This window comes from Streptomyces sp. NPDC041108, from assembly GCF_055592645.1.
The window spans coordinates 115,344-172,594 of sequence record NZ_JBVIYK010000015.1; the positions used below are offsets into that span (position 1 = coordinate 115,344).

At 71.5% G+C, this 57,251-nt stretch carries 47 protein-coding genes, 1 tRNA gene and 1 pseudogene (2 of these 49 cut by a window edge); 20 read left to right on the forward strand and 29 right to left on the reverse strand.

Annotated features, from left to right (window positions below; translation table 11 throughout):
- The 3 genes from ACZ6BB_RS32950 to ACZ6BB_RS32960 form a co-directional block, all read left to right on the forward strand.
- Positions 1-424, forward strand: the final stretch of a protein-coding gene (locus tag ACZ6BB_RS32950) for an MFS transporter (protein ID WP_471618839.1). The gene continues 1,079 nt to the left of window position 1, outside the view; the window shows 424 of its 1,503 coding nt (coding positions 1,080-1,503); its start codon lies off the left edge, out of view; it ends in the stop codon at positions 422-424.
- Between the two features lie 168 nt (positions 425-592).
- Complete coding sequence (locus ACZ6BB_RS32955; protein WP_471618773.1) at positions 593-1,114, forward strand: DUF485 domain-containing protein; 522 nt, start codon at positions 593-595, stop codon at positions 1,112-1,114.
- Positions 1,111-2,766 carry a sodium/solute symporter gene (locus ACZ6BB_RS32960; RefSeq protein ID WP_471618774.1) on the forward strand — a complete coding sequence of 552 codons (1,656 nt, stop codon included), beginning with the start codon at positions 1,111-1,113 and terminating at the stop codon, positions 2,764-2,766. Before ACZ6BB_RS32955 ends, ACZ6BB_RS32960 begins: the two co-directional genes overlap by 4 nt.
- Positions 2,767-2,838: 72 nt before the next feature.
- Here the strand turns inward: ACZ6BB_RS32960 and ACZ6BB_RS32965 are convergent, their stop codons facing one another.
- From ACZ6BB_RS32965 to ACZ6BB_RS32975, 3 genes are all read right to left on the reverse strand, one after another.
- Positions 2,839-3,714, reverse strand: coding sequence for a cellulose-binding protein (locus ACZ6BB_RS32965; protein ID WP_471618775.1), 876 nt, complete (start codon positions 3,712-3,714; stop codon positions 2,839-2,841).
- Between the two features lie 242 nt (positions 3,715-3,956).
- Positions 3,957-6,725 (reverse strand): SUKH-4 family immunity protein, encoded by a 2,769-nt coding sequence (locus ACZ6BB_RS32970; RefSeq protein WP_471618776.1) that lies wholly within the window; start codon positions 6,723-6,725, stop codon positions 3,957-3,959.
- Positions 6,726-6,732: 7 nt separating this feature from the next.
- Positions 6,733-7,743, reverse strand: coding sequence for an SMI1/KNR4 family protein (locus ACZ6BB_RS32975; protein WP_471618777.1), 1,011 nt, complete (start codon positions 7,741-7,743; stop codon positions 6,733-6,735).
- Between the two features lie 322 nt (positions 7,744-8,065).
- On the opposite strand from ACZ6BB_RS32975, the gene ACZ6BB_RS32980 reads away from it, so the two are divergent.
- Entirely contained in the window at positions 8,066-8,566 is a 501-nt protein-coding gene (locus ACZ6BB_RS32980) for a YwqJ-related putative deaminase (RefSeq protein ID WP_471618778.1), read from the forward strand.
- A gap of 182 nt (positions 8,567-8,748) precedes the next feature.
- The gene (locus ACZ6BB_RS32985; protein WP_471618779.1) at positions 8,749-9,243 is read left to right on the forward strand and encodes an SUKH-3 domain-containing protein; all 495 of its coding nucleotides are present in this window, start codon (positions 8,749-8,751) and stop codon (positions 9,241-9,243) included.
- A 154-nt stretch (positions 9,244-9,397) separates the two neighbouring features.
- Here ACZ6BB_RS32985 and ACZ6BB_RS32990 read toward each other — a convergent pair whose 3' ends face one another.
- Positions 9,398-10,741: a sensor histidine kinase gene (locus tag ACZ6BB_RS32990; protein ID WP_471618780.1), complete on the reverse strand. Its 1,344-nt coding sequence runs from the start codon at positions 10,739-10,741 to the stop codon at positions 9,398-9,400.
- A 166-nt stretch (positions 10,742-10,907) separates the two neighbouring features.
- Here ACZ6BB_RS32990 and ACZ6BB_RS32995 point away from each other — a divergent pair.
- The 7 genes and pseudogenes from ACZ6BB_RS32995 to ACZ6BB_RS33025 all read left to right on the forward strand — a co-directional run bounded on the left by ACZ6BB_RS32995 (position 10,908) and on the right by ACZ6BB_RS33025 (position 16,597).
- A pseudogene (locus ACZ6BB_RS32995) lies at positions 10,908-11,767 on the forward strand (hypothetical protein).
- A gap of 23 nt (positions 11,768-11,790) precedes the next feature.
- Positions 11,791-11,865, forward strand: a tRNA-Gln gene (locus ACZ6BB_RS33000).
- Between the two features lie 121 nt (positions 11,866-11,986).
- Positions 11,987-13,435, forward strand: a complete 1,449-nt coding sequence (gene glmU, locus ACZ6BB_RS33005) for a bifunctional UDP-N-acetylglucosamine diphosphorylase/glucosamine-1-phosphate N-acetyltransferase GlmU (protein WP_471618781.1) — start codon at positions 11,987-11,989, stop codon at positions 13,433-13,435.
- A gap of 110 nt (positions 13,436-13,545) precedes the next feature.
- Positions 13,546-14,520, forward strand: coding sequence for a ribose-phosphate diphosphokinase (locus ACZ6BB_RS33010; protein WP_059079911.1), 975 nt, complete (start codon positions 13,546-13,548; stop codon positions 14,518-14,520).
- A 182-nt stretch (positions 14,521-14,702) separates the two neighbouring features.
- Positions 14,703-15,296, forward strand: a complete 594-nt coding sequence (locus tag ACZ6BB_RS33015; RefSeq protein ID WP_471618782.1) for a 50S ribosomal protein L25/general stress protein Ctc — start codon at positions 14,703-14,705, stop codon at positions 15,294-15,296.
- A gap of 86 nt (positions 15,297-15,382) precedes the next feature.
- Entirely contained in the window at positions 15,383-15,985 is a 603-nt protein-coding gene (gene pth / locus ACZ6BB_RS33020; protein ID WP_319366307.1) for an aminoacyl-tRNA hydrolase, read from the forward strand.
- Positions 15,986-16,075: 90 nt separating this feature from the next.
- Complete coding sequence (locus tag ACZ6BB_RS33025) at positions 16,076-16,597, forward strand: hypothetical protein (RefSeq protein WP_471618783.1); 522 nt, start codon at positions 16,076-16,078, stop codon at positions 16,595-16,597.
- A 158-nt stretch (positions 16,598-16,755) separates the two neighbouring features.
- Here the strand turns inward: ACZ6BB_RS33025 and ppc are convergent, their stop codons facing one another.
- The gene (gene ppc, locus ACZ6BB_RS33030; RefSeq protein WP_471618784.1) at positions 16,756-19,488 is read right to left on the reverse strand and encodes a phosphoenolpyruvate carboxylase; all 2,733 of its coding nucleotides are present in this window, start codon (positions 19,486-19,488) and stop codon (positions 16,756-16,758) included.
- 380 nt (positions 19,489-19,868) lie between these two features.
- On the opposite strand from ppc, the gene ACZ6BB_RS33035 reads away from it, so the two are divergent.
- Together ACZ6BB_RS33035 and ACZ6BB_RS33040 are read left to right on the forward strand one after the other, a co-directional pair.
- A complete protein-coding gene (locus ACZ6BB_RS33035; protein WP_471618785.1) occupies positions 19,869-20,903 on the forward strand; it encodes an acyl-CoA desaturase in 1,035 nt (344 codons plus the stop codon).
- Positions 20,900-21,577, forward strand: coding sequence for a TetR/AcrR family transcriptional regulator (locus tag ACZ6BB_RS33040; RefSeq protein ID WP_471618786.1), 678 nt, complete (start codon positions 20,900-20,902; stop codon positions 21,575-21,577). The genes ACZ6BB_RS33035 and ACZ6BB_RS33040 overlap by 4 nt, the downstream gene beginning before the upstream one ends.
- A gap of 148 nt (positions 21,578-21,725) precedes the next feature.
- Here the strand turns inward: ACZ6BB_RS33040 and ACZ6BB_RS33045 are convergent, their stop codons facing one another.
- From ACZ6BB_RS33045 to ACZ6BB_RS33060, 4 genes are all read right to left on the reverse strand, one after another.
- A complete protein-coding gene (locus ACZ6BB_RS33045) occupies positions 21,726-23,813 on the reverse strand; it encodes a glycosyltransferase family 4 protein (RefSeq protein WP_471618787.1) in 2,088 nt (695 codons plus the stop codon).
- 465 nt (positions 23,814-24,278) lie between these two features.
- Positions 24,279-25,142, reverse strand: coding sequence for a PaaX family transcriptional regulator (locus ACZ6BB_RS33050; RefSeq protein WP_471618788.1), 864 nt, complete (start codon positions 25,140-25,142; stop codon positions 24,279-24,281).
- Positions 25,143-25,517: 375 nt separating this feature from the next.
- Entirely contained in the window at positions 25,518-26,888 is a 1,371-nt protein-coding gene (locus ACZ6BB_RS33055; RefSeq protein WP_471618789.1) for an MFS transporter, read from the reverse strand.
- Positions 26,889-27,014: 126 nt separating this feature from the next.
- Positions 27,015-27,830 carry a trans-aconitate 2-methyltransferase gene (locus ACZ6BB_RS33060; protein WP_471618790.1) on the reverse strand — a complete coding sequence of 272 codons (816 nt, stop codon included), beginning with the start codon at positions 27,828-27,830 and terminating at the stop codon, positions 27,015-27,017.
- Between the two features lie 187 nt (positions 27,831-28,017).
- Between ACZ6BB_RS33060 and ACZ6BB_RS33065 the strand changes: the two genes are divergently transcribed.
- Entirely contained in the window at positions 28,018-28,515 is a 498-nt protein-coding gene (locus ACZ6BB_RS33065) for a MarR family winged helix-turn-helix transcriptional regulator (RefSeq protein WP_013003018.1), read from the forward strand.
- On the opposite strand, the gene ACZ6BB_RS33070 is transcribed toward ACZ6BB_RS33065, so the two are convergent.
- Entirely contained in the window at positions 28,474-29,250 is a 777-nt protein-coding gene (locus ACZ6BB_RS33070) for a LuxR C-terminal-related transcriptional regulator (protein ID WP_471618791.1), read from the reverse strand. The two genes, ACZ6BB_RS33065 and ACZ6BB_RS33070, sit on opposite strands and share 42 nt — an antisense overlap.
- Before the next feature lie 261 nt (positions 29,251-29,511).
- On the opposite strand from ACZ6BB_RS33070, the gene ACZ6BB_RS33075 reads away from it, so the two are divergent.
- A complete protein-coding gene (locus tag ACZ6BB_RS33075; RefSeq protein ID WP_471618792.1) occupies positions 29,512-29,955 on the forward strand; it encodes a GNAT family N-acetyltransferase in 444 nt (147 codons plus the stop codon).
- A 2-nt stretch (positions 29,956-29,957) separates the two neighbouring features.
- Here the strand turns inward: ACZ6BB_RS33075 and galK are convergent, their stop codons facing one another.
- The 8 genes from galK to ACZ6BB_RS33115 all read right to left on the reverse strand — a co-directional run bounded on the left by galK (position 29,958) and on the right by ACZ6BB_RS33115 (position 40,623).
- On the reverse strand, positions 29,958-31,118 hold the full coding sequence (gene galK, locus ACZ6BB_RS33080) for a galactokinase (RefSeq protein WP_471618793.1): 1,161 nt from the start codon (positions 31,116-31,118) through the stop codon (positions 29,958-29,960).
- Between the two features lie 100 nt (positions 31,119-31,218).
- Positions 31,219-32,181: a UDP-glucose 4-epimerase GalE gene (gene galE, locus ACZ6BB_RS33085; protein WP_471618794.1), complete on the reverse strand. Its 963-nt coding sequence runs from the start codon at positions 32,179-32,181 to the stop codon at positions 31,219-31,221.
- Positions 32,178-33,239: a galactose-1-phosphate uridylyltransferase gene (gene galT / locus ACZ6BB_RS33090; protein WP_471618795.1), complete on the reverse strand. Its 1,062-nt coding sequence runs from the start codon at positions 33,237-33,239 to the stop codon at positions 32,178-32,180. The genes galE and galT overlap by 4 nt, the downstream gene beginning before the upstream one ends.
- Positions 33,240-33,510: 271 nt before the next feature.
- Positions 33,511-36,894, reverse strand: a complete 3,384-nt coding sequence (locus ACZ6BB_RS33095) for a S8 family serine peptidase (RefSeq protein WP_471618840.1) — start codon at positions 36,892-36,894, stop codon at positions 33,511-33,513.
- A 94-nt stretch (positions 36,895-36,988) separates the two neighbouring features.
- Entirely contained in the window at positions 36,989-38,008 is a 1,020-nt protein-coding gene (locus ACZ6BB_RS33100) for an ABC transporter (protein WP_471618796.1), read from the reverse strand.
- Positions 38,005-38,952 (reverse strand): ABC transporter ATP-binding protein, encoded by a 948-nt coding sequence (locus ACZ6BB_RS33105; protein WP_471618797.1) that lies wholly within the window; start codon positions 38,950-38,952, stop codon positions 38,005-38,007. The genes ACZ6BB_RS33100 and ACZ6BB_RS33105 overlap by 4 nt, the downstream gene beginning before the upstream one ends.
- Entirely contained in the window at positions 38,949-39,467 is a 519-nt protein-coding gene (locus ACZ6BB_RS33110; protein WP_471618798.1) for a GntR family transcriptional regulator, read from the reverse strand. The genes ACZ6BB_RS33105 and ACZ6BB_RS33110 overlap by 4 nt, the downstream gene beginning before the upstream one ends.
- A gap of 703 nt (positions 39,468-40,170) precedes the next feature.
- A complete protein-coding gene (locus ACZ6BB_RS33115) occupies positions 40,171-40,623 on the reverse strand; it encodes a hypothetical protein (RefSeq protein WP_471618799.1) in 453 nt (150 codons plus the stop codon).
- A gap of 105 nt (positions 40,624-40,728) precedes the next feature.
- On the opposite strand from ACZ6BB_RS33115, the gene ACZ6BB_RS33120 reads away from it, so the two are divergent.
- Positions 40,729-40,878, forward strand: a complete 150-nt coding sequence (locus tag ACZ6BB_RS33120; RefSeq protein ID WP_471618800.1) for a hypothetical protein — start codon at positions 40,729-40,731, stop codon at positions 40,876-40,878.
- Between the two features lie 70 nt (positions 40,879-40,948).
- On the opposite strand, the gene ACZ6BB_RS33125 is transcribed toward ACZ6BB_RS33120, so the two are convergent.
- Positions 40,949-41,353, reverse strand: coding sequence for an ATP-binding protein (locus ACZ6BB_RS33125; RefSeq protein ID WP_471618801.1), 405 nt, complete (start codon positions 41,351-41,353; stop codon positions 40,949-40,951).
- 223 nt (positions 41,354-41,576) lie between these two features.
- On the opposite strand from ACZ6BB_RS33125, the gene ACZ6BB_RS33130 reads away from it, so the two are divergent.
- The 3 genes from ACZ6BB_RS33130 (at position 41,577) to ACZ6BB_RS33140 (ending at position 43,904) form a co-directional block, all read left to right on the forward strand.
- Complete coding sequence (locus ACZ6BB_RS33130) at positions 41,577-42,428, forward strand: helix-turn-helix domain-containing protein (protein WP_471618802.1); 852 nt, start codon at positions 41,577-41,579, stop codon at positions 42,426-42,428.
- A gap of 8 nt (positions 42,429-42,436) precedes the next feature.
- Positions 42,437-42,640, forward strand: coding sequence for a DUF397 domain-containing protein (locus ACZ6BB_RS33135; RefSeq protein WP_471618803.1), 204 nt, complete (start codon positions 42,437-42,439; stop codon positions 42,638-42,640).
- A gap of 292 nt (positions 42,641-42,932) precedes the next feature.
- Positions 42,933-43,904 (forward strand): SGNH/GDSL hydrolase family protein, encoded by a 972-nt coding sequence (locus ACZ6BB_RS33140; RefSeq protein WP_471618804.1) that lies wholly within the window; start codon positions 42,933-42,935, stop codon positions 43,902-43,904.
- Between the two features lie 108 nt (positions 43,905-44,012).
- On the opposite strand, the gene ACZ6BB_RS33145 is transcribed toward ACZ6BB_RS33140, so the two are convergent.
- The 10 genes from ACZ6BB_RS33145 to ACZ6BB_RS33190 all read right to left on the reverse strand — a co-directional run.
- A complete protein-coding gene (locus tag ACZ6BB_RS33145) occupies positions 44,013-44,708 on the reverse strand; it encodes a helix-turn-helix transcriptional regulator (protein WP_471618805.1) in 696 nt (231 codons plus the stop codon).
- Positions 44,709-44,981: 273 nt separating this feature from the next.
- Complete coding sequence (locus ACZ6BB_RS33150) at positions 44,982-46,934, reverse strand: outer membrane protein assembly factor BamB family protein (protein WP_471618806.1); 1,953 nt, start codon at positions 46,932-46,934, stop codon at positions 44,982-44,984.
- 133 nt (positions 46,935-47,067) lie between these two features.
- A complete protein-coding gene (locus ACZ6BB_RS33155; RefSeq protein WP_471618807.1) occupies positions 47,068-48,864 on the reverse strand; it encodes an outer membrane protein assembly factor BamB family protein in 1,797 nt (598 codons plus the stop codon).
- Between the two features lie 364 nt (positions 48,865-49,228).
- A complete protein-coding gene (locus ACZ6BB_RS33160) occupies positions 49,229-51,043 on the reverse strand; it encodes an ABC-F family ATP-binding cassette domain-containing protein (protein ID WP_471618808.1) in 1,815 nt (604 codons plus the stop codon).
- 82 nt (positions 51,044-51,125) lie between these two features.
- Positions 51,126-51,650: a DUF2269 domain-containing protein gene (locus ACZ6BB_RS33165; protein ID WP_471618809.1), complete on the reverse strand. Its 525-nt coding sequence runs from the start codon at positions 51,648-51,650 to the stop codon at positions 51,126-51,128.
- A gap of 339 nt (positions 51,651-51,989) precedes the next feature.
- A complete protein-coding gene (locus ACZ6BB_RS33170) occupies positions 51,990-53,387 on the reverse strand; it encodes an acyltransferase family protein (RefSeq protein ID WP_471618810.1) in 1,398 nt (465 codons plus the stop codon).
- A gap of 67 nt (positions 53,388-53,454) precedes the next feature.
- Positions 53,455-54,369, reverse strand: a complete 915-nt coding sequence (locus tag ACZ6BB_RS33175; RefSeq protein ID WP_471618811.1) for a 4-(cytidine 5'-diphospho)-2-C-methyl-D-erythritol kinase — start codon at positions 54,367-54,369, stop codon at positions 53,455-53,457.
- A complete protein-coding gene (gene rsmA / locus ACZ6BB_RS33180; RefSeq protein ID WP_471618812.1) occupies positions 54,366-55,328 on the reverse strand; it encodes a 16S rRNA (adenine(1518)-N(6)/adenine(1519)-N(6))-dimethyltransferase RsmA in 963 nt (320 codons plus the stop codon). Before rsmA ends, ACZ6BB_RS33175 begins: the two co-directional genes overlap by 4 nt.
- A gap of 205 nt (positions 55,329-55,533) precedes the next feature.
- A complete protein-coding gene (locus ACZ6BB_RS33185) occupies positions 55,534-56,994 on the reverse strand; it encodes a ubiquitin-like domain-containing protein (RefSeq protein WP_471618813.1) in 1,461 nt (486 codons plus the stop codon).
- A gap of 155 nt (positions 56,995-57,149) precedes the next feature.
- Positions 57,150-57,251: the 3' end of a TatD family hydrolase gene (locus ACZ6BB_RS33190; RefSeq protein ID WP_471618814.1), read on the reverse strand. 801 nt of this gene lie beyond the right edge of the window; the window shows 102 of its 903 coding nt (coding positions 802-903); its start codon lies beyond the right edge, outside the window — the gene reads right to left on this strand; its stop codon occupies positions 57,150-57,152.

The window sequence follows — 57,251 nt, forward strand, 5'->3', positions numbered from 1 at the left end:
CGAGGCATGGCAGCCGATGCTGCTGATGCTCCTGCTGGGCGCCGCGCTGGGCCTCTTCCAGCTCCCCCTGATCATCGGCGTCCAGTCGACGGTGGCGTGGGAGGAGCGCGGCACGGCCACCGCGTCGATCCTCTTCTGCCGCCAGACCGGCCAGACGCTGGGCGCGGCGGCCTTCGGCGCGGTCGCCAACGGGGTGCTGGCCTCCCGGCTGGGCGGCGCGGGAGATCTGGACACCGTCACCCGCTCCCTCGGCGCGGGCACGGCCGCCGAGCCGGTCCGCCGCGCGATCGCGGACGCGGTCCACGCCGTCTACCTGGGCGCGGCCTGCGCGGCGACGGTGGCGTTCCTGGTGCTGCTGGTGGTGGCACCGCGCAGGTTCCCGGTGCTCGCCGCCGACAGTCCTGACCCTCGTTCAAAAATCTGAGTTAATCCGGGTAACACCCCAGGTCAGCGTGAGATACGTCAAGTAAGCGCATACCGACCGATCAGTTTGTCGAAAAGCTCGCACACCGCCGCACCCACGAGTAGCGTTCACGCCCGCCCCCCTCCCTGCGGTCCGCACCGGACCCGAGCCGCGCAAGGAGACAAAGGGATGACCGACGCTTTCTCGTCACCCCCGCACCAGCCGCCGTACCGACCGCCGTACCCGCAGCACACCTCGTCCCCGTCGTACCAGACCTATCCCTGGGCCCCCCAGGAACCGGTCACGGTCCCGGCCCCCCGGTCCGCCCGCACGTCCTCCCCCCTCGGTCACCACAGCGACCTGCGGGTGCTGCGCAGCGCGTACCGCTGGCAGCGGCGGGTGGCGACGCTGGCCGCGCTGGGCTACTTCGTACTCTTCCTCGTCCTGTCGGCGTTCGCCCCGTCGTTCATGACGAGCGAGGTCAGTGGCGGACTCTCCACGGGCCTGCTGCTCGGCCTGCTCCAGGTCCCGGTGACGTGCCTGGCCATCTGGCTGTACGAGCACACCGCGCGCCACCGGGTCGACCCGCTGGCCGACCGCATCCGCGAACTCGCGGCGGCGGACGCACGGCGGGGGGCGGCGGACGCGCGGCGGGGGGCGGCGGACGCGCGGCGGGGGGCGGCGGACGCGCGGCGGGGGGTCGCCCGATGACCACCCTCACCCCCCTGACCACCGCCGCGGGCGGCCTCGCCGAGTTCAGCGGGTCGGCCCGGGCCATGTCGCTCGTCGGGTTCACGGCGGTCGCCACGATCACCCTGCTGCTGTGCGTGATGACGGGCCCGGACCGGGACGACCTCGACGAGTTCTACACCGGCTACAGCTCCCTCTCCCCCCTGCGCAACGGCCTCGCCATCGCGGGCGACTACATCTCGGCGGCGACGGTGCTGGGCACCGGCGGAGTGATCGCCCTCTTCGGCTACGACGGTGTCGTCCTCGCCCTCAGCACGGCCCTGTCCCTGATGCTGCTGATGTTCCTGCTGGCCGAACCCCTGCGCAACGCGGGCCGGTTCACGATGGGCGACGCGCTGGCCCGGCGGATGCCCGGCCGGTCCGTACGCATCGTCGCCTGCGTCGTCACGATCGCCGCGCTGATGCCGATGATGCTGGTCCAGCTGGCGGGCACCGGCGACCTGCTGGCGTTCGTCCTCGGCTTCTCCAGCGACAGCCTGAAGACCGGTGTCGTGGTGGTCGTCGGGGCGCTGATGATCGGCTACGCGGCTATCGGCGGCATGAAGGGCACCGCCCTCATCCAGATCATCAAGATCGTGATGCTGCTCGGCTCCGGCGCGCTGATCGCCGTACTGATCCTGGACAAGTTCGACTGGGACCCCGGTCTGCTGCTCGGCACGGCGGCCGAGCGGAGCGGCATCGGCACCGCGTACCTCCACTCCGGGCTGCAGTTCGCGGGCGGTCCCCACCCCGAACTCGACATGATCAGCGCCCAGTTGACGGTCGTCCTCGGCGGCGCCTGCCTGCCCCACGTCACCATGCGCATGTACACGGCGAACAGCGCCCGCCAGGTCCGCCGCTCGCTGTCCTGGGCGGTCCCCTCCGTCGCCCTCTTCGTCCTGATCATCTCGGTGATCGGCTTCGGTGCGACGGCCCTGATCGGCCGCGAGGTGATCGCGGGGGTCGACCCGCAGGGCAACACGGCCTATCTGCTGGGCTCCATGGCGGCGTTCGGCACGGAGGTGTCCACGGCGGAGACCCTGCTCTTCACCACGGTCACGACGGCGGTCTTCCTGACCCTCCTCGCCTCCGTGGCCGGGATGATCCTCGCCTGTGCCAACTCCCTCGCCCACGACGTCTTCGCGGCCCGCGCCGGCCGCCCCCTCACCCCGCGCCGCGAGATGACCGTCGCCAGGCTCTCGGCGGGCGCGGTCGGCGTCACGGCGATCCTCCTCGCCACGCTGGTCCAGCACCGCAACCTCCAGCCGCTGGTCACCCTCTCCTTCTGCCTCGGCGCCTCCGCCATCGCCCCCGCGCTCGTCTACGGCCTCTTCTGGCGCCGGTACACCCGTACGGGCCTGATGTGGACCCTCGTCGGCGGCAGCGTCTCCGTCCTGATCCTCATGACCGGGACCAACCTCGTCTCCGGCTCCCCCTACGCCGCCTTCCCCCGCGCCGACTTCAACTGGTTCCCCTTCACCACCACCGGCCTCGTATCCATCCCCCTGGGCTTCCTCGCGGGCTGGCTGGGCACGATCGCCTCCGGCCGCGACCGGGCCACGGAGCAGCGTCGGCAGTACGAGGCCGTGGAGGGGTGGATTCTGGCGGGGGCGACGCGGAGGGACGAGGTCTGAGGGGGCGCCCATGACGCGGGGGGGGGCGGGCCGGTGGGCGGGTGCGGGCCCCCCGAGCCCCCCCCCGGCGCCCTAGTCCGTCAACGCGGACAGGCTGTCCCGGATGCAGTCCATCTGCGCCCGCACCTCGTCCCACCTCTCCCCGTGCTCCCGCAAGACCCGCTCCGTCTCCCGCGCCACCCACTCCTCCCGCCGCCGCGCCTCCGCCAGCGCCTCGGCGGCCCGCTCCTCCGCCTCGTCCCGCATCCGCGCCGCGTCGGCCTCCGCCGCCGCGTAGTCCCGCTCCGCCTCGGCGAGGGCGGCCTCCGCCCGAGCGACCCGTTCGGCCAGCCCCGCGTCGAGCGCGGCCTCCCGCTCGGCCGTCTCCCGCTCGATGCCGGCCACCCGCTCGTCGTACTCCTTGGCCAGCTCGGTGAGCATCCCCTCGGTCCGCTCCCGCACCTCCCGCAGCGCGGCCAGCGCCTCGCCCCGCCTCTCCTTCACCCCGCGCCGGGCCTCGATCCGCAGCTCGTCGGCCTCGGCCCGGGCGGCCAGCACCACCTGCCGGGCCCGCTCCTCGGCCTCGCCCCGCACCTCGTCGGCGTACGCCTGCGCCGCCTCCCGCAGCCGCAGCCCCGTCTCCTCCGCCTCGGCGACGAGCCGCCGGGCGCCCTCGCGGGCGCCCTCGCGAACGGCCGCGGCCTCCTCGACACCGAGGGCGAACAACTGCCGCGCGCCCTCACCGAGCGCCTCGTACGTCTGCGGGGTCAGCCCGGCGACCGTCTCGCGCAGCCGGGCGAGGTCGACGCCCATCTCCCGGGCCAGCACGGTCAGCCGGGCGGCCCGCTCCCACGCGGCGTCCCGGTCCCGTGAGAGGGCCGCCGCGTGGGCGTCGACCTGGTCGGTGCGGTAGCCGCGCCGTACGACGTCGAACTCGAAGTCATGGGGTGCCGTCGGTGCGCTGCTCATGCTGGGCCCTCTCCGCCGGACGCACACGAAATGATGATTTCGCGCACATCTTGATGTATCGGACAGAAAGGTTCATAACGCGACACTCCGTGCGGGGGTCACGGGAGGACCGCCGGCAGCAGGCAGGAGCAGGGACCCGGACAGGGGCGGCCGGCGCACACGAAGGGCCCGGCCGGTCGTACGAGACCGGGCCGGGCCCTCGGCACACATGCGCGTGGCGCGGCGGCGTCAGCCGCGACGGATCACAGCAACCCGTCCCACATCTGCTCCAGCAGCACCGACCACCAGCTCTCCGGCGAGGCGAGCGCCGCCGGGTCGAGCGCGGCGAGCTGCGCCTGGAAGTCGACGGTCCAGCGGCCCGCCTGCTCCTGGTTGAGACCGAACCGCAGCCGCCACATACGGCCGAGCAGCGCCAGGCAGCGCGCGAACTCCGGCAGACCGGTGTTCACGAACTGCGGCGGCACGGGCGCACCGCCCGGCCCCGCCTCCACCGGCACGGCCACGATGTTCGCCGTGCCGTACTGCACACACAGCGCCTTGCCGAAGTCGCTGCCCATCACCAGGTACGAACCCGCGTCGGCCGCCGGCTGCACCCCCCGCTCCTGCGCCAGCTCCGCCAGCGTCGGCACCGGACGGCCCGGCTGGGCCTGCGCCCAGAAGAACGGACCCATGTCGACCGGCAGCCCGGCCACGACCAGCGTGTGCGCCACGATCGGCGGAACACCCTGCCGCGACACCGCCTGCTGGTCGAACCGGAACACCCCCGGCCCGAACGCCGCCGCGAGCTCCTGTCCGATCGCCTCCGGCGGGACCGGCGGCGCCGGCTGCACCGGATGCAGGGGCGCCCGCACCGGCGCGTGCCGGGCCGGACCGTCCGCGACCTGATGCAACTCGCCCTGGTGCGCGATGAGCTGGGCCATGCCCTGCTGCCGGCTCGCATGGTCCTTGCCGTACGGCGCGATGGACGTGATGCGGGCGTTCGGCCACTGCTCACGGATCATCCGCGCGCAGTACGCCCCCGGCAGCTCGCACGACTCCAGCTCCGTGTGCAGCTCCAGCACCGCCTCCGGCGGGATGTTCATGCCCCGCAGCTCATGGAAGATCTGCCACTCCGGGTGCGGCGTGCCCGGCGCCGAACGCCGGATCACCTGCTGCTCGGAGCCGTCCGGCGCCCGGAACCGCAGCACGGCCTGGTAGCCGGGGCCGACGGTCGGCTGACCGACGGGCGGCTGCGGATAGCCGTACGCCGGGGGCGCGCCCATCGGCGGACCGGGCACCGGCCCCGGCTGCCCCGGACGGCCGGGCATCCCGGGTTGGGCACCCGGCGGCATCCCGGGCGCGCCCGGACCACCGACCGGCGGCCCGGCCAGCATCGTCTCGGCGTGGTGCACGGGCCCGGGACCACCGGGACCGCCCGGCCGGCCAGGAGCACCCGGGTGACCGGGAGCACCGGCACCGGGATGACCGGGCGCCCCGGGAGCACCCGGCTGGCCCGGAGCCCCGGGCGGACCCGGCGGCTGCGGCGCGCCCGGACCACCCACGGCGGGCCCGGCGAGCATCGTCGCCGCGTGGTGCATCCCCCCGGCGGGCGTGCCCCCGGGCGGATTCGGCACCCCGGGCGCACCGGGCACGCCCGGCCCACCGGGCTGCCCCGGAGCACCGGGAAGGCTCTCCGGCCCGTTCGGGCCGAGGGCGGAGACCAGCTGGGTCGGCACGTACCCACCCGCCGGAGTACCCGGCGCACCGGGCCCCGACGGCGGCGGAGGCGTGCCGCCCGGAGCACCCGGGGTACCGGGCGGAGCCGGGGGCGGCGGCACACCGGGCCCACCGCCCCGTCGCGGCGGCGGTGCCGCCTTGCTCGTGGCCGCGTCGGCGATGTCACCGGCGTGGGGCGCCGGCGCACGCCCCGGCGGCGGCGTACCAGGACCCTGCGAACCACCGGGCCCCTGCGGATACCCGTACGACTGCGCACCGGGCGGCGGAGTCCCCGGGCCCTGCGGACCACCCGGCCCCTGCGGATACCCGTACGACTGCCCGCCCGGCGGCGGAGTCGCCGGACCCGACGGCTGCTGCTGCGACGCGGCACCCGGCGTACCCGACGCGGAGCCGGGGCCACCCAGGACCGGCGACACGGCCGTCCGGGGAAGCTGGCTGCCACCGGAGATCAGCGCGGTCTGCGCATCCGGCAGCGCGTTGGGCGCCGGAGCGTCGTCCTCGTCGCTCACCTCGGTCAGCTGCCGCGCGAACACCGTCTCCGGCAGCGGCACGGAACGGTCGTCCCCGGCGTCGGCGTTGGTGTCCGTGCCCGCCCACGGCGTCGCCCCGTCGGGCACCCTCGGCACCGCGTCCTGCGGCTCGGTCTCCCTCGGCGGCGGCACCGCGTCCCGCACCTCGTCCTCCGCCGACGCGGCGGCGGGCCACGGCGTGGCGTCGGCCGGCGCGTCGGACACCCCACGACCACCGGAAGGAGACTGCCCCACCGGCCCCGCCAGCGTCTCGGGCAGCGAACCACCGCCCCCGGACGCCCCCTCGGCGCCCACCGAACCGGACCCGCCCGAACCGTCGGCCACCGCGGCCGCCGCACGGGACCCCGCGCCGTCCGAAGCGTCACCCCGGGCGCCCGCACGGTGATCCGGGATCCCCATCCGGTCCGCCGCTTCCTGCAGCCACTCCGGCGGAGTCAGCAGGAACGACGTCTGATTCAGATCCACCCGCGCCGCCGGCGCCGGCGCCGCGGCCGGAGCCTCGTCCACCCGGCCGTACTCCTCCTCGAACCGGCGGATCACCTCACCCACCGGCAGCGACGGCCACAACGTGGCGTCCCCGCTGTCCCGGGCGATCACCAGCCGCTGCGCGCCACCGTCGGACCGCGGACCGTCGGCACGGTCCTCGGCCCACACCACGAACCCGAGGTCGAACTCCCGCACCCGCACCTCACGGTGCTGATAGGCCGGCAGATCCCCGTTGATCCACTCCTCGGCGCGCTCCTGCGCCTGAGCGAACGTCACCATCGAAAACTCACTCCCCCACCGAGGACGCGGCAGCGCCCGCGACGACCGGCACCGCCTGCGCGAAGCCACCGTCCACCATCAGGTTCGCCACCGTCTCCAACTCCGGCGGATTGCCCGCCAGCCGGGACAGGAACGCGTCGAAGTCCGCACCCGCGGGGAGCAGCAGCCGCTCCACCCGCTCGGCCGGCGGCCACGACGGATCGACGTCACGGGCGTCGTCGTACGCACAGAACCAGACCGACCCGATCCGGTCGCCCTTCACCTTCACCGCGAGAATCCCGCCCTGCGCGAACGCGACGGCCAGATAGTCCTTGGTGAGATGGTCCCGCAGACACTTGTTGACATACACCAGATCGTTGACCGCGGCCTCGTCCCGCACCGTGAAGAACGGCTGGTCGACCAGCAGACCCAGCTCCGCGTCCAGCGCCGCCCCGACCGGGGCACAGCCACCCGCCGCCTTCAGGAACGACCGGTACGCACCCGGCAGCCGGTACCCGAGATCCTCCTCGACCCCCTGCACCTGCGCCTCGGTCACCGCCACCGCCGACGACTTCGGCAGCCCGAAGTGCGCCGGCCGGGTCTCCTGCAACGGCCGCGTGCCCCGCTTGTGCTGGTCCACGCGCGCCGTCGCGATACCACCGTGGTGCCGCAGCAGCGCCTTCACCTCGACCGGCACCAGCTCCAGCCGCCGACCGCCCGGCGCGTGATGCCACGTCCAGCCGTGCGGCGTCGCCACCGGCGGGATCGTGTCCCACAGCTCGTGCCCGGTCGCCGCCAGCGCCGCGTTCGCGGACACGTAGTCCGTCAACCGCAGCTCGTCCACCCCGAATCCTTCCGGAGGATCGGCGATCTCCGCCGCGGCACGCGCGTAGGGCGAGAAGTCCGGATAGCCGTGCGCGTCAACACGGACACCCCTCGGATGACGTGCGGCCCGGACGGGGTCCGGGAACTGCACGACCTGCCCGGCGTAGGCCGCGTTCGGCGGCGCGGCTTGCTGCCCGAGCCGACCTGTCGTCATGGCGGTAGCCCCCTGCGGCGTTCTGTGTGACCTGCTCTGGCTGCGACGTGCTCTGTCGTACCACTCTCCGACAGCAGAAAAGGCCCTGATACGGCCCGTTCCGCCCGCCCTCGATCGCAAGACCGAATGGATCGCGGTGGTCGACAGCCTATGCGGTACGACGACACCGGTCACCGGGCCTCCGCTTCCGTGACCAGCCGTCACGCCACCCTCACGGAACGCCGAAGCCCGGGCGTGTCGAACTGCCCCAGCTTCCGCACGGGCCACGCCGTTTGGCACTCTGTGTCCCCTGGCGGGGTAGGCACAGGAGGGGATCACGTTCATGAGCGCGACGCAGGCGGGACCTTCGGGCGACCCCCGCATCGGCTGGAGCACCGCGGAACAACCGCACGCCCCCGCCCTCCTCCACCGCCGCGACGGCATCCTGCCGACCGTGGCCGCGGCCCTCTCCGTACGCGGCGAGACCCTCACCGGCACGGCCGCCCGCGGCGACCACGCCCCGCCCCTGCACCCCCTGGTCCAGGAGTTCCTCGACTCCCTCGCCACCGCGCAACGCGACCGCTTCACCGGCCGCTGCGCCGAGGCCATCCTCATCTCCCGCCACATCACCGCCGCCGACGCGACCCGCAGCAGGCGCGCCGCCCGCAGACCCATGTCCAACGGCGAGGCCCGCAAAGCCCTCAAGCAGGCCAAACTCACCACCCGCCACATCCGCGAGGACGGCGACCCCCTCCACGGCGCCTTCGCCACCCCCTGCCGCTCCTGCGCGGCGCTCAGCGCCCACTTCGGCGTCCGCGTCGTGGACCCGGCACAGGAGAACTGAGCCGGATCCACCCCACCGGGCCCCACCGGACACCCTCCCGGCCAGGAACCTCACCCCCCGGAGATCGCGTCAGAACACACGAAACCGCTCCGGGACCGCGAGCCACCTGATACGCCAGAACCACGGGCCCCCTCCCGACCCGAGCGCGAACCACCGACGAACCCCCGACGAACAAAGGGCAGATGCACACCGACCGCACCTCCACCACCCGCTTCTCCGTCCCCGTCGACGCCGCCCTGCGCACCGCCGGGTGGCAGCCGGGCCGCTGGGACATAAAGCAGGCCGAGATCTGGGCCGACACCCTGCGCGAGCACACCTCCCCGGCCGGCCACCGCCACGCGGTCTTCCCCGCCGCCGTCGAGGCATGGGCCGAGTTCGGCGGCCTCCACCTCACCGCCCAGGGCCCCGGCCGCCGGCTCGCCCCCGCCGACCTCCACCTCGACCCGCTGCACGGCCTCCACATGGCCCGCACCCTCGGGGACCTCGGCCGCGCCCTCGACACCGAGGTCTGCCCCCTCGGCCACGAGACCGCCACCCGCTCCCTCATCGCCATCGACGCCGAGGGCCGCACCTACGCCCTCGACCACACCGGCGACTGGTACCTCGGCCCCACCATCGACTCGGCCCTCACCACCCTCCTGACAGGCACCGACCCGACCCGCCTGACGGCGCACTGAACACGGACCGACGACACCGAACGAGACCCGCGGCCCCGCCTCCAGCCAGCCAGCCAGCCAGCCAGCCAGGGCAACAATGCAAGGCCCGGAGGACACGGCGACACCCCGGCGCGCACCGGAGAACGCGCCACCCCGGACCACCCCCCACAAGCCCCTACGACGCCGGAATCACCGCGGACACCCGGAACCCCCCGGCATCCGTCGGCCCGGACACGAAAACGCCCCCCAGCTCCGCCACCCGCTCCTTCATCCCGAGCAACCCGTTCCCCCCGCTCGGCAACCGCGCCGCACCCGCCGCACCCGGGACCGGCGGCGCCCCGTTCTCCACCTGCATCGCTATCTCCGCCGCCCGATGCGCCAGCCGCACATGCGTCTTCGCCCCCGCCGCATGCTTGTGCACGTTCGTCAGCGCCTCCTGCACCACCCGGTACGCCGTCTGCTCCACCTCCGCCGCGTACACCCGCACCTCCCCCTCCACCGACAGCTCGACCACCATCCCCGCCGCCGCCGACTGCCCCACCAACGCCTCCAGCTCGGCCAGACACGGCCCCTCACCGGCCTCGTCCTCCGCCCGCGAGGCCGCGGCCGCCGCCGCGGCACCCACCGCCGCCAACGGCACGGGCAACGGCGCCGGCTCCACCCGCGCCATCGACGAGAACCCCTCACCCGACCGCAGCACCCCGAGCATCTCCCGCAACTCGGTCAACGCCTGCCGCCCCATGTCCCCCACGAGCGCCGCGTTCCGCACGGCCTTCTCCGGATCCTTCCGCGCCACGGCCTGCAGCGCGGCCGCGTGCACCACCATCAACGACACCCGGTGCGCCACCACGTCGTGCATCTCCCGCGCGATCCGGGTCCGCTCCTCACCCCGGGCCCACTCGGCCCGCTCCTCCGCCCGCTCCGCGAGCAGCTGCAACTCCCGCTCCAGCGAATCCGCCCGCTCCCGCAGACTCTCCATCAGCCGCCGCCGCGCCCCGACGTACAACCCCAGCAGCACGGGCGGCGCCGTCAGCCCGATCGCCATCGTCGACGCCAGGAACGGCGCGAACGCCTCCCCGCCCCCGACCGCACCGTCCCCCTGCAGATCACTCTGGGTCGCCTGCACGAACCACACGATGAACACACCGGCGAACGCCATCCCCGACAACGCCCCGATGATCCGCCGCGGCGCCTCCGACGCCGCCAGCGTGTACAGCCCCACGAGCCCCATCAGATACCCCATCTGAGCGGGCGCGACCGCGATGAACACCAGCACGACCGCGACGGGCCACATCCGCCGCACCAGCAGCACGGAACCGGCGAGCGCCCCGAACGCCACCCCCACGGCCTCCGGCAGCCCGGCGTTCCGCGCGAACGTCACACCCTCCACCGCGCACTCGACCGCCGACACCAACGCCAGCCCACCGTCGAGGAACACCCCCCGACGCCGCTCCCACCACCACGGCCCGGCCCCGTCCCCCGTCCCGGCCGCGGTGTGGTCTTCCCCCGTCGTGGTCATGACCCAAGCCTACGTTCGAGCGCCCCCGCTTTTCCGGCGAGTTTCCCGTACTGGCCTACACCACGCCACACATTCGAACAGAAGCGAAACCGCCCGGTATCCCTCGAACTGCTGAATCGCCCGCCGTTCGACCCCGGAACGGATCATTCCGTCCGACGTTATGCCCATGGCACATCCACATGGCAAGTACGCCGACTTCGAGGGCTTGCGGGAACGGGCTGTCGCCCTGCGACGGGCAGGTCGCAGCCCGCGGCAGATCAGAGACGAACTCGGCGTCCGTAACAGCGAAACACTTCAGCGGCCCGTCGAAGGCGAACCACCTCCAGAATGGACGAAGCGCCCCAACGCCAAGGACGACCTCCGGGAGAAGGCGCGAGAGCTCCGGCGACAGGGCTGGACGTACAACCAGATCCAGGCCGAGCTGGGTTGCTCGAAGAGCTCGGTGTCACTCTGGGTGCGCGACTTGCCGACACCAGAGCCTCGCCGCACACCCGAGGAGCAGCGGGCACGGATGAACGCCGGGCTCACACGGCTGCGAGCGGAACAGGACAGCGAGCGCCAGGCCGTCAAGCAGGCTGCGGCAGCAGCTGTCGGCGGACTCTCGGACCGTGAGCTGTTCCTTGTGGTGTCGGCCTCTACTGGGCCGAGGGCTCCAAGGACAAGCCCCACCGCCGCACCGAGGTCCTGCAATTCATCAACAGCGATCCGAACATGATCAGAGTCTTCCTGCGCCGGCTGGCGCTCCTTGACGTGGCATCAGACCGCTTGACCCTGCGAGTCAGCATCCACGAGTCCGCAGACGTGGAGGCCGCGGAGAGATACTGGGCCGACATCGTCGGCGTCGACGTGTCCGCATTGAGCAGGGCCACACTCAAGAGGCACAACCCACGCACGGCCCGAAAGAACACGGGCGAGACCTATCATGGCTGCCTCACCATCTACGTCCGACAGAGCGCCGATCTTTACCGTCGCATGGAAGGTGCCTGGTACGGCATAGTAGAAGGCGCCACTCGACAGCCCGACTAAATGTCCGGTTTGATTGAGAATAATCCCCTGTGGTGTAATTGGCAGCACTGTGGCTTTTGGTGCCATATGTCCGGGTTCGAGTCCTGGCGGGGGAGCCAAGCTCAGTTCGGGTCCTGACCCCAGCACCACGGTCAGGACCCGCTCACATTTCCCCCTCACAACGCCCCGGTATCCTGCGGATGACAACCCCCTCCTCATCCACAGCCGAAGGGCATCCCCGTGAGCGCAACCCGCCCGGCAGCCGTCGTCGTCCTCGCAGCGGGTGAGGGCACCCGTATGAAGTCGGCCACACCCAAGGTTCTGCACAGCATCTGCGGCCGTTCGCTGGTCGGTCACGTCCTCGCCGCCGCGCGTGAGCTGGAGCCGGAGCACCTGGTCGTCGTCGTGGGGCACGCCCGCGAGAAGGTCACCGCGCATCTCGCCGAGGCCGACCCCGGCGTACGGACGGCGGTGCAGGCGGAGCAGAACGGCACGGGGCACGCCGTGCGGATGGGGCTGGAGGAGCTGGGCGGGGTCGTGGACGGGACCGTGGTCGTCGTCTGCGGCGACACCCCGCTGCTGACCGGGGCGACCCTGCGGGCCCTGGCCGCCACCCACTCGGCGGACGGGAACGCGGTGACCGTACTGACGGCCGAGGTCCCGGACGCCACCGGTTACGGCCGGATCGTGCGTGACGGCGCCTCCGGCGCGGTGACGGCCATCGTGGAGCACAAGGACGCCACCGAGTCGCAGCGGGCGATCCGTGAGATCAACTCCGGGGTCTTCGCGTTCGACGGGCAGCTCCTCGCGGACGCCCTCGGGAAGGTCAGGACCGACAACAGCCAGGGTGAGGAGTACCTCACGGACGTGCTGGGGATCCTGCGCGAGGCCGGGCACCGGGTGGGGGCCTCGGTCGCGGGGGACCATCGTGAGATCGCGGGGATCAACAACCGTGTTCAGCTCTCCGAGGCGCGGCGGATCCTGAACGACCGGCTGCTCACCGAGGCCATGCTCGCCGGGGTGACGGTGATCGACCCGGCCACGACCTGGGTCGACGTGACCGTCACGTTCGAGCAGGACGCGCTGATCCATCCGGGCACCCAGCTGCTGGGCGCCACGCACCTGGCCGAGGGCGCGGAGGTCGGGCCGAACACGCGGTTGAAGGACACGCGGGTGGGGGCCGGCGCGCGGGTGGACAACACGGTGGCGGACGGTGCGGAGGTCGGGCCGCAGGCGAGCGTGGGGCCGTTCGCGTACATGCGTCCCGGTACGCGTCTGGGACCGAAGTCGAAGCTCGGTACGTATGTGGAGACGAAGAACGCGACCGTCGGCGAGGGCACGAAGATCCCGCATCTGTCGTACGTGGGTGATGCCACGATCGGCGAGTACTCGAACATCGGTGCGGCGAGTGTGTTCGTGAACTACGACGGGGAGAGCAAGCACCACACGACCGTCGGGTCTCACTGCAAGACGGGTTCGGACAACATGTTTGTGGCGCCTGTCACGGTCGGGGACGGTGCGTACACCGCCGCCGGGTCCGTGATCACGAAGGATGTGCCCCCCGGTTCGCTGGCCGTGGCCCGTGGCCAGCAGCGGAATATCGAGGGTTGGGTGGCTCGTAAGCGTCCGGGGAGCGCGGCGGCGAAGGCCGCCGAGGCCGCTGCCCGGGAAGACGAAAGCGCAAGCTGACCGGAAACAGGTGCGCCAAGGACGTCGTACCGTGATAGGTGCACACCCGCACCCCAGCTGAGCGAGCGGCTTCCGCGTGCCTGGCTGAGAACCTCTGAGGAGACAGTGCTGTGACCGGGATCAAGACGACCGGCGAGAAGAAGATGATGTTCTTCTCCGGCCGCGCCCACCCCGAGCTTGCCGAGGAGATCGCCCAGCAGCTGGGTGTCGGGGTTGTCCCGACGAAGGCCTTCGACTTCGCGAACGGCGAGATCTACGTCCGTTACCAGGAGTCGGCGCGTGGTGCCGACTGCTTCCTGATCCAGAGCCACACTGCTCCGATCAACAAGTGGGTCATGGAGCAGTTGATCATGATCGATGCGCTGAAGCGTGCGTCGGCTCGTTCGATCACCGTGATCGTGCCGTTCTACGGTTACGCGCGCCAGGACAAGAAGCACCGTGGACGTGAACCGATCTCGGCGCGTCTGATCGCGGATCTGATGAAGACGGCGGGTGCGGACCGGATTCTCGCGGTCGACCTGCACACGGACCAGATCCAGGGCTTCTTCGACGGGCCTGTCGATCATCTGTTCGCGCTGCCGCTGCTGGCGGACTATGTGGGCGCGAAGGTGGACCGGGACAAGCTGACGGTGGTGTCCCCGGACGCGGGCCGTGTGCGGGTGGCGGACCGTTGGTGCGACCGGCTGGGCGCGCCGCTGGCGATCGTGCACAAGCGGCGTGACAAGGACGTGGCGAACCAGGTGACCGTCCATGAGGTCGTGGGTGAGGTCAAGGGCCGGGTGTGTGTCCTGGTGGACGACATGATCGACACCGGTGGCACGATCTGCGCGGCCGCGGACGCGTTGTTCGCGCACGGTGCGGAGGACGTCATCGTGACGGCGACGCACGGTGTGCTGTCGGGTCCGGCCGCGGATCGGCTGAAGAACTCGAAGGTGAGCGAGTTCGTGTTCACCAACTCGCTGCCGACGCCGAGCGAGTTGGAGCTGGACAAGATCACGGTGCTGTCGATCGCGCCGACGATCGCGAGTGCGGTGCGTGAGGTGTTCGAGGACGGTTCGGTGACGAGCCTCTTCGACGAGCAGTAGGGCTCGCGGGCGTTCGCCGGAGATCGTTTTGGGTGCGGCCTTCCTTACCGAGTAGACTGCTGCAGTTGCTCGGCGAGGGAGGCCGTACCCGTGTGTACGGCGGTCCGTTATCGACGCGCTCTTCGTAGCAGGCCGATGTTTGGCCGGGTGACCACCTTTCCCCCGTTCTACGAGGAGTGATCATGTCCGAGGTCAAGCTCGCCGCGTCGACCCGTACCGAGTTCGGCAAGGGCGCTGCCCGCCGCATCCGTCGTGACGCCAAGGTTCCCGGTGTTCTCTACGGTCACGGTACCGACCCGCTGCACCTGACCCTTCCGGGTCACGACCTGCTGCTCGCGCTGCGTACGCCGAACGTCCTGATCTCGCTGGACATCGACGGCAAGGCCAGCGAGCTGGCGATCCCGAAGTCCGTGCAGCGTGACCCGATCAAGGGTTTCCTGGAGCACGTCGACCTGCTGCTCGTGAAGAAGGGCGAGAAGGTCAACGTCGAGATCCCGGTGCACACCGAGGGTGAGCTGGCGGCGGGTGGCAACCTGCTGGAGCACGTCCTGAACGCGCTGCCGGTCGAGGCCGAGGCCACGCACATCCCCGAGTCGGTCACGGTCTCCGTCGAGGGCCTGGAGGCCGGCGCGTCCGTCCTCGCGAAGGACATCACGCTGCCGAAGGGCACCACCCTGGCTGTCGACGGCGACGCCGTCGTCCTCCAGGTCCTGGCCGCGCAGGCGGAGGAGCCGTCGGAGGAGTCCGCCGAGGGTGACGAGGCCGCGGAGGCCTGAGCCCCCGCTCTGTCTTAGGTTCGTCAGCCGCTGCTTCCCTCCGGGGGGTGGCGGCTGGCGCGTATCCGCCCGCGTATCAAGGAGACATGCACGTGACGACCGATCCGAGTGCTCCCTGGCTCATCGCCGGGCTCGGCAATCCTGGGCCCGAGTACGCGGCGAACCGGCACAACGTGGGGTTCATGGTGGCCGATCTGCTGGCTGAGCGGATCGGGGGGAGGTTCAAGCGGGCCGGGAAGGCGCAGGCCCAGGTCGTGGAGGGCCGGATCGGTCCGCCGGGGCCGGCGAACCGCCGGGTGATCCTGGCGAAGCCGATGTCGTTCATGAATCTCTCGGGTGGGCCGGTGACCGCTCTGCGGGACTTCTACAAGGTGCCGGTGGCGAACATCGTCGCGATTCATGACGAGTTGGACATCGACTACGGCGTGCTGCGGTTGAAGTTCGGTGGTGGTGACAACGGTCACAACGGGCTGAAGTCGATGACGAAGGCGATGGGGTCGGACTACCACCGGGTGCGGTTCGGGATCGGTCGTCCGCCGGGACGGATGCAGGTCGCGGACTTCGTGCTGAAGGACTTTTCCGCCGCGGAGCGCAAGGAGTTGGACTATTTCGTGGACCGGGCGGCGGACGCGGTGGAGTGTCTGGTGATCGAGGGGCTGGAGCGGGCGCAGGGGACGTACAACTCCTGAGCCGATCCGGACAAGTCCCGATTCGTGCGCTCGTGGGCGTCGACCTGCGGGAGTTGACCGACCACAGGGGCATGGCCAATGATCCCCGCCATGCCCGCCACCAAAGCACCCTCTCACCGTTCGCGGCGCCGTCGGCGTCGGGGCGGCGGCGGTACGTCGGTCGCGCTGCGGTACGGGCGGCTGGCGGCGATGGGCGTGATCGCGGTGGTGCTGCTGATCGCCGGGGTGTGGGGTTCCTGGGGCTGTGCCCAGCACGTGATGCTGAGCAAGGGGCGCGAGCAGGGCACGATGACGGTGTCCCGGTGCTCCGGTGAGACCTGCTGGGGTCCGTACGAGCCGGTGTCGGTGGGGTCGCGGGCCCGGGACAGGGTCGACATCGAGCGGTCGGTGGCGGTGGAGACGGGTGAGACGTACACCGTCGTCGTGAAGCCGGGCAGCAGTGACGTCGTACGGACGGGTCCGGCGGGTCTGCTGCACGCGTGGGTGCCGCTGGGTGGGGCGTTGTTGCTGGCGGCGGTGGTCGTGGCGGGTGGGCTGCGGATGGTGCGGTCGGCGTGGGTGCTGGGCGGGCTGGGGTTCGCGCTCATCACGGCGGCGTGGGTGGCGCTCTGACTCTGCGGCGGATGTGCGGCTGCCGGCAGGTGGGGGCTTCTCGCGCAGTCCCCCGTGCCCCTGAAAGACCGGGCCCTGCGCCCCTGAGAAGCAGGGGCGCAGGTGAACTGCGCGAGCAGCCCTCACCGGGCCGCCCGCCGCGAACGGACCCTCCGAGGTCAGCCCGTGTTGCGCAGCCCCGCGGCCACACCGTTCACGGTGAGCAGCAAGGCCCGGGCCAGCAACGGATCGGCCTCGTCCCCCGCGGCCACCGCGTCCCGCTGGCGCTTCAGCAGGGCGACCTGGAGGTACGAGATCGGGTCGAGATAGGCGTCGCGGATGGAGAAGGTCTGCTGCAGGACGGGGTTGGCGTCGAGGAGCTTCTCCTCGCCGGTGACGCGCAGCACCTCTTGGACGGTCAGCTCGTGTTCGGCCCGGATGGTGGCGAAGACGTGCTTGAGGTGGTCGGGAACGAGGGTGTCGACGTAGTGCTGGGCGATCCGCAGGTCCGTCTTGGCCAGCGTCATCTCGACGTTGGAGAGGAAGTTGCGGAAGAAGTGCCACTGCTCGTGCATCTCGTCGAGCACGGTGTCCAGGCCGGCTTCGCGCAGTGCCTTCAGGCCGGAGCCGACGCCGAACCAGCCGGGCACGATCTGCCGTGACTGGGTCCAGCCGAAGACCCAGGGGATGGCGCGCAGTCCGTCGAGGGAGACGCCCGAGCCGGGGCGGCGGGAGGGCCGCGAGCCGAGGTGCAGGTCGGCGAGCTGGTCGACCGGCGTGGAGGCGAGGAAGTACGTCGGCAGGTCGGGGTCCTCGACGAGCTTGCGGTAGGCGGCGTGGGCGGCGTCGGAGACGAGGTCCATCGCGGCGTCCCAGCGGGCGAGGGCGTCCTCGGACTGGCGGGGGGCGGTGTGCAGCGCGGACGCCTGCAGCGTGGCCGCGACCGTGAGTTCGAGGTTCTCCCTGGCCAGGGACGGCACGAGGTACTTGTCGGAGATGACCTCGCCCTGCTCGGTCACCTTGATCTCGCCCTCCAGGGTGCCCCAGGGCTGCGCGAGGATCGCGTCGTGCGAGGGGCCGCCGCCGCGGCCGACGGTGCCGCCCCGGCCGTGGAAGAGACGCAGGCGTACGCCGTACCGGTGTGCGACGTCGCGCAGGCGGCGCTGTGCCCGGTGGATCTCCCACTGCGAGGTGGTGATGCCGCCGAACTTCGACGAGTCGGAGTAGCCGAGCATGACCTCCTGGACGTCGCCGCGCAGGGCGACGAGCCGTCGGTAGGAGGGGTCGGCGAGCATCTCTTCGAGGATCGTGTCGGCGGCCTTGAGCTCGTCGGTGGTCTCCAGGAGCGGGACGATGCCGATCCTGGCCCAGCCGGCGTGCAGGTCGATGAGGCCGGCCTCGCGGGCGAGGACGGTGGCGGCGAAGACGTCGTCGGCGCCCTGGCACATCGAGATGATGTAGGACTCGATGACCTCGGGGCCGAAGACGGCGAGCGCCTTCTTGACGGTCTCGAAGACGCCGAGGGTCTTGGCGCCGGCGGCGTCCAGCGGTGCGGGGGTGGGGGCGAGCGGGCGGCGGGAGCGCAGTTCGCGGGCGAGGAGCTTGTGGCGGTACTCGCGGGGCATGTCCTCGTAGCGCCAGGACTCCTCGCCGAGCCGGTCGAAGAGCTGGCCGAGGGCGTGGTGGTGGGCGTCGGCGTGCTCGCGGACGTCCATGGTGGCGAGCTGGAGGCCGAAGGCGGAGAGGGTGCGGATGGTGCGGTTCATCCGGCCGTCGGCGAAGAGGCCGCCGCGGTGTTCGCGCAGCGAGGTCTGGATGAGGGTGAGGTCGCGCAGGAGTTCGGCGGTGCCGAGGTAGTCGCGGCCGTCCTCGTGCGGGATGCCCTTGGCGAGGCGCTGCTTGGTGTTCTCCAGCTTCTGCCGGATGCAGGTGGCCTTGAGGCGGTAGGGCTCCTCGGCGTTGAGGCGCTTGTAGCGGGGGCTGATCTCGGGGAGGGCTTCGAGGTCGGCCTGGAGGGAGGTCAGCAGTTCCTCGGTGGCGCCGGTGTAGCGGATGGAGTTGGAGAGGAAGCCGCGCAGTTCGTCGATGAGTTCGAGGGCGTCGTTGATGCCGTGTTCGTGCTGGAGGATGAGGACGTCCCAGGTCACCTGGGGGGTGACGTTGGGGTTTCCGTCGCGGTCGCCGCCGATCCAGGTGCCGAAGGTGAGGGGGCGGGTGGCGTCGGGGATCGTGACGCCTACGCGCTCCAGCTCGGCCGTCAGGTCCTCCAGGACGTCGCCGACGGCGCCGGCGTGCAGTTCGTCCAGGTAGTAGATGGCGTTGCGGGCCTCGTCGGCGGGCTCGGGGCGTACGACGCGCAGTTCGTCCGTCTGCCAGACGAGGTCGATGTTCTCGGCCAGTCGGGTGTCGTGGCGGCGGCGGTCGGAGTCGATGACGGGGGTCTCCAGCAGCGCGGCGATGCGCCGGAGCTTGTTGAGGACCGACCGGCGCGCCGCTTCGGTGGGGTGGGCGGTGAAGACGGGGCGGACGTTGAGGTTTCCGACCGTTTCGCGCACGTGTTCGGGGTCGGCGTCCTTCAGGCGATCGGCGGTACGGGCGAGCAGGCCGCCCTCGGCGGCACGGCGTGCCCTCAGCTCGCGGCCGCGGTGTACCTGTTCGGTGACGTTGGCCAGGTGGAAGTAGGTGGAGAAGGCGCGGACGAGCTTGGCGGCGGTCTCCAGCTCGGTGCCGCGCAGCAGGTCGGCGGCGGCTTCGCCGTCCTCGCGGGTCAGGCGGCGGACGCGCTCGACCAGGTCCAGGAGGTCGGGGCCCTCCTGGCGTACGAGGGTCTCGCCCAGCAGATCGCCCAGGCGCCGGATGTCGGCGCGCAGTTCGCTGCTGACCGTGGTGGTCTGGTCGTCGGCACTGCTCACAGGTGCGGCTCCTTGCAGTGTTGAAGCTCGTCCGGAGGGGAACCCGGGCGGGACCCGGTGGCGGCGACCCTCGCGGGCCCCGGCGTCCGGGCGGGATGCGGAGCGGACCGCGCTGTCCGACCGAGTCCAGGATAGGCGTCCGCGCGGGCGCCTCCGGAGACGGGTGCCACTTTTGCGGCACTGAGTGCCACCTGTCCATCGAGCCCGTCCGCCACACCTGGACGCGCAGAGAGGTGGACTCTTGCCGCCCGGTACCGCGCTGCCATACTTACGATGCCGTAGGTTACGGAACCGTAGGGAAAGCCGTCAGGTGGCCCTCGCACACTGTCGCCGCAGGCACTTCCCCCCTCTCTCCACCCTCGACCCCCCAGGGGACGCCCATGAGCACAAGGTCCGATGTGATCGACGACGCCCCGAACGCACACGGTTCGCCAGGTTCCCCGGCGGCCGGCTCGCCCGCGCCGTCGGCCACGCTGGGCGGCGAACAGAAGCGTTCGATCGAGCAGATCACGCTGCTCCTCTTCATCATCGTCCCGTTCCTCGCGCTGCTCGCGGCGGTGCCGCTGGCCTGGAACTTCGGGGGTGTGAGCTGGCTGGACCTCGGTCTGCTGGTGTTCTTCTACTACCTGGGCTGCCACGGCATCACGATCGGCTTCCACCGGCACTTCACGCACGGCTCGTTCAAGGCCAGACGCCCGCTGAAGATCGCGCTGGCGATCGCCGGGTCGATGGCCGTCGAGGGCCCGCTGGTCCGCTGGGTGGCCGACCACCGCAAGCACCACAAGTTCTCCGACGCCGACGGCGACCCGCACTCGCCGTGGCGCTTCGGCGAGACGCTCCCCGCGCTGCTGAAGGGCCTGTGGTGGGCGCACATCGGCTGGATGTTCGACGAGGAGCAGACGCCGCAGGAGAAGTACGCCCCCGACCTGATCAAAGACCCCGCGCTCCGCGCCATCTCCCGTCAGTTCATCTACTGGACGATGCTCTCCCTCGCCCTGCCGCCGCTGATCGGCGGTCTGGTGACGATGTCCTGGTGGGGCGCGTTCACGGCATTCTTCTGGGGCTCGCTCGTCCGGGTGGGGCTGCTGCACCACGTGACCTGGTCGATCAACTCGATCTGCCACGCGGTCGGCAAGCGCCCCTTCAAGTCCCGCGACCGCTCGGGCAACGTGTGGTGGCTGGCCGTCCTCTCCTGCGGCGAGTCCTGGCACAACCTGCACCACGCCGATCCCACCTCCGCCCGGCACGGCGTGGAGCGCGGGCAGCTGGACTCCTCCGCGCGGCTGATCCGCTGGTTCGAGGTGTTCGGCTGGGCGTACGACGTCCGCTGGCCGTCACGCTCGCGTATCGATTCCAGGCGTAAGACGGGTGAGGACGGCTCCGAGCACCGGAAGGCGGCCGCCGAGGCGGCATGATTGACGCCGTGGCGACCGACTCCAGCAGCACCCCGAGCAACGACAAGCCGCGGCGTGCGCGCCGCACCCGGATGACGGGCGCCGAGCGCCGGGCACAGTTGCTGGAGGTCGGCCGGGCCCTGTTCGCCGCGAAGGGCTTCGAGGCGACGTCGGTGGAGGAGATCGCGGCGAAGGCCGGGGTGTCCAAGCCGGTGGTGTACGAGCACTTCGGCGGCAAGGAGGGCCTGTACGCGGTGGTGGTGGACCGTGAGATGAGCCGTCTGCTGGACATGGTGACCAGCTCCCTGACGGCCGGTCACCCCCGCGAGCTGCTGGAGCAGGCCGCCTTCGCGCTCCTGGACTTCATCGAGGAGTACACGGACGGCTTCCGCATCCTGGTCCGTGACTCCCCCATCCCCCAGTCCACGGGGTCCTTCGCGTCCCTGATCTCCGACATCGCCACGCAGGTGGAGGACATCCTCGGCCGCGAGTTCAAGAGCCGCGGCTTCGACCCGAAGCTCGCGCCGCTGTACGCGCAGGCGCTGGTGGGCATGGTCGCCCTGACGGGGCAGTGGTGGCTGGACGTCCGGCGCCCGAAGAAGGCGGAGGTGGCCGCGCATCTGGTGAATCTGGCGTGGCACGGCCTGGACGGCCTCAACCAGAAGCCGCGGCTGATCGGACACCGGAAGAGCTGAGCGGGGGGTGCGTTCTCGGGTGCGGGTGAGTGGGGCCTGATGCTTTCAGGGGCGCGGGGAACTGCGCGACCAGCTCCCACGCACCCGCACCCGACCACGTACCCACACCCATCAGCACCCCCCGGGCCCCCGCAGACGAAGGGGCACCTCAGCCGTCCGCACCCACATCCCTCGCACTGAGCGCCAGCTCGTTGCGCACCGTGAAGTACGGCCGCACCCGGGTCCGCCCCCGCCCCGCGTGCGCGAACACCCGCCCCGGCACCAGATCGGTCTTGCGCCGCTCCACCACGTCCCCGCCGATCCGCCCCACCGGCACACCCGCCACCCGCAGGTCCCACAGATCGTGCTCGACCGCGCGCCGGGCCATGATCTCGCCGTACGGAACGGTGAACCGCACCACCCGCTCCCCCACGGCACGGGCGGCGACGGTGAAGTCGTACGCGGTGTCGGTCCGGGAGACTGCCCGGACCTCGGCCCCCTCCCGCACGGCGTCCGCGGCCCCGTACAGCGTCGCGGTGACCGTCACCGACTCCTCGCCCACCTCGACGGTGTCGATCTCCGCATGGGCCGGCCGCAGCCATGTCCGCAGCGCGAGGAACCCGTCGGCGGTCGGGTAGGGGATCCACGCCCCCACGCCGCCCCGGCCGACGCTCGGTGGGCGCCCGACGAGCGCGGCCTGTTCGACCAGCCGTGCGGTCAGCCGCAGCCGCTTGTTCGTGCCGCGCGACGCGACGTAGCAGTCCCAGCGGCCCTCGGCGAGGGTGTGCTCCGTGGGGCGGAGGGCCGCCTGCACCACGGTGTCCGGCGCGTCGGCGCTCGGCAGGACCGGCACGCTGACCTGCCGTTCGCCGGGATCGCGGCGGAGCCGGGCGACCAGGTCGAGCGGCCCGGACGGCAGCTGCGCGGGGTCGAGGCGGACGACGAAACCGCCGTCGCCGGTGGCGCGGGCGTGCGCGGCGGGCGTGGGAGCGCTCTCCCCGGTTCCGGTGGCGGGCGTGGTGGTCCGCGCGCGGCGCGAACGGACGGTCCGGACGGCCCTGGCGGCGAGCCGGCCCAGCCGGGCGGCGCCGTCCCAGCCGCGGCGCCGGGAGCCGGCCAGTTCCTCGAAGAGGTTCTCGTAACGGCGGGCGACGGCGGCCGGCGCGTACGTCTCGGCCTTGGTGAGCGCCTCCTTGCCGAGCCGTTCCCGCAGTGCCTCGTCGGTGACGACGCGTTTCAGGGCGTCGGCGTAGGCGTCGACGTCCCCGTCGAGCGGGACGAGGATGCCGTCCCGGCCGTCGGTGATGATCTCGCCGGGGCCGTGCGGGCAGTCGGTGGCGACGACGGGGACCCCGCAGTGCATGGCCTCGACGATGGTCATGCCGAAGGACTCCATGTCGGAGGAGACGGCGGCGACGGCGCCCTTGGCCCACTCGGTCTCGATCGGTGAGACCGCTCCCATGAGGAAGACCCGGTCGTGCAGTCCGAGCCGGTCGATCTGCTCGCGCAGGTTCTCCTTCTGCGGGCCGCGCCCGTAGATGCGCAGGGTCCAGCCGGGGTGTTCGGCGGCCACCTTGGCGAAGGCGTTCACCAGCCGGTCGTACCGCTTGATGGGGATGAGCCGGCCGGCGGCGACGATGACCTGGGAGTCGAGGGTGGAGCGTTCTACGGCGCAGGCCCGGACGCCGTTGGGCACGCACACGATGGTGGTGCCGACGTGGGGCAGGGCGGCGCGGTACTGGGCGGCGTCGGCCTCGGAGACGGTGACGTAGGCGTCCAGGCCGGTGATGGCCTTCGTCTGGTCGGTGCGCAGCGGTTCGCGGTACTGGTCGAGGCTCAGGTGCTCCTGGCCGACGCGGAGGTAGCGGCGGCGGCCGTCGCGGGCGAGGTAGCCGTTGAGGTCCGGGCGGGTGGCGATGACCACGTCGGCCTCGGTGCGGGCGAGGAAGCCGCCGATGCGTTCGTCCTGGAGCCCGGTGTAGGGCAGGTTCCCGGTGGCCCCGCTGTACGGGAACATCGTGCCGGGCCGCTCGGTGAGCGGATGGTCGCCCTCGTAGCCGGCGGTTCCTTCCCGCAGGTCGATCAGCGAGGTCAGACGGACGCGTGGATCGAACGTGAGTGCCGGTTCGGCGCGGGAGCGGTGGACGCTGACGACCTCGACGTCGTGCCGGTCGGCGAACGCGGCCGAGAGGTTGGCCGTCGAGCGGATGGTGCCACCGATACCGAAGGCGTTGTTGATCAGAAAAGCGATCTTCATATGTGGTTCCCCTGGAAACCGCCCGGGCGCGGGCGGCATCGCGCCAGTCAGGTCAGGGAATGCGCGCGGGCACGGCTGTCACATGGTCGGCGATCGACGAATGAATGATGAGACGAAGAACGAATGAGTGAATGAGCGAACGAATGGGCGCAGCGGAAATCAACCGGACGACCCGGAAGCGCGTCGCGCGATGAAATCCCCGCCGGACGGCGAAAAGCCTATGCGGCGCGCGTCCCGAATCCCGTCAAACGCGCCGGGTGGCTCGACAGATCCGCATGGCCCAGATCCGCATGGCCCCGGACCCACCTGGTCACAGCAGACTCCCCTGCCGAACCGGTCGGACGGGCGGGAGAGGAGCAGAAAAATGAACCGAGAATATATTCACCAGAAAGGAGAACCCCAGAATAATCTCGGCCACGCTCGCACCGGAGATATCCGCTGCGGAATTCTCGATCGACGTCCTTGCTACGGACTTTCGATCGGGGCGGGCCGCAGCGGAGTCGTTTCCAGCACGTCCGCCGCCATCCGTGCGGCCGGTTCCGCCGTGTGCGCGGCGATACGCCGGAACGTGTCCTGGGCCTGTCGCGCGGGCCATTCGGCGGGCAGATGCCGCACGGGCAGGCGCGGGTCGGTACGGATGACGCGCAGCCATTCGGCGACGAGCCGCAGCCGGGTGGCGATCGGGTCGGCGGCGGCGAGATCGGCGGTGGTCCACCGCTTGTCGAAGGCGACGTAGCGCGCGGCCAGGCCCTCCAGGTCCCAGCTCTCGCGGATCATCAGGCCGACGTCGGTGAACGCGTCGGCCTGCGCGTGGAACACCTTCACGTGCGCGTCCAGACCCAGCTCGGAGACGATCTCCCGCACGTCCACCCGGCCCGGCGCGATCCACAGGCCACTGTAGAGGGCACCGAATCCGGACCAGGTGAGCCGGGAGCGCAGATCGTGCCGCTGGCGCTGCCAGGACTCGGGGAGGGAGAAGCCGAGGAGGGTCCAGGTGCCGTCCCAGTCCTCGTTCACCGCGCCGTCGCGCCAGATGCGCTGTCCGCCGTCGCGCAGGATGTCCCCCGCGTGCGGGGTGAGCCCGAAGAACATCCTGCGGCCCTCCCGCTGCCGCCGCAGCAACCCCCGGTTCACCATCCGCGTCAGTGTGGACCGAACGGCCTGCTCCCCCGTGCCGACCCGCCCCAGCACGTCGATGATGCTCCCCGAGTACACCCCGAGGTCGCCTTCTCCCAGGTCGAGCACGTGATTACCGAAAAAGGAGAGCACCAACGACTGCGGCCGCAACTGCGCACCGACGACATCGACTTCCAGGATCGCGTCCTCCACAGCGGTAAGGGTACGGGGGCTGCGCGGGCCTGGTCAGGGAGCCGGGGGCTGCTCCGTCCGGGGGCGGGGGCCGCGGCCGCCGACGGGCGGCCCGGGCGCCATGACCGGCGGCACGCGATCCGGCCGCCGTCCGGCGACCGCGCCCCGAAAGGGGCGCGGGGAACGGCGCGAGAAGCCCCACCGGACCCGCACGGACCCGCACGGACCCGCACCCGGACACGCACGCCACCGCCGTCCGCCGCAGTCGGCCACCACAGCGGGACCGCGGCGGCCGAGCACACCCACCGCCGCAGCGGGACCCCCGCGGGCCGAGCCCGGCCCGCCGTACCCCTTACGAAGGCACCCCTGCGAAGGCACCCCCTACGCAGCCACTCCCTACGAAGCCACCCCCTCCTTCACCGCGCCCTCCCGCAGGGACACCTCGCCCAGCGAGTCCCGGTGGGTCTCGCGGACGAACCACACGGTCGCGGCGGTGATCGCCGCACCTCCGCAGATCAGCAGCGAGATCGGCGTGCTGGACCCGCCGTTGGCCGCCACCAGGCTGCCCGCGATCATCGGCGAGAACCCGGCACCGATCAGCGTGGCGAGCTGGTACCCGAGGGACGCCCCGGTGTAGCGCACCTTCGTGCCGAACATCTCGGTGAGCAGCGCCCCCAGCGGCCCGTACATCACGGACTGGGCGAATCCGTGGCCGAGGACGACCGCGAGGATCAGCAGGCCCGGCGACTTGGAGTCCACCAGCGCGAGCACGGGGAAGGCGAGCGCGACGGAGGCGACGGCTCCGGCGAGGACGACCGGGCGGCGGCCGACACGGTCGGAGAGCGCCGACGCGCACGGCAGCACGACCAGGGCGACGGACGCCGAGACGGTGAGCGCGGTGAGGACCTGCGGCCGGGGGTAGCCGATCCCGGTGGCGTACGCGATCAGGTAGCTGGTCAGCAGCGACTGCGCCGTGAACGCGCCGATGCCGACACACGCGGCCAGCACCAGCGCCCGCGGCCGGCGCAGCACGTCCACGATCGGCAGCCGCGCCTCGGTCCGGTCCTTCTTCACCTGGGCGAAGAGCGGGCTCTCGACGACCTTCAGCCGGACGAAGAGGCCGACGCCGAGCAGGACGACGCTGAGCAGGAACGGCACACGCCAGCCCCACGCGGTGAACTCGTCCCGGGGCATGGCCACGACGAAGGTCACGACGAGCGAGGAGAGCAGGGAGCCGAGGGGTGCTCCCATCTGCGTGAAGCTGGACCACAGTCCGCGCCGCTTCTCGCCGGCGTGCTCGACGACCATCAGGGTGGCCCCGCCCCATTCGCCGCCGATGGCGATGCCCTGCAGGACACGCAGGGTGATCAGAAGGACGGGGGCCCAGACGCCGATGGTGTCGTAGGTGGGCAGCAGGCCGATGAGGAAGCTGGCGCCGCCCATCAGGCCCATGGTCAGCAGCAGCATGGACTTGCGGCCGAGCCGGTCGCCGAAGTGCCCGAAGACGATGCCGCCGAGCGGGCGGGCGACGTATCCGGCGGCGAACGTGCCGAACGCGGCGATCGTGCCGACGGCCGGGTCGGCGCCCGGGAAGAACAGTTCGCCGAAGACGAGCGCGGCGACGGTGCCGTAGACGAGGAAGTCGTAGAACTCGACGGCCGTACCGAGCAGCCCGGACAGCGCGACGCGGCGCAACTGCCGCGCGCGTAGGGCCTGTTCGGGCTGCCCGGGCTGTTCGGCGGAGGCGGGGAGGGGGGACGGGGGCATGCGGTTCTCCCTGGAGCGAGGGGGATGAGGGAGGGAACACCGCGAAGGTAGGCGTGCGCCTACCTGCCGTCAATATTCTGCACAACATCGACATCGACATCGCGCCGGTCCCGCCACCCCCGAACCTCAGATCGCCTCCGGCTTGCGGGCGACGGCGAAGATGCGGCGGAACGGGAACGGGGTGCCGTGGGCGGTGGGCGGGTAGGCCGCACGGAGGGCCGCCCGGTACTCGGCGACGAACGGCTCGGCGTCCGCGCCCAGTTCGGTGAGGACCGGCCGCAGGCCCGTACCCCTCACCCAGTCGAGCACCGGGTCCTCGCCCTGGAGGAGGTGGACGTACGTCGTCTCCCACGCGTCGGCCTCGCAGCCCAGGTCGGCGAGGGCGGAGAGGTAGCCGGCCGGGGTGTGGACCGCGTCGTCGTGCCGGAGCGTGTCGCCGAGCCGCTCCTTCCAGCGGGCGGACCGGGCGAGTTCGCGCATGAGGCGGTGGCTGGGCGAGTCGAAGTTGCCGGGGACCTGGAAGGCGAGGGTGCCGCCGGGGGCGAGGGCGTCGACCCAGGCGGGGAAGCGGTCGAGATGCCCGGGCACCCACTGGAACGTGGCGTTGCCGACGATCAGGTCGTACGGCGCCTCGGGCGCCCAGGTACGGACGTCGGCCGGAGCGAAGTCGATGCGGCCGCCGCCCGGGGTGGGCCCTTCGTGGTCGACGTGGGCCCGGTCGAGCATCTCGGGCGAGTTGTCGTACCCGGTGATGTGCGCGGTGGGCCAGCGGTCGGCGAGGAGGCGGGTGACGTTGCCGGGGCCGCAGCCGAGGTCGGCGATGCGAGGGTGCGCGGCGGGCGGGTCGGGGACGTGGGCGAGCAGGTCGACGAAGGCGCGGGCGCGGTGGCCGGCGTGCCGCAGGTACTGCTGGGGGTCCCAGGTGGGGCTGGTCGCGGGCATGGGGTACCTCCTCGTGGATCCGTGTCGTGCCTCACGGACGCCGGGCGACATGGGTGCGGGGTGTCGGGCCCGGCTCCGGACGGGTGTCTTCACTCTCACGGCGAACTATCTCGAAGTCAAGAGACTTGACCCTAACTATCTCGATCTCAAGAGACTTCATGTCGACACAACCACTACACTGATCGTCATGGAGGACGAGGTCGATCGGCTGGTCGCAGCGTGGCGCCGGGAGCGCCCCGACCTCGACGTGGAGCCGCTGGAAGTACTCAGCCGGGTGAGCAGACTCGCCCGGCACCTGGACCGCGCACGCCGGCTGGCATTCGCCGAGCACCAGCTGGAGCCGTGGGAGTTCGACGTGCTGACCGCGCTGAGGCGTGCGGGGGACCCGTATCAGCTCTCGCCCGGCCAGCTGCTGACGCAGACGCTCGTGACGTCGGGCACGATGACGAACCGGATCGACCGGCTGACGAAGAAGGGCCTGGTCGAGCGGCTGCCCGACCCCAGTGACCGTCGGGGCGTGCTCGTACGGCTCACGGACGAGGGCCGGGACCGCGCCGACCAGGCACTCGCCGGGCTCCTCGACCAGGAACGGGCGATCCTGGCCGAGCTGTCCCGCGCCCAGCGGGGCGACCTGGCGGGCCTGCTACGCCAGTTGACCGCCCCGTTCGACAACATCCCCGGCTAGGTCCGCCGGCCCGACCCCCGCCCGGCGCGCGAGCGCGACGGCGGCGAGCGTGGAGTGGACGCCCAGCTTGCCGAGGACGTTCTGCATATGGGTGCGGACGGTGTGCGGGGAGAGGAACAGGCGCTCGGCGACGGCCTTGCGCCCCAGCCCCGCCACCATGCACCGCAACACTTCCCGTTCACGCGGGGTGAGGGATTCGACGAGCCGCTCACTCTCCGTGCGGTGCTTGCGCGCGGCCGTCAACTCCCGCAGGACGCCCGTGAGCAGCGCGGGCGGCAGATGTGTCTCGTCCCGCAGCACGCCCCGGATGACCGTGAGCAGCCGGGACAGCGAGCAGTCCTTGGCGACCCACCCGGAGGCGCCCGCCTGGAGGGCCAGCGCGGCCCGGCGCGGATCGTCCTTCTCGGCGAGGACGACGATCCGTACGCTCGGCTGGCCCGAACGCACGCCCGCGACGAGCGATATGCCGTCCACGAGTCCGTCCTCGCCGCCGTCCGAGACGGCCACGGGCACGGCTGCCGGACGCGTGCCGGGGACGTGGGCTCCCAGGTCGGCGTCGACCAGGAGCACGTCGAACCTGCGTCCCTCGGCCGCCGCGCGGTCCAGACAGCGCAGCGCGGCGGGGCCGCTGCCCGCCGCGGACACGTCGACGTCCGGCTCGGCGGCCAGGGCCGCGGCGAGCGACTCGGCGAAGATACGGTGGTCGTCGACGACCAGTACTCGGATGCGCACCACTGAAACCCCCACTGGTCGGGGGACGACCGGCGCCAGTACGGCGCCCGAAGCGTGCCCCGGTGTACACCTGGGACGGGGCGTCGCAACCGCACGGCCGCCGCCGTGCTGAACCGCTACCCCCACTCCGGGCGTCGTACCCGACTGTCTCGCCCCCTGATCAGCACCGGCCCCCACCGGCACTGTTCATCAGAGTAAGGCCGGGCGGCAGGAGCGGAAGGTAATTTGCAGAACTGATTGTCCGGCACGTCTAGGGTGTGCCACATGTTTCGTATCGAGACAGAAGTCGACAGAGAACGAAGCCAATTACTGCTTTCCCGGCTCCGCGCCAGTAACACGGCCGCCTCGCCGATCCTCCGCGAGCTGCGCGGCACCCCCGGTGAACGCGAGTCCCCGCTCCAGGTGTGGGCCCTGGACGGGGCGGGCGAGATCGCCGGCGGCCTGGTCGGCCACACCTGGGCCACCTGGCTGCACGTCACCTATCTGTGGGTCGACGAACGCCACCGGGGCGAGGGGCTCGGCTCGCGGCTGCTGGCGACGGCCGAACGGACGGCCGCCCGCGACCGGGCCTGCCGCTCCGTCCGCCTGGAGACCTGGGACTTCCAGGCCCCGGAGTTCTACAAACGGCTCGGCTACGAAGTGGTGTGCGTGATCCCCGACTATCCGCCGGGGATCACCGAGTACACGCTGACGAAAAGGATCGGCTGAGATCAGGAGAGCCGTCGGGCCCCCGCCGAAGGCACCGCCGCGAAGACCCGGGGGGCGGTGAAGCCGGCCGCGGCGAAGGCCTCCTCGACCGACTTCGTGACCGCGTCCGCGTCGTTCTCCTCGACGAGGACGATCGCGGAGCCGCCGAAGCCGCCGCCGGTCATCCGGGCGCCGAGTGCGCCCGCGCCCAGCGCCGTGTCGACGACGAGGTCCAGTTCGGGGCAGGAGATGCGGAAGTCGTCGCGCAGCGAGGCGTGGCCCTCGACGAGGACGGGGCCGATCGCCCGGGTCTCGCCCGACTCCAGCAGGGAGATCACCCGTTCGACGCGCTGGTCCTCCGTCACCACGTGGCGGACCAGGCGGCGGACCTCCTCCTCGTCGCCGAGACGGTCGAGGGCCGCGTCCAGCTCGTCGTAGGCGACGTCCCGCAGCGCGTCGACGCCGAGCAGGGCGGCACCCTTCTCGCAGCCGGCGCGGCGCTTGCCGTACTCGCCCTCGCTGTGGGAGTGCTTGACCTGGGTGTCGACGACGAGGAGCCGCATGCCCTCGGCGGCCAGGTCGAAGGGGATCTGCCGCTGGGAGAGGTCACGGGTGTCGAGGAACAGGGCGTGGCCGCTCTCGCAGCAGGCGGAGGCGGTCTGGTCCATGATCCCGGTGGGGGCGCCGACGTAGACGTTCTCCGCGCGCTGGCACACGCGGGCCAGCTGCCAGCCCTTGAGGCCGAGGGCGTAGAGGTCGTTGAGGGCGAGGGCGACGACCACTTCCAGGGCCGCCGAGGAGGACAGGCCCGCGCCCGTCGGGACCGTCGAGGTGAGGTGGATGTCGGCGCCGGTGACGGCGGTGTGGCCGGCCTCGCGCAGGGCCCAGACGACTCCCGACGGGTACGCCGTCCAGGCGCGGTCGGCCTCCGGGGTCAGCCCGTCGAGGGTCAGCTCGACCACGCCGCCCTCGACGTCGTCGGAGTGCAGGCGCAGCAGGCCGTCCGTGCGCCGGGACACCGCCGCGATCGTGGTGTGCGGGAGGGCGAAGGGCATGACGAAGCCGTCGTTGTAGTCGGTGTGCTCGCCGATGAGGTTCACCCGGCCCGGCGCGGCCCACACTCCCTCCGGCTCGGCCCCGTACAGCTCCTCGAACCGCTCGGCGACGACGACAGCCTCGCTCATCCCCTGACCCTGACCTTTCCGTACTCGACCGACGAACCGGCTCGACCATGTGAACTGGCCGGGCCGGCACACTACTTGGCGCCCGCTGGGCGGTCCCGCCCTATTCGGCGTGCGCCTGCGCGAACTGCCACGCGTCCGCGACGATCCCGGCGAGGTCCGCGCGGGAGGGGTTCCAGCCGAGGCGTTCGCGGGCCGTGTCGGCGGAGGCGACCAGGGTCGCCGGGTCGCCGGCGCGGCGCGGGGCGACGACCTCGGGGACCGGGTGGCCGGTGACCCGGCGGACGGTCTCGATCACTTCCCGCACCGAGAAGCCGTTGCCGTTGCCGAGGTTGCAGATGAGGTGCTCGCCCGGTCGCGCGGCGTCCAGCGCCAGCAGGTGGGCGTCGGCGAGGTCGGCGACGTGGATGTAGTCGCGGATGCAGGTGCCGTCGGCGGTCGGGTAGTCGTCGCCGAAGACGGAGATCGCGTCCCGGCGGCCCTGGGCGACCTGGAGCACCAGCGGGATGAGGTGCGACTCGGGGTCGTGGCGCTCGCCGCAGGTGCCGTAGGCGCCGGCCACGTTGAAGTAGCGCAGCGAGACGGCGCCCAGGCCGTGGGCGGCGGCCTCGCCGGTGATCATGTGGTCGACGGCGAGCTTGGAGGCGCCGTAGGGGTTGGTCGGCCTGGTGGGCGCGGACTCGACGATCGGGGTGGTCTCCGGCTCGCCGTAGGTGGCGGCCGTGGAGGAGAAGACCAGCTTGCGCACGCCCGCCTCGCGCATCGCGGCGAGCAGTGCCATGGTGCCGCCGACGTTGTTGTCCCAGTACTTCTCGGGCTTCACCACGGACTCGCCGACCTGCGAGAACGCGGCGAAGTGCAGCACGGCGTCGAACGTGCCGTCGAGCCACTTGGCGGCGTCGCGGATGTCGCCCTCGATGAAGGACGCGCCGGCGGGCACGCCTTCGCGGAAGCCGGTCGAGAGGTTGTCGAGGACGACGACCTCGTGGCCCGCCTCCAGCAGATGCTGGGCGACCACGCTGCCGACATAGCCCGCGCCACCGGTGACCAGGTACTTGCCGCTCATGAACTCGCTACCTCTCGCAGTCGCTCGGCCGCGCGCTCCGGCGGCACGTCGTTGATGAACACGTTCATGCCGGATTCGGAACCCGCGAGGAACTTCAGCTTGCCGGAGGTGCGGCGGATGGTGAAAAGCTCGAGGTGGAGCGCGAAGTCCTCGCGCTGGACGCCCTCGAATTCCTCCAGCGTGCCGAACGGGGCCTGGTGCCAGGCCGCGATGTACGGGGTCGGAGGCTCACCCTCGCCGAAGATCCGGTCGAAGCGCCTCAAGAGTTCCAGATAGACCTGGGGGAATTCTGTGCGGGCGTCCTCGTCGAGCGCGAGCAGGTCGGGCACGCGGCGCTTGGGGTACAGGTGGACCTCGTACGGCCAGTGCGCCGCGTACGGCACGAAGGCGGCCCAGTGCTCGGTCTCCAGGACCACCCGCTCGCCCGCCAGCTCGCTCTGCAGGACGGTGTCGAAGAGGTTCTCGCCGCCGGTGGCGTCCTTGTGGGCCGCGAGGGAGCGCAGCATCAGCGCGGTGCGGGGTGTGGTGAAGGGGTACGCGTAGATCTGCCCGTGCGGGTGCCCCAGGGTCACGCCGATCTCGGCGCCGCGGTTCTCGAAGCAGAACACCTGCTCGACGGCAGGCAGGTGCGACAGCTCCGCCGTGCGGTCCGTCCACGCGTCCAGGACGAGACGGGCCTGCTCGTCGGTCAGGTCGGCGAAGGAGGCGTTGTGGTCCGAGGTGAAGCAGACGACCTCGCAGCGGCCGGAGTCGCCGGCCAGCGACGGGAAGCGGTTCTCGAAGACGACGGCGTCGTACGACGAGTCCGGGATCTCGCTGAGCCGGTCGCCCTGGGAGGGGCAGAGCGGACATTCGTTCGCCGGGGGGTGGTAGATGCGGCCCTGCCGGTGCGAGGCGATCGCGACCGAGTCGCCGAGCAGCGGGTCCCGGCGCACCTCCGAAGTGGTGACGGTGCGGTCCAGGGGTCGCTTGTCCACCGCGTCGCGGACCGTGTCGTCGCGCAGGTCGTAGTAGATCAGCTCACGACCGTCGGCCAGCCGGGTCGAGGTCTTCTTCACGCCGGACTCCCCATCCGATACCGCCATCACGCCAGTAATCCATCAAACAGAACCGAACACATCAAAGCACAAGTTCCGACGCTCGTCACCATCACAAACAAACAAAGATCACCAGATCTCAACTATCGGCATCGTGGTCGGCGATCGGTGAGCACGAGCGCCGGCGAGATCCTCGCCGACGGCTCCGTCGCCGACCCGACCGCCGGTCCCGGCGCAACGCGGTTGGCCCCCGCCGGTCGTCCGGCGGGGGCCAACTGCGTGGTCCGTCGTGCTACTTGGTGGTGCGGTAGGCGCGGTGGACGGTCTGGGTCAGGGTGTTGCCGTCGGCGTCGGTGAGGGCGACGCGAAGGGAGACGGGGCCGGGCTCGGCGGGGCTGCGCAGCTTGAGCAGCTTGCCGTTCACGGCGGTGGCCTTCTTCCAGGTCCTGCCGTCGTCGTAGGAGACGGTGAAGGCCAGCTTGCGCAGCGTGCCGACCTTGGTGGCCGCGCCCTGGAGGGCGAACGGCACGGTGAGGGTCGTACCGGCCTCGGCGGTACTGGCCGTCGACAGCTTGGGCGTGTAGCGGACGACCGTCAGCGGGAGCCGCTCGGGGGTCTCACCGGAGACGTGCGCCGAGGTGAAGGTCCAGGTGGCGGTCGTCCGCGTGCTGACCGCGGACTGTGCCGGAGCACGGGAGACGTCCACGGCGAGCTTGTAGGTGCGCTTGCCCGCGGGAACCGTGTACGCGTCGCCGTTGAGCGCGTCGTTCACGGCGAAGATCTTCCGGCCGTCGGCGTGGAGCGAGCTCCTGGCCTTGGTGTGGTCGGAGGTCCCCAGGTTGCCGACGCCGTCGGAGAACAGCGGGACGTACGCCGTGAAGGTGTCGCCGACGCGTACCGCTTCGGGCCGGTCGAGGACGGACGAGAGCGGGCCCGAGGGGAGGGTCGGGCCGAAGACGCCGATGTTGAAGCGCTGGGTGTGGTCCTTGCCCGCCGCGTACGCCCTGGGGACGCCGGCCTGCGTGCTCTCCCACGTCGGCTCGCCCTCGGCGTCGGGGGCGCCGTACTGGCTGGCCTGGTAGAACCACTTGATTCCGTTGGGCAGCACGTAGTCGGTGCCGGTCAGCGGCAGACGGCCCGCGGTCGAGTGCTGGTTGTAGAAGCCGCCGTACATCAGCGGTGCGGCGGCGATGGTCGTGGTCTTGCCCTTGACGGGCGCACCGACGACGACCTTGACCTTGGTGAGCTGGGCGCGCTTGACGTTCTTGGTGAAGCCGGACAGATCACCCGTACGGTTCCAGGCCAGCCGGTAGTTGACGGACTTGTGGGTCCAGATGCCGTGGTACATCGCGGACACCTCGGCGGCAGGCTCCGGGGCACCGAGCTGTCCGACGCGGATGCTGCCGAAGGAGCGGACGTCGTACACAGAGGTGTACGGCTTGTCGTTGACGTCGACGTGGAAGAAGAACATCGCGCCCGCCGGCTTGGCCGCGCCGTCCGGCACGGTGATCTTGACGGGCTTCGTCTTCCGGGCGTCCATGACCAGGGTCGTGTCCTTGGTCAGCGCGAACTTCGGGTACAGCAGCACGGCCCCGCCGGTGCCGGCGGTGCGGAGCATGCCTTCCAGGGCGTAACGCCCCTTCGGAAGACGGATGGTGACCTCGCCGTCCTTCTCGTCGGACGCCTCCGTCCAGATGTCGTTGTCCAGGCCGTAGATATTCGTCGAGGCGTCGCCGAGGGCCTTGCCCTTGAGGCCGAGGTGCTTGATGGTCAGGTCGTACGACTCGACCTCGCGGACCACGCCGAGGGAGGTGCGCGCGGTCGTCGTGCCGTCGGCGGTGGTGGCGGTCAGCGAGCCGCCGAAGCTGCCTTCGGCCGTTCCCACGCGGGTGTCGGTGGTCACGGTGGCGCTCGCCTCACCGCCCGCCGGGACGGTGAGGCGCTGCGGCGAGACGGTGAACAGCCCTTCGGCCGCAGGCTTTCCGTCGTTGCCGTAGGCCTCGGTGGCCAGGTCGAGGGTGACCGGCTCGGTGCCCGCGTTGCGGTAGGTGACGTCCTTGGTGACCGGCTGGTCGTCCGTGTGGGGGTACGCCTGTGTCCCGAAGCCCAGCGCGGTCGGACTGCTGGTGAGCTGCTGGGTGACCGCCCTGGCGACGTCCACCCGGCCGGTGCCCTGGATGTACGCGGAGGTGGCGGCGGCCGGCTTCGCGGAGGCGGTGAGGGCGGCCTTGATCTGCCGGCCCGTCCAGTCCGGGTGCCGCTGCGCCAGGATCGCCGCGGCGCCCGCCACATGGGGGGTCGCCATCGACGTACCGCTCATGGAGACATAGCCGTCGGCGGCGGGGTCGCCCATGAAGCCCGCAGCGGCCTTGGCGGCGACGATGTCCACGCCCGGGGCGGTGACGTCGGGCTTGAGGAAGCCGTCGGCCGTGGGGCCGCGGCTGGAGAACTCGGCGATGGCGTCCCGGCGGTCGACCGCGCCGACGGTGAGTGCGGCGGCCGCGCTGCCGGGGGTGCCGATGGTGCCCTCTCCCGGGCCCTCGTTGCCGGCGGCTATGACGAACAGGGCGCCGGAACTGGCCGACAGGTCGTTGACGGCCTGCTCGACGGGGTCGATGCCGAGGGTGTCGGTGCCGCCCAGGCTCATGTTGACGACCTTGGCGCCCTGCGCGACGGCCCACTGCATCCCCGCGATGACGCCGGAGTCGTCGCCCTCGCCGGAGTCGTCGAGCACCTTGCCGACCAGGAGCCGGGCGCCGGGCGCGACGCCCGCGTACTTCGCGCCCGCGGGAGACGCGGCCCCGGAGCCCGCGATCGTCGAGGCCACGTGCGTGCCGTGCCCCGCTCGGTCGACGGTGTCCGCGGCGGCGGAGAAGTTCTTCACCGCGTCGATACGGTCCTTCAGGTCCGGGTGCGTGGCGTCGACACCGGAGTCGAGGACGGCGACCTCGACGCCCTTGCCGTCGAATCCCGCCGTGTGCGCGGCGGGCGCGCCGATCTGCGGCACGCTCTTGTCCAGGGTCGCCCTGACCTTGCCGTCCAGCCAGATCTTCCTGACCTTCGCGGAGCCGGTCGCGCTGGTGAGGGTCTCCCACAGCGCGGAGCCCTCGGACTTACGGGCGCGTACGGCGTCACCGTTGATGCTCGGCAGATCCCGCCGGACGGTCGCGCCCGCACCGCGGAACGTGCTCGCCGACAGGGACGTGCCCTTGTCGTAGGTGACGATCAGCGGCAGGTCGGAGCGGCGGGCGTCGTCGTAGCGCGAACTCACCAGTCGCGTCACGTCGAACAGCCGCCGGTCGGCGGTCCCGTTCGCGATCAGCGGTTCGGCGTCACGCGGCAGGACGTACGCGTGGCTCTCGGCCTGCTGGACACGGAAGGCCATCCCCTCGCGGCCCTCCGCGGCCGCCACGCCGGTGACCTTGCCCTTGGCGTCGAGGGTCACCTTGTCGCCGGTGACGAGGGTGACGGTCCTTGCGGGGGCGCCGGCCGGGGGCCCCGACCGGGCGGCCTCGGCACTGTCGGACGTGCTCATCAGCAGTCCGGCGCCGAGCGCCGCCGCCAGGGCGGCCGCCAACGGGACGGTGGTGACCACGCGTTTCCTGCGCTTGTGCGACTTCAACTTGGGCCTTTCGACATGGTTCATGGCGATGTGCTCGCCGGCTCGGGGCAGCATCAGGGCGCGGCCGAGCGACACGGTGGCCGCTCGGCCGCGTGGAGGGCGGAAGACCGCCGGAGGATCGGGTCGGACGAGGCGCCTGGCCGGACGGTCAGACGAGGCGCTTGCGACCCCAGAGGATGACGAACGCCGCGATGCCGGCGGTCAGGGCCAGCAGGATCGAGGCGCCGAGCCACTGCATGGCGGACATCTGGGAGATCGGGATGTAGTCGACCGACCAGCCGACGACCTGCGCCTTGTCCAGGCAGGCCTCGCGGGCCTTCTCCGTCGGCTCGACACAGCTGCCCCAGCCGATGAGGTCGCCGGAGGCGGTGAGGTAGAACTCGTCCAGCTGGTAGGCGCCCTCGGGCACGTTCGGCGTGGAGTTGTCCCCGACACCGTTGTGGGTGGTGACCGTGATGACGTTCCCGAGGGACATCCGGAAGTACGACCAGACCACCTGCAGCGCGACGGCGAAGCCCAGGGTGACGACCATGGACAGCAGGGTCCTGCGCAGCAGCATGCCGATCGCCACGCCACCGACGACGGTGAGCAGGGTGAGCGCCACGGGCACGGGTCCGGTGTTGTCGAAGGCGGAACCGTCGGCCCAACTCATGAAGTACGACGACGTCTTGATGGGCGACCACCACCAGGTGAACGCGGCGGAGAGCGCCATGGTGCACACCACGACCACGAGCGCGGTCACCCCGAGCTTGGTGGCGATCCAGCGAACGCGACTGACGGACTGCGCGGTGACCAGCTTGGCGGTGCCGGTCTCCAGGTCACCGGCGAGCAGGGGCGCACCGACGAAGACACCGATCAGGACGGGGACGAACCCGAGCACCATGGCGGCCATGTTGAGCGGATCCTGGTCGTACTTGGTTTCCCAGCCGGACTTGAGGTCGGGGTAGCCGTACCCGTCGAGGTACGTGATCATTTGCTGGCGTTGGTAGACGATCAACGCCACGGTGATCGCGGTGGCGGCCAGCAGCGTCCAGTAGGCGGCGCGGTGCTGACGCCAGACGAGCCAGTTCATGCCGCTGAGCCGGAGGCCGCGGCCACGGCCGGTTCCGCCGCGGGCCGAGTCCGAGAGGGTGCTGCCGGCGCCGCCGGTGCTGGTCATCGTGCTCATGCCGCCACCGCCTGCGGGGCGACGTAGGAACTGGGGCTGATCAGCGGCGGGGCTTCGGGCGAGCGCAGATAGGCGAGCAGAAGCTCCTCCAGGTTCGGGGTGCTCGCCTCCCACGGGCCGCCGGTGACCGGCCCGTCGGGGCGTATCAGTGAGGTGAACTGCCGTCCGCTGGTGCGGGTCTCGACCACGGTGTGGTACGCCAGCTCCGGGGGCGTCCGCCCGTCGGACCGGGCCCCGGTCAGCACGGCGTGGGAGGTGCGGAGTTCGTCGACCTCACCGGCCAGGCGCAGCCCGCCGCCCGCGATGACCAGCAGGTAGTCGCAGGTGTTCTCCAGCTCGGCGAGCATGTGGGTGGACATCAGTACGGTGGTGCCGCGCTCGGCGGCCTCGGCCAGCAGGGTGCCCATCAGCTCGTGGCGGACCAGCGGGTCGAGATCGGACATCGGCTCGTCGAGGAGCAGCAGGTCGGGGCGCTTGCCGAAGGAGACGGCGAAGGCCACCCGGGTGCGCTGGCCGCCGGAGAGTGTGCCGATCTTCGCGTCGAAGGGCACATTGCCCGCGCGGACGATGTCCTCGGCGGCCCGCTGGTCCCAACCGGGGTTCAGTTCTCGCCCCATCCGCAGGGTCTCGGCGACGGTGAAGCGCCGGAACAGGGGCTTCTCCTGGGCGAGGAACGCGGTACGCCGAGTGGCCTCCGCGGACTCCGGGGCCGCGCCGAACACGCGCAGAGTGCCCGTGGTCGGCTCCAGCAGGTTGGCGGCGATGGCCATCAGCGTGGTCTTGCCGGCCCCGTTGGGACCGACCAGACCGCAGATCCGCCCGGCCGGCAGCCGGAAGGAGCAGTCCCGCAGCGCCCAGCCCCGGCGGTACTTCCGGCCTATCCCGCGGGCCTCTATCGCGGACGTGTCCGCCGGCCCCCCGTAGCCCGTTTCGTAGCTCGTCATGCGTGTCCCCTTGTCCCCGTGGTTCCTGTGGTTCCTGCGGTTCCTGCGGTTCCTGCCGGTTCTGTCGTTCCTTCCGGTCCCGCCGGTCCCGCCGGTCCCGCGTGCTCGGCGGCAGGCCCGGTCCCGGCGTACCGCTCCTCCATCACCGAAGTGACCAGAGCGGTCACGTCGTCCTGCTCAAGACCCGCTTCGCGGGCCCGGTCCATCCAGCTCCCCAGCTCGCCGCGCAACAGCGAATCCACCGCCGCCTGCGGACGAGCCAGCGACTGACGCACGAACGTCCCCAGTCCCGGCCGTGCTTCGACCAGCCCCTCCCGCTCCAGCTCGCGGTACGCCTTGAGCGTGGTGTTGGGGTTGACCGCGGAGGTCTCCGCGACCGCCTTGGCCGTGGGCAACTGGTCGCCGGGCCCGAGTACGCCGAGCCGCAGCGCCTGCTTGGTCTGCTGGACGATCTGCTGGTAGGCGGCGACCCCGCTCCGCCTGTCGATGCGGAACTCCAACCCCTTCACCACCATTCCACTAGTCGACTAGTGAAATGATGATGGAGTACCGATCGCGAACCTGTCAAAGCCCACAGGTCGGGGCGCCGGTGGGTGGGTGAGTGAGGGAGCGCGTTGCCGCGGCGGGGTCACCGCCGGAAGGGACCGGCGGATGTTCAGGGAGTCCGCTCCCCTGCCTCGTGGGGGACGGTTCGAGGTCCGCGACCGGCCGTCAGGCGCGCGCCGGCCGACCAGGCACGACACCACGCCCCGTTCGCACCACACGACCAGCACCCGCTGGATGTGGATGCGGGCGGTCGAGGGACGTGGGGGCTGGAGGCTTTCTGGCGTGGCTACGGCCGACACCTCACGGAGACGAGGGCCGGACTCGCCCTAACCCCCTCGTGCGGGTTCGAGGTTGGGGTCATGGCTGATCACTCCCGCGATCGCCGAGCGCTCGGAGCTCGTCGCCCTCGGGAGCATCGAAGGCACCGAGGAAGGCAAGGACTACGGCGAGGAGGGCAAGCCCACGAACCACACGTCGAACCTCACCGTCAAGGTGGAGCGGGCAAGCTCCCCCGATGTCTCCGAGGCCGTGGTGGAATGCACGCGAAACCCGGGATCAGGCCTGACCGACGTCGTCGACGACCTGCCGCACGGGCGCCGACCCCTTGCGTCTCTCACTGCCGCTGGTTCGCCCACGACCGGGACGCACCAGTGCGCGAAGACGCCAGCCGGGTCAGGCTTGGTCGTCGTCGAACAGTTCGGCGGCGTCGGTGACGTCGTAGGCGCGGTCCACCCAGATCTGGAGGCGGTCGGGGTCGGTGCAGTTGCGTACCCTCTGCCGGACGGAGTCGGGTACGTCGATGTGACGCCGGTCGAGCGTGCGCAGGACGCCGGCGATCCGCTCCGCGATTCGTTCCTCGACCCGACCCTCCTCTCGCAGCTTCACCGCGACCGGGTTCTTGAAGAAGTAGTTCACCGGCATCATGAGTGCCTTCCACATCTTCTTCGCCTGGTCATCCACCAAGCCCGACTCGACCAGTTCGGCGAACACCGGCACGTTGTCCGGCCCGAGGACGAGTGGCCGTACAACCAGCGAGGCCCAGTCCGGCAGACCGAACCGAATGGGCTGAGCAGCCCACTTGGCGGTGGAGCGGTTCTGGGTCATGACGATCAGCACCGGCTCCACGCGGTACTTCTCGTGGAGATAGGCGAGGTAGTACGGCCAGCTGCCCCGCTTCCGCTCGTCCTTCCTCCCCTGTGATTCAGAACCAGCAAGAAGGCGCCCTCGTCGGTGTCCACGCGTACCAAACTGTCCACCCGGCGCTCCACCGGAGCGATCTCCGTCAGGTCCGTGTTGACGACGGAGATCGAGCGAGGCTCCGGGAACGGCACGTGGAACAGCCTCCGGAAGCTGCGGATCATGCCCTCGGTGTCCTTCTGACAGATCTGATGCAGCGCCTCGTGCGGCGAGCTGACCATCGGACCTCCTTTCTGTCGGGATGCTCAACGAGCTACGCGGTCAGCAGTTCGCACCACACGTATTTGCCCGAGTGGCCGAACCGGGACGACGGCTGCCAGCCCCAGATGTCCGTGCAGGCGCGTACGAGGGCGAGGCCCCGGCCGGTCTCCATCCCGGGCTTCGCCACGGTGTCCGGCGGCTCCGGGGGTTGCGGGTCGGCGTCCCAGGCGCCGATCCACAGCGCGTCGCCCGACCAGCGGACACGGAGGGCCGCCGGGCCCTTGGTGTGGAGTACGGCGTTGGCGATCAGCTCCGTGGCCAGGAGTTCGGCGGGGTCCAGGAGGGCGGCCAGGCCGTGCGCGGTGAGGATCAGGCGGAGGGTGCGGCGGGAGACGGTGACGGCTCGGGGGTCGTGGGGGATGTGGAGGACGTACTCCCAGGGGTCCCTTGCAGGCATGGGTGAACTCCGTTCGGGGTGGGGGTTTGAGGGGCCTTCCGGTGGCATTGCCGCAGCCGTCGGGGCGTGACGGAGCAGTGCGCTTCCGGAGCAGCAGGCGATACCGCGCCGTATGCGGTTCATCACGGAAGGTAGTTCTTAAATTTAGGATGCCGCAACCCGCTGCCGTATTCTGACCCCCGAAAGAGCGACGCACGCAGGGCAGTTGGGACAGGAGGCACCGGTGCCGCCGAAGAGGCATCTCACGGCCCGCCGAGTGCGGCTGGGCTCCGAACTGCGCAAACTGCGCGAGGCGACGGGCATGAAGGCCCGGGAGGCGGCGGCACTCCTGGGGGCCGACTCGGTCCAGATGAGCCAGATCGAGTCGGGGGTCGCGGGCGTGAGCGCGGCACGCGTGCGCCGTCTCGCCGCGCACTACGCCTGCACGGACGAGGGGTTGATCGAGGCACTCGCGACGATGGCGATCGATCGCACACGAGGCTGGTGGGAGGAGTACCGGGGTGTACTACCGCCGGTGAATCTGGACCTGGCCGAGGCGGAGCACCACGCGGCGTTCCTCCGAGAGGTGGTCATCGCCTACGTTCCCGGCCTTCTCCAAACCCCGGACTACGCGCGGGCGGTGTTCGGGTACATGCGCCCGGAACTGCCCGACAGTGAGCTGACGCCCCGGGTGGAGCACCGCATGAGGCGACGCACTGTCATCGAAGGCAGGACCCCCACCCCGTACGAGGCGATCGTCCACGAGTTCGCCCTGCGCATCCGCGTGGCCGATCGCCGAGTCTCCCTCGCCCAGCTCCGGCAGATCCTGGACCTGACCGACCAGGGGCACGTCACCGTACGCGTCATCCCGACCGACCAGGACGGCTTCGGCGGGGCCGGCGCCTCGATGATGTACATGGGAGGTTCGGTCCCCCAACTCGACACCGGTCTCCGGGAAGCCGCCACCGGCACCGCGTTCATCGACGCGGAGCCCCAACTGAAAACGCTTCGAACGCTTTTCCGTAAAGTGGAGGAGGCGACTCTGACCCCCGCCGCGTCCCGAGACTTCATCCACCGCTTGTCGAAGGAACTGTGAGGCACCTCATGGCCCACGCCCTGAACTGGCAGAAGTCCACCTTCTCCGGTGGCGCCGAGGGCAACGCGTGCGTCGAAGTCGCCGCCTCCCCCGAGGACATACACCTCCGCGAGTCCGACACCCCCACCACCGTCATCGCGACCACCCGCACCCCCCTCGCCCACCTCCTCCACGCCATAACCGCCGGCGGATTGACCCCGCCCCGCGGTTGATCAACCGCCGTACCGGCGCGAACAGGACAGCGGACGAGGTTCGTTCGGTGGAACGGAAGTCGGGGAACCGTCCGGATAATCGCTCCGCAGCGATCAAGCGCCACACCCGATTCGGCGCCAGAGGGACACGCATGGTCCCTACATCGACCTCACCTGTTCAGAACATGCCACCCCCACCAGGAGGGACCACCAGAGACTCGACGGTAAGTGACTGTCCGTATTGGATCTAGTGCGTTAAGTAACACTCCTCGTACGGTCATTGCGTCACCAAAACCGTATCTCTGGAGGATTCGTGGCAAACTTTCGCACTCGACTGGCCGTGCTGGGCTCCGCCGTGGCTCTCGCCGCAGGCGCCCTCGTCCCCGCGCAACTCGCCGGCGCCACCCCGGCGGCCGCGGCGGCCTACGAGTGGGTCGCTCTGGGCGACTCCTACACCGCCGGGGTCATCCCGGCGGCGGGCGACACCTTCGAAGTCCCCCGTGACGGCTGCGAGCGCACCGACCAGTCCTACCCCCAGGTCATCGACCGCGACCTCGGCTCACTGATCGAACTGACCAATGTCAGCTGCGGAGCCGCCGTCATCGAGGACATCACCTTCAACGCCCAGGAGCCGATCGGCCGCCACCTGCCGCCGCTCTCCGAGGACCCGGACTACCCGTTCCCGCCGGTGCCTCCCCAGTCCGAGGCGGTCGGGTCCGGCACCGACGTGGTCACCGTCGGCGCGGGCGGCAACACCCTCGGGTTCGCCCAGATCCTCTTCACCTGTCTGCAACTGGGCGACGGCAGCGGCGGTGTGGGCACGCCGTGCCGGGACGACCTGGCCGACGACATCCCCGGCCGGCTGACCAAGGTGAGCGGCGACTACAAGGAGATGCTCGCCGTCCTCCACGAGCGGGCCCCGCACGCCAAGGTCCTGACCGTCGGCTACCCCACGGTCATCCCCGAGGACACGTCCAAGTGCCGGTACAACGACTGGGAGCAGTTCGCGTCGATCACCCCGGGAGACCTCGACTGGCTGCGCGACGACGTCCTGGAACCGCTCAACAAGGTCATCGAGAAGGCGGCCGGTGCGCAGGGGGACACGTTCGTCGGCCTCTCCGACTCCTCCCGGAACCACAGCGTCTGCGACTCGGGCAAGTGGGTGGAGGGCGTCTTCACGACCTTCCCGACCGAGGTGGCCTTCGTCCACCCCAACGCCGGCGGCCACAGGAACGCCGCTGACCAGGTCGCCCCGGCGATCCTGAACGCGTTGGGCGTGAGCTGATCCGCGTCCGGCATCCGGGGGAGCCGCATCGGGCCGAGGGCCCGGTGCGGCTTCAGCGGCGTGGCTCCACACGGGGTGACTCCAGCGGCGTGGCTCCAGCGGCGTGCGCTACGCCTCCGCCCCCGGCAGACCGTGCGGCACCGGCCCCGCCCGGTCCAGCAGGCCCGTGCGGGCCGCCAGGGCCGCCGCCTCCAGACGGGAGCCGACGCCCAGTTTCATCAGGACGCGTTGGACGTGCGTGCGGGCCGTCGACGGGGCGATGCCCATGCCCGCCGCGATCAGGCGCGTGTCCTCACCCTCGGCCACGCGGACCAGGACCTCGACCTCGCGCGGGGTCAGCATCTGGAGCAGGCGCTGACCCTCGTCGTCCGGCTGGGCCGCCGGGTTGAGGAGTTCACCGAACGCGCTCTGCAGCAGTTGCGGCGCCACCGCCGCCTCCCCCGCGCGGGCCTTCATGATGGCCCGCTCGACCCCCTCGATGCGCTCGTCGTGCCGGACGTAGCCCGACGCGCCGGCCGCGAACGCCGCCGCGATGCCGCGCGGGTTGGGTACCGGGCCGAGCACCAGCACCGCCACCTGCGGGCGTTCACGCTTGATCTTCACCACCGGGTCGAACATGCCCGGCTCGGCGGGTGTCGCCGTGCCGAGCAGGCACACCTCGGGTGCCCTCGTGATCACCAGATCCGCCGCGCCCGCGGCCGGCGCCGTCGCCGCGAGCACCCGGTGCCCGCGCAGCTTCAACGCCGAGGCCAGCGCCTCGGCCAGCAGTCGGTGATCGTCGACCACCATGAGCCGGACTCCCATCGAGCCACCCCACCCCCCAGTCCCCCCAGATGGTTGCCAACTATGGCCGCCCACTGGTCCTCACGGACAGAAGCCCCCCGACTTCACCGTCGGCTCCCCGCTCTTCATGCCCCCGGAAGCTACACGCTTGTTCGACGTTGCGCTCCCCCTATCGGAGAGAAGTGCCCGGATTACCGAAATTCCCTCCCATTCGAGAGGGATGCGGAATACGTGCACGGCCCCGCCCCTGAGCTGGGGCGGGGCCGGCGACGGAGACCGAGGGGGCGCGTGGGGTTACTTCACCCCGAAGCCGAGCGCCGTGTACTCCTTCTCGTCCTTCGAATACGGCTTGCTGACCAGTTCCGAGCCGATGAACCACCGTCCGTCGGTGTAGAGCATCTCGCTCAGCGTGGGCGTCATCCCGCTGATCGCGCGGAGCACCGACTCGGAGGACGGGGTCTCCAGGAGCTTGGTCTGCTTCAGCGTCTTGCCGTCGATGGAGACGATCTGGGCGCCCTTGTCGTACGGACCGTCCTTGTAGGCGATGATGTTCGGCCCGTCCATCCGGATCGGGAACAGGTCGTAGTCGTCGCCCGCGTCGACCCGGTCGCCGGTGGACTTACCCGTGGACAGCGAGAAGGAGACGATCTCGTTGGTGGAGCTGTACGAGCCGGTGCCGTCGTGGTTCTTGGTCGGCATGTACACCTTGTCGTTGCCGACGTAGATGCCCCGGCAGGCCCAGACACCGCGGACGGGGCACTCGTAGTCGTACTTGTCGTCCGGGATGGAGATCTTGGCGCGCAGCTTGCCGCTGTCGTCGAGCGAGAAGATGTCCGTCGTGCCGGTCAGCGGGACGTCGCTGCCGGTCACCACGCCGAAGACCACCGGCTTGGTGGAGATGATCTTCGCGCGCTGGATGCCGGAGGGCACCTTGTAGGTCCACTTGACGCTGCCCGACTTCGGGTCGAGCAGCTGGATCTGGAAGGTCTCGCTGCCGTAGTCGCCGCACTTGCGGACCGCGATCAGCTGGGCGCCGCCCGCGTATCCCTCGTCGGTGCACTCGCCGACCTTGGGCGACCACAGCACCTTGCCGGAGTTGACGTCGAACGCGGCGCCGCCGCCGTAGCCGCCGGCCGCCGCGACCGTCGTGCCGGAGATGGTGACCTCGCCGAACGGCACCTTCTCGCCGCTCGTGTCGGCGCTCTTGGTCCACACCTCCTTGCCGGTCTCGACGTTGAACGCGGTGACCTCGGTGCAGGGCTGGCGGTCGTCGTTGTTCTTGCGCTTGGCCGACTCGGTCACCACGACGGCGATGCCCTCGGTGGTGATCTCACGGGAGCCCGCGCAGGTCTGACCGGTCAGGTCCAGCGTCCACTTGGTCTTGCCGGTGTCCGGCTCATAGCCGACGATCTTGTTCAGGGCGGACTTGGCGTACGTGGTCTTCGTCAGCCAGGAGCCCTTGACGCTGTCGATGGTCAGCTTTTCCTTGACCTCGTGCGCGGGCACCTGGAAGAGGATCTTCGCGCCGGCGCTGCTGGGCGCCTTCTCCTGCGCCTCGGTCGGCACCTCCACGCCGCCGGACGAGGAGCCGCCGGACGACGACGAACCGCCGTCGTCCCCCTTGGTGTCGTCCTTGCCGCCGGTCGTGCCCTCCGAACTGGCGGTGTCCTTCTTGCCGTTGTCGTCGTCCCCGCTGGTGTACGTGTAGAAGACACCGCCACCGACGATCAGCGCGATGGCCGCGACCGCCGCCGTGATGATGATCGCCGCGGAGTTGACCTTCTTCTTGCCGGCCGGCTGTCCCACCTGCGGGTGCATCGCCATGGTCGGCGGCTGGTAGCCGTAGGGGCCGGGCGGCGGCTGCTGCCCGTACGGGCCGGGCTGCGGCTGGCCGTACGGGCCGGGCTGCGGCTGGCCGTACGGACCCGGCTGGCCGGGGTGACCGGGCTGGCCCGGGTAGCCGTAGCCGGGCTGCTGCGGGGGCCCCTGCGGGTAGCCGTAGCCGGGGCCCGGCGCGGGCGGGCCCTGCGGCGGGGGTGTCGGGGCGCCGAAACCGCCGGGCGGCGGGGGCGTGGGCGCGCCGAAACCGCCCTGCGGCGGGGTGTCCTGCGGGGGCTGCGCGGGCGGCTGTCCCTGGGCCGGGGGCTGCGCGGGCGGCTGTCCCTTGTCCAGCGACGGGGGCTCGGCGGGCGGCTGGTTCGGGGGCGGGCCCGGGGGCTGGTTCGGCGGGGGCGGCGGCTGGGTCATGACGTGGATACCTCGAAGCGGAGAGCGGAGGACGGAAGCGGGACGGACGGGAAGGTCTACCGGGTCACGGCGGGACCGGGCGGCGACGGCGTCGGACGGCCGATGGCACGGGCGGGGCCGGCGGTCGCGCGCGTCACTTGCCGAAGGCCAGCATCAACTTCTCCTTCGCGTCGTCGACTCCGGTCAGCAGGGTGGTGGAGATGTAGAAGCGGCCGTCCACGTAGTCGACGGCCTTCGAGTAGAAGGAGCCCTCGATCTCCGCGGCGCTCGCCGGCATCTGGAGGAGCTTGGTCGCCTTGGGGTCGCCGCCGGCGGCCGGGACGGCCACGACCTGGCCGCCCGCGTCGCGCGTGGGCTCCACGTACGCGAGGAGCCGGTCCCCCTCGGCCCTGAGCGGCATGATCTCCGCGTCGGCGGAGGGCGACTTGAGGCGCCACTTCTCCTTGCCGGTCGCGAGGTTGAGGGCGACGACCTCGTTCGTGCCGTCCTTCTCCTCGGTCGGCAGGTAGAGGGTGTTCGCGTCGGCCGCGACGGCCGTGCAGCCCGCCAGGTCACGGGTGAGGATGCCGCCGTCGCACTCGGGCGCGAACGAGTCGTCGGAGTCGACCTGCGAGCGGGTCGAACCGTCGGAGTCGAGGGTGGAGATGTTCCAGGTGTTCTCTTCCTCGTTGGTGAGGTAGAGCACGATCGGGTCGACCGAGTAGGCGTGTTCGACCTTCCAGCCCTTGGGGATCTTCCGCGTCCACTTGGCCTTGCCGGTCCTCGGGTCCAGCTCCTGGACCTCGTCGTGCTCCTTGTCGGTGGTCACCGCGCAGGAGGAGACGGCGATCAGCCGCGTGCCGCCCGCGAACCCGGCCGGGTAGCACGACTGACCGTAACTCTTCTTGTCGAACAGCTTCTTGCCGGTGTTGACGTCGTACGCCGTCCCGGACTGCGAGCGGCCCACCATGAGCGTGTCGCCGGTGACGGACAGCCCGACGCTGATGGCGCTGTCGAACAGCTCGCCCTCCTCCACCTCCGCCGACCAGCCCTTGTCACCGGTGTTCAGGTCGATCTGCTGGAGCTGGTCGCACTCGGCGTTCTTCGAGGTGTTCTTCTGATACGCGACCACGACCCGGTCGGCGGCGGTCGCCTTCGGGGTGACCGCGCAGATCTTGCCGGGGAACTCGATCGGGTCCCAGGCGGGGTTCCCGTCCGACACGTTGTAGGCGAAGAGCTGCTTGTACGCGGGCTTCACCGCCACCTTGTCGGTGACCCACAGGCCGGGGGCGCTCGCGCCGGAACCGGGGGCGTCGGGGGCGCTCTTGTACCAGAGCACCTTCGCCTCACCGGCCTTGACGTCCGCGTTGAGGTCGGCGATGTCGAGGTCCTCCCCGCCGTCGCCGCTGCCGTCGCCCTCGTTGACGGGCGCGGAGGGCGCGTCCGAGGGCTTGTCGTCCTCGCTCGGGCCCGTGCTCTCCTTGGCGACCGGCTTCTTCTCGCCGTCGTCCCCGAGGCTCGTCACCGCCAGCACCGTGCCGCCGACCACGAGCAGCGCGGCCACGGCGGCGCCGATGATCATCGCGGGCTTGCCCTTGAAGAAGCTCTTGGAACCTCCGCCGCCGGCCGACGGCGGGGTCGGCGCGCCCGGGTACTGCGACTGCGGGTAGCCGTAACCGGCCTGCGGCGCCGGGTTGTACGGGCCGGGCTGCGCGTAGGGGCCGGGCTGCTGCGGCTGTCCGTACGGGCCGGGCTGGGCGTACGGACCGGGCTGTGCGGGCGGCTGCTGCTGGGGGTAGCCGTAGCCGGGGGCCGGCGCGGGCGGGCCCTGCGGCGGAGGCGTCTGCGGGTAGCCGTACGGCTGTTGCGGCGGTTGCGGTTGTGACGGCGGCGGCGGGCCCTGCGGTGCTCCGTAGCCGCCCTGCGGCGGCTGATCGGGTGGCTGAACCATCAGCGCTTTCCCCCTGTTCGCTGCTTTCGAGCCACCCGTGGTCACGCGTGGTGTCGCTTCTCAGACTGCTAAGACTCTTCTCAGACGGCTCTTTCTATCACTGCGGCACTCCCCCGTACGGGGCCGGTCGCTCGCCTGTTCCCAAGGGAGAACCGCCCCGTAATGCCTCCGTTACGCTCCTTCACGCCCCCTTCACGGGACGCCCGCCCCAGACGCCGCAAGCCTTCCGAAGGCGCCGACTGCTGACCGCCGACCAGGACCGGCGCCCTGAAGGGGCGCGGGAACTGCGCGAGCAGCCCCGAACCACCCGCACCCGGAATCACACATCGTCCCGGACGGCGCTCCCCCCGCAACCCGCGGAGCGCTACGCGTCGTCCGCCAGTTCAAGCCACCGCATCTCCAGCTCCTCCTTCTCCCCGGCCAGCGCCCGCAGTTCGGCGTCCAGCTCCCCCACCTTCGCGAAGTCCGTCGCGTTCTCGGCGATCCGCGCGTGCAACTTCGCCTCCTTCTCGGAGACCTTGTCCAACTGCCGCTCGATCTTCTGCAGTTCCTTCTTCGCGGCCCGAGCGTCGGCGGCGTTGCGCTGCGTGGTCTCGGTGGCGACGGGCTTCCCGGAGATCCCGGACGAGGCCGCCGCGGCCTCCTCCATGGCGTGCCGCCGCTCGATGTACTCGTCGATCCCGCGCGGCAGCATCCGCAGCGCCGCGTCGCCGAGCAGCGCGAACACCCGGTCGGTCGTGCGCTCGACGAAGAACCGGTCGTGGGAGATGACGATCATCGAGCCGGGCCACCCGTCGAGCAGGTCCTCCAGCTGGGTGAGGGTCTCGATGTCGAGGTCGTTCGTCGGCTCGTCGAGGAAGAGGACGTTGGGCTCGTCCATCAGCAGCCGCAGCAGCTGGAGCCGGCGCCGCTCACCACCGCTGAGGTCGCTCACCGGCGTCCACTGCTTCTCCTTGTTGAACCCGAAGGTCTCGCAGAGCTGCCCCGCGGTCATCTCGCGCCCCTTGCCGAGGTCGACGCGGTCGCGGATCTGCTGCACGGCCTGGAGCACCCGCAGTTCGGGGTCCAGCTCGGCGACCTCCTGGGAGAGGTAGGCGAGCTTGACCGTCTTGCCGGTGACGACCCGGCCGGCGGCGGGCTGCTTCTCCCCCTCGCTGCGCGCGGCGTCGGCCATGGCCCGCAGCAGGGAGGTCTTGCCGGCGCCGTTGACGCCGACCAGGCCGACGCGGTCGCCCGGCCCGAGCTGCCACGTCAGGTGCTTCAGCAGCACCTTCGGGCCGGCCTGCACGGTGACGTCCTTCAGGTCGAACACGGTCTTGCCGAGCCGGGAGGAGGCGAACTTCATCAGCTCGCTCGTGTCGCGCGGCGGCGGCACGTCCGCGATCAGCTCGTTCGCCGCCTCGACGCGGAAGCGCGGCTTCGACGTACGGGCCGGGGCGCCGCGCCGCAGCCAGGCCAGCTCCTTGCGGACCAGGTTCTGCCGCTTGGTCTCCTCGGTGGCGGCGATCCGCTCGCGCTCGGCGCGGGCGAAGACGTAGTCGGAGTAGCCGCCCTCGTACTCGTAGACCGAGCCCTTCTGCACGTCCCACATCCGCGTGCACACCTGGTCCAGGAACCACCGGTCGTGGGTGACGCAGACGAGCGCGGACCGGCGCTCCCGCAGGTGGTTCGCGAGCCAGGAGATGCCTTCCACGTCGAGGTGGTTGGTGGGCTCGTCGAGGACGATCAGGTCCTGCTCCTCGATGAGCAGCTTGGCGAGCGCGATGCGGCGCCGCTCACCGCCGGAGAGGGGGCCGATGACGGTGTCGAGGCCCTGCGGGAAGCCCGGCAGGTCGAGCCCGCCGAACAGCCCGGTGAGCACGTCCCGGATCTTGGCGTTGCCCGCCCACTCGTGGTCCGCCATGTCCCGGATGACCTCGTGCCGGACGGTGGCGGCGGGGTCGAGGGAGTCGTGCTGGGTGAGCACGCCGACGTGGATGCCGCCGGAGTGGGTGACCCGGCCCGTGTCGGCCTCCTCCAGCTTGGCGAGCATCCGGATCAGGGTCGTCTTGCCGTCCCCGTTCCGCCCCACGACGCCGATCCGGTCCCCTTCGGAGACGCCGAGCGAGACCCCGTCGAGCAGGGCGCGGGTGCCGTACACCTTGCTGACGTTCTCGACATTGACCAGGTTGACGGCCATTACTCTCCTGCCACGGGGACGATCGACCCTCCAGGGTAGTCGGCGGGGTGGAGGGGGCGTGACGGGCGCCCGGGCCGGGGCCTCAGCGGGGCACGGCGACGTCCTCGCGGTGGGCGGTGGTGCGCAGGCGGCGGCCTCGCCGGGTGAGCCCCCAGGGCTTCAGGACCGAGATCACGGTCATGAAGACGTACGCGGACAGGGAGACGGCCGGTCCGAACAGGACGTCTCCCGCGTCCGGCAGCGGCCCGCCCGCGGCGACGGCGGCGACCGCCGCGTTCACGCCGGGGCGCAGGGCGAGGACGGTGGCGGTGAGGGTGGCCAGGGTCAGCCAGAACTTCACGTGGACCCAGCGGTGCCTGGCCAGGCCCCACGGGGTGCCCAGGGACAGCACCAGCCCGCTGCCGAACGTGACCAGGGCGACCGGGATCAGGAGCCAGTCCGCGAACAGCTTCATGGCCCGCACGGACGCCTCCACCGTCACCTCCGACCCGCCGGTGCCGGCGGTGACGCCGAGCGCCAGCAGCCCGAGCGTGAGCCCGAGCCAGCCGGCGGAGGCGGCCACGTGGACGACGAGGAGGGTCCGGCGTACGGGACGGCTTGTCTTCATGTCCGCCACGGTGCCGGGCGCGGGCGCCGGGGTCGTCCCCTCGCGGGAGTATCCGGGGGTACCGGGCCGGGAGTACGGAGCGAGGCCGCGGGTCCGGTGGGACTTCTCGCGGGCGCGAGGAGGAGGCCGCGCGCCCCGGGGGCGTGTCCACCCGGGGCGCACGGCGTTCGTGCGAGACCCGGAGCGGCGCCGACGCGGCTCGGCAGGCGCCGACGTGGCTCGGGCGGCGCCGACGTGGCTCGGGCATGGCGTCATGTCGTCGCGGAGCGGGGTCTCGGCGAGGAAGACGGCCGGGAGGGCGTCCGCGTTGGCCGACCGGCGCGATTCTTCCGCGCCGGCTCACACGTGCCGGACCTCCGACGGGCGCCCGCGCCCCGCCCGTTCCACCAGCAGCCAGCCCACGAGGGTCATCGCCACCGCCGCCGGCGCGCTCACCGGCACGGCGATCAGCAGGGCCGTACGCCCCTCGAACAGCCCGCCGAAGCCGACCATCGAGAGCCCCAGCACCCCGAAGAGGCAGAGCACGACACCGAGGGTGGCGGCCGCACCGGCGTACGCCGTCGCCCCGTGCGCACTCCCGCGCGGGCGCGGGACGGCGGCGCGTGCCGCGGGCCGCTCGAAGCTCCGGAAGACCGCGACGAGCACCGCGGTCAGGACGGCCGCGGCCGCGATGCGCGGGGGCAGCTGGGCCCACCAGGCGCCCGTCGCGGGCGCGGGCAGCGGCACGCGCAGCGCGAGCAGCACGCCGTAGACCCCGAGCATGGCCGACAGGTGCCACAGGAACGCGGTCATCGAGACTCCGTTGGCCGCCACGACCGCCCGCCACACCCTCGGCCGCTCCAGCCACCGCCCGGCCGGTCCGCGCAGCCACTCCACCGCGCCGACCAGCCACAGTCCGTGGCACAGCAGCGCGAAGGTCGGCGGCGCCATGTTGGACACCTTCTCGCCGGGCATCCCGACCATCGACAGCGGATACGGCCCGTACGCCACCAGCAGCGCCGCCCCCGCGAGCCCGGCCCCGGCGAGCAGGTACGGCCGGGTCAGCCGCCCGTCGGCGCGCAGGAATCCCAGCTGGTGGATCGCGAGCCACACGAAGGCGAAGTTGAGGAACTCGACGAACGGCACGTCGAACGCGAAGCGCAGCACGTCGACGGCGCCCGCCGCCGCGACCAGCGCCCCGAACGCGCCCCACCCGAACCGCTCGTGCATCTTCAGCAGCGGCGGGGTGAAGGCGACCATCGCGAGATAGATGCCGATGAACCACAGCGGCTGCGCGACCAGCCGCAGCGTCACGTCGAGCAGTCCGCCGCCCCGGCCCGCGAGTTGGAGGAGGACGGCCGCGACGCCCCACACCCCGATGAACACCAGGGTGGGCCGCAGGAGGCGCTGGAGGCGGGCGCGGAGGAAGGCGGGGTGGAGGGAGTCGCCGTCCGGGTGCCGCCGCTTGAGCGAGCGGTAGGACAGGGCGTGCGAGAAGCCGCCGACGAAGAAGAACACCGGCATGATCTGCAGGGCCCAGGTGAGGATCTGCAGGCTCGGCTCGACGGCGAGGAGGTTGCCCACCTCGACCCGGCCGTCCTCCCCGCCCCCTGTGGTGACCGCCGCCATCAGCCAGTGGCCGAGGACGACCGTGCCCAGGGAGGCGACGCGCAGGAGGTCGACGTACCGGTCACGGGTGGACGGGGTGGCGGCGGCGAGTTCGCTCGCGCTCGCACCGGCATGCACGCTTGCACTCATGGGAGTACGGTCGCGCCGGCACCCGGTCGGGCGTCAGCGCTCCCGTACTCACCTCACGTCTGAGTACCTAGCTTCGGGTGTCCTCGACGACGGTCGCCCCCGGCGCGGGTGAGACGGCCACCCGCGCCGTCCGGCACGTACCGGACGCGAGCAGCCCCTCGGCGACGGTGCGGGCCGCGTCGGCGTCCCGGGCGAGGAAGGCCGTGGTCGGGCCCGAGCCGGAGACGAGCGCGGCGAGCGCGCCGGCCGCGCGGCCGGCGGTGAGGGTGCCGGCCAGCTTCGGGAAGAGCGAGAGCGCCGCGGGCTGGAGGCCGTTGGAGTCCGGCAGGAAGGCCGCGAGCGCGTCGGCGTCCCCCTTGGCGAGGGCGTCCAGCAGGATCTGGGAGGCGACGGGCTCGGGGACGGCGTCGTGCGCGTGCAGCCGGTCGAACTCGCGGTAGACGGCGGGCGTGGAGAGCCCGCCGTCGGCCACGGCGAACACCCAGTGGAAGGTTCCGCCCACGTCGAGGGGCTGGAGCTGCTCGCCCCGACCGGTCCCGAGGGCCGCCCCGCCCACCAGGCTGAACGGCACGTCACTGCCCAACTCGGCGCAGATGTCGAGGAGTTCGTCGCGCGAGGCGTTCGTGCCCCACAGCCTGTCGCAGGCGAGGAGCGCGCCGGCCGCGTCCGCGCTGCCGCCGGCCATACCGCCGGCGACCGGGATGTCCTTGGCGATGTGCAGATGGACGGCCGGCTCGACGCCGTGGCGTTCCGCCAGCGCGAGCGCGGCCCGCGCGGCGAGGTTCGTCCGGTCCAGGGGGACCTGGTCGGCGCCGGGGCCCGCGCAGGTGACGGTCAGTTCGTCGGCGGGCGTCGCGGTGACCTCGTCGTACAGTCCGACGGCGAGGAAGACGTTGGCCAGGTCGTGGAAGCCGTCGGGCCGGGGGCCACCGACCGCGAGCTGCACATTGACCTTGGCGGGGACGCGAACGGTGACGCTCACGACTGGTGGCGCTCCTCGGTGTGGGTGCGGGTGCCGGTGCTGTCGGCGGTGCCGGTGCCGGTTGCGGTGCTGTCGGCGGTGCCGGTGCCGGTGGCGTTCTCGGTGACGCGGTTTTCGGCGATGGCCGCGAACTCCTCCACGGTCAGGGACTCGCCGCGGGCCTGCGGGGAGACACCGGCGGCGACGAGGGCGGCCTCGGCGGCGGCCGCGCTGCCGGCCCATCCGGCGAGGGCGGCCCGCAGCGTCTTGCGCCGCTGGGCGAACGCCGCGTCGACGACCGCGAACACCTCCCGTCTGGCGGCGGTGGTCTTGACCGGCTCGGTCCGGCGGACCAGCGAGACGAGCCCGCTGTCGACGTTCGGCGCCGGCCAGAAGACGTTCCGCCCGATCGACCCGGCGCGCTTGACCTCCGCGTACCAGTTCGCCTTCACCGACGGCACGCCGTACACCTTCGAGCCCGGCCCGGCGGCGAGCCGGTCGGCGACCTCCGCCTGGACCATCACGAGGGTGCGCTCGATGCTGGGAAAGGTGTCCAGCATGTGCAGCAGCACGGGGACGGCGACGTTGTACGGGAGGTTGGCGACGAGCGCCGTGGGCGGGGGGCCGGGAAGCTCGGTCACGTGCATCGCGTCCGAGTGCACGAGGGCGAAGCGGGCGGCGCGGGTGGGCAGGCGGGCGGCGATGGTGGCGGGGAGCGCGGCGGCGAGGACGTCGTCGATCTCGACGGCCGTGACCCGGTCGGCCGTCTCCAGCAGCGCGAGGGTGAGCGAACCGAGACCCGGGCCCACCTCGACGACGGTGTCCTGCGGGCGGACGCCCGCGGTCCGCACGATACGGCGGACCGTGTTGGCGTCGATCACGAAGTTCTGGCCGCGCTGCTTGGTGGGGCGCACGCCGAGCGCTGCCGCGAGTTCACGGATGTCTGCGGGGCCGAGGAGGGCGTCGGGGGGGCTACTCACGGCACCCAGGGTACGGGGCGCCCCTGAAGGACACGGCCCTGCGGGCCTGTGAGCCCAGGCCCTCGCGGGGCTGAAAGGCATGGGGCGCGGCCCCTGCGTCCGGGGGCGCGGGGAACTGCGCGAGCAACCACGACGCACCCGCACCCGCCGACGCACCGAACCCCGCCCCCCACCCCCAAGGCGCCCCGGACCGGCAACCGCGCCCTCACCCCCGCAACCGCGCCCCACAATGCGGCCAAGGACTCGCCCCCCGCTGCACGTACAGCTTCTTCGCCCGCATCGTCTGCTCACCCGCGGACGCGTCCTGCGGCCGGCCGCTGCCGCCGAGGCTCTGCCAGGTCCGGGTGTCGAACTGGTACAGCCCCCCGTACGTCCCGGAGGAATCCACCGCGTTCGGCCGCCCCCCGGACTCGCACGCCGCCAGCCCCGCCCAGTTCAGCCCCTCCGCCCCCGCCACGGAGGTGGGCATCGCCTTCGTCCCGACCTTCACGACCTGGTCCCGCGGCTCCCGCACGACCTCCGTGCGCACCAGCCGCGGCCGCTGCCGGACCCCGTTGACCGTGCGGAGCGCGTAGGTGATGCGGCGGGTGCCCGGCCGGCCGGCCCGCTCGACGACCTCCGTGCCCCGGAAGAGGGACGGGTCCTCGGTGCGGTGCACCCGGAACGGGATCGGCACCTCGCGCACCTCCGTGGACCCGGTCACCCGCAGCACGGTCACCGTCTGTCCGTCCCGGGGAAAGCTCGACCACTCGACCGAGGTGGTGTCCTCGCCGCGCAGGGTGACCCCGGCCTGCTCCACCGCCTCCCCCACGGTCGCCGCGTTCGTACGGATCGTCCTCGTCCGCCCGTCCGCCATGATCGTGACGGTGCGCTCGGTACGGACGTCCAGCTCCAGCCCCTGACGCCCGATCCGCCGGGAGCGCGAGGTCGAGACGTACGCGCCCTCCGCACGCACCCCGAGCTGCTGAAGCGCCCCGTCCACCGTGCGGGCGGTCGTCCAGACCTCGCGCCGCCGGCCGTCCAGGGTGAGGGCGACGGGCCGCCCGTAGTGGACGGCGACCTCGTCGCCGCTGCTCAGCGCGGTACCGGGGGCGGGGGCGACGACATCGTGGGCGCCGAAGGCGACCCCCTCGTCGGCGAGCAGTTCGGAGACGTCGTCGGCGAAGGTGTGCAGGGTGCGCGGCCGCCCGTCGACGGTCAGCTCGATCGCCTTGTCCTTCGCGACGAACGCGGAGGTCCCGCCCGCGAGGAACGCCACCACCAGCGCCTGCGGGACCAGCCGCCGCAGCGAACCGGGCCGGTCGGCGGCCCGTCTGCGCCGCACGGCCCGCCGAGAGCCGCCCCGGCCGCCCTCGGCCGGCACACCGTTCCCCGGGAACGGCCCGACCGGCTCCGCGGGCGCGCCGGGGGCGCTTCGGGCCGCGTGGGCGGCCTGGGCGGCGTAGGCGGGCCGGTAGGTGTCCGCGTAGACCCCGTACGGCAGGGTCTCCGCCTCGTACGGTGACGTCCCGGCGCCGTACGCCAGGGTCTCCGCCTCGGCCCCGTACGGCGGTGTTCCGGTCCCGTACGGCAGTGTCCCGGCCTCGTGCGCGACCGGCGGCCGGCTCGTACCGTCCGGGCCATGGCTCTCGTAGGTCTCGTACGACGACGACTGCACGTTACTCACGACGACACGCTCCAGAGGGGATCCGGGTCCGGGTCGGGCGACGTGAACCTAGCGGACTTCGGTCACCCTCCAAAGCAACGTGGTCACGCAGTGTCGCGACACGGGCCACTGATCATCTTTTTGGGCCCCCCGGACGGCCTACGGAGCGTGATCCGTCAGTAATCGAACGCCCTCGCCGTGTTCGCCGCGATCGCCGTCGCCAGGGCGTCCTCGCCGATGCCCCGCACCGCGGCCATCGCCCGGACCGTGACCGGAAT

What these genes read in the sequence shown, in the direction of transcription:
- ACZ6BB_RS32955 (WP_471618773.1), top strand. Translation starts at nt 593, where the DNA reads ATGACCGACGCTTTCTCGTCACCCCCGCACCAGCCGCCGTACCGACCG.
- ACZ6BB_RS32960 (WP_471618774.1), top strand. Translation starts at nt 1,111, where the DNA reads ATGACCACCCTCACCCCCCTGACCACCGCCGCGGGCGGCCTCGCCGAG.
- ACZ6BB_RS32965 (WP_471618775.1), bottom strand. Translation starts at nt 3,714, where the DNA reads ATGAGCAGCGCACCGACGGCACCCCATGACTTCGAGTTCGACGTCGTA.
- ACZ6BB_RS32970 (WP_471618776.1), bottom strand. Translation starts at nt 6,725, where the DNA reads ATGGTGACGTTCGCTCAGGCGCAGGAGCGCGCCGAGGAGTGGATCAAC.
- ACZ6BB_RS32975 (WP_471618777.1), bottom strand. Translation starts at nt 7,743, where the DNA reads ATGACGACAGGTCGGCTCGGGCAGCAAGCCGCGCCGCCGAACGCGGCC.
- ACZ6BB_RS32980 (WP_471618778.1), top strand. Translation starts at nt 8,066, where the DNA reads ATGAGCGCGACGCAGGCGGGACCTTCGGGCGACCCCCGCATCGGCTGG.
- ACZ6BB_RS32985 (WP_471618779.1), top strand. Translation starts at nt 8,749, where the DNA reads ATGCACACCGACCGCACCTCCACCACCCGCTTCTCCGTCCCCGTCGAC.
- ACZ6BB_RS32990 (WP_471618780.1), bottom strand. Translation starts at nt 10,741, where the DNA reads ATGACCACGACGGGGGAAGACCACACCGCGGCCGGGACGGGGGACGGG.
- ACZ6BB_RS33015 (WP_471618782.1), top strand. Translation starts at nt 14,703, where the DNA reads ATGTCCGAGGTCAAGCTCGCCGCGTCGACCCGTACCGAGTTCGGCAAG.
- pth (WP_319366307.1), top strand. Translation starts at nt 15,383, where the DNA reads ATGCACGTGACGACCGATCCGAGTGCTCCCTGGCTCATCGCCGGGCTC.
- ACZ6BB_RS33025 (WP_471618783.1), top strand. Translation starts at nt 16,076, where the DNA reads ATGCCCGCCACCAAAGCACCCTCTCACCGTTCGCGGCGCCGTCGGCGT.
- ACZ6BB_RS33035 (WP_471618785.1), top strand. Translation starts at nt 19,869, where the DNA reads ATGAGCACAAGGTCCGATGTGATCGACGACGCCCCGAACGCACACGGT.
- ACZ6BB_RS33040 (WP_471618786.1), top strand. Translation starts at nt 20,900, where the DNA reads ATGATTGACGCCGTGGCGACCGACTCCAGCAGCACCCCGAGCAACGAC.
- ACZ6BB_RS33045 (WP_471618787.1), bottom strand. Translation starts at nt 23,813, where the DNA reads ATGAAGATCGCTTTTCTGATCAACAACGCCTTCGGTATCGGTGGCACC.
- ACZ6BB_RS33055 (WP_471618789.1), bottom strand. Translation starts at nt 26,888, where the DNA reads ATGCCCCCGTCCCCCCTCCCCGCCTCCGCCGAACAGCCCGGGCAGCCC.
- ACZ6BB_RS33060 (WP_471618790.1), bottom strand. Translation starts at nt 27,830, where the DNA reads ATGCCCGCGACCAGCCCCACCTGGGACCCCCAGCAGTACCTGCGGCAC.
- ACZ6BB_RS33065 (WP_013003018.1), top strand. Translation starts at nt 28,018, where the DNA reads ATGGAGGACGAGGTCGATCGGCTGGTCGCAGCGTGGCGCCGGGAGCGC.
- ACZ6BB_RS33075 (WP_471618792.1), top strand. Translation starts at nt 29,512, where the DNA reads ATGTTTCGTATCGAGACAGAAGTCGACAGAGAACGAAGCCAATTACTG.
- galK (WP_471618793.1), bottom strand. Translation starts at nt 31,118, where the DNA reads ATGAGCGAGGCTGTCGTCGTCGCCGAGCGGTTCGAGGAGCTGTACGGG.
- galE (WP_471618794.1), bottom strand. Translation starts at nt 32,181, where the DNA reads ATGAGCGGCAAGTACCTGGTCACCGGTGGCGCGGGCTATGTCGGCAGC.
- ACZ6BB_RS33095 (WP_471618840.1), bottom strand. Translation starts at nt 36,894, where the DNA reads ATGCTGCCCCGAGCCGGCGAGCACATCGCCATGAACCATGTCGAAAGG.
- ACZ6BB_RS33100 (WP_471618796.1), bottom strand. Translation starts at nt 38,008, where the DNA reads ATGAGCACGATGACCAGCACCGGCGGCGCCGGCAGCACCCTCTCGGAC.
- ACZ6BB_RS33105 (WP_471618797.1), bottom strand. Translation starts at nt 38,952, where the DNA reads ATGACGAGCTACGAAACGGGCTACGGGGGGCCGGCGGACACGTCCGCG.
- ACZ6BB_RS33110 (WP_471618798.1), bottom strand. Translation starts at nt 39,467, where the DNA reads ATGGTGGTGAAGGGGTTGGAGTTCCGCATCGACAGGCGGAGCGGGGTC.
- ACZ6BB_RS33125 (WP_471618801.1), bottom strand. Translation starts at nt 41,353, where the DNA reads ATGCCTGCAAGGGACCCCTGGGAGTACGTCCTCCACATCCCCCACGAC.
- ACZ6BB_RS33135 (WP_471618803.1), top strand. Translation starts at nt 42,437, where the DNA reads ATGGCCCACGCCCTGAACTGGCAGAAGTCCACCTTCTCCGGTGGCGCC.
- ACZ6BB_RS33145 (WP_471618805.1), bottom strand. Translation starts at nt 44,708, where the DNA reads ATGGGAGTCCGGCTCATGGTGGTCGACGATCACCGACTGCTGGCCGAG.
- ACZ6BB_RS33150 (WP_471618806.1), bottom strand. Translation starts at nt 46,934, where the DNA reads ATGACCCAGCCGCCGCCCCCGCCGAACCAGCCCCCGGGCCCGCCCCCG.
- ACZ6BB_RS33155 (WP_471618807.1), bottom strand. Translation starts at nt 48,864, where the DNA reads ATGGTTCAGCCACCCGATCAGCCGCCGCAGGGCGGCTACGGAGCACCG.
- ACZ6BB_RS33160 (WP_471618808.1), bottom strand. Translation starts at nt 51,043, where the DNA reads ATGGCCGTCAACCTGGTCAATGTCGAGAACGTCAGCAAGGTGTACGGC.
- ACZ6BB_RS33165 (WP_471618809.1), bottom strand. Translation starts at nt 51,650, where the DNA reads ATGAAGACAAGCCGTCCCGTACGCCGGACCCTCCTCGTCGTCCACGTG.
- ACZ6BB_RS33170 (WP_471618810.1), bottom strand. Translation starts at nt 53,387, where the DNA reads ATGAGTGCAAGCGTGCATGCCGGTGCGAGCGCGAGCGAACTCGCCGCC.